This window comes from Sabulibacter ruber, assembly GCF_017355955.1.
GTDB classification, from domain to species: domain Bacteria; phylum Bacteroidota; class Bacteroidia; order Cytophagales; family Hymenobacteraceae; genus Nibribacter; species Nibribacter ruber_A.
The window spans coordinates 115,344-173,014 of record NZ_JAFFID010000004.1 but is presented as its reverse complement, the minus strand read 5'-3'; the positions used below and the strand labels follow the sequence as shown (position 1 = coordinate 173,014).

Below are 57,671 nucleotides of genomic sequence, written 5' to 3'. Positions count from 1 at the left end.
CATTGTTAGGCGGAATCACCAACCCAATTTTGAACTTACGCGGCAGATACCGGTCCTGGTACAACGGATCTTCCTCGTCTACGCGGTCATAGATTTTCTCTTCGTCCAGCCACACGTCATAGTACGAGCGGGTCTTGGGCAAGAGGTACTCACTGATTCTATCGGCGTATTGGTAGATTCTGTCGTGCAGCGGAGACTCCAGCGGGTTAGCTGAGGCCACCACGTTCCGGTTCACGTCACCGCAGGCGGCAATAGAATCCAGCCCCACCTGGTTGAAGGCCTTGATGGTTGGCTTGGTTTTGGACTTAACAATCCCGTGCAACTGCAGGGTCTGGCGAGTAGTGATTTTGATAACGCCCGTAGAGTTCTCCCCGGCGATGTTGTGCGTGGCGATGTATTGCTCTGGGGTCAGGAAGCCGCCCGGCAGACGCAACCGGATCATGAAGGAATACAGGCGCTCCAGTTTCTTAGCCGCCCGCTCCTCACGGCGGTCACGGTCGTCCTGCATGTACATGCCGTGGAATTTCACCAGCGCCGTATCATCCTCACGGATAGCCCCGGTAATTTCGTCTTTCAAGCTTTCTTTCAGAGTTCCGCGTAATCCTTGGCTGACCTCTTTTATTTTCTCTATAGGAGATAAATTCTTTTTCTCAGTTGACATGCCGAACTGGTCTTTATGAGGAACAGGAAGTTTCCTGCCCTTGATTCTTTGATTTCCGTTTAGAGCCTGTTCTTCAAAAAAAAAGGCTCTAAACAGGTTCTTTGAGTTACTCTTTCGTCCCCCTTTGAAGGGGGTAGGGGGATGATTACTTCTGCTGGTCATGTCGTTTCCCGAGAATTCTTCGGTTCGTCATTTAGAGAATAGCAGATGGTTCTTCAAAGGCCTTTGTCATCCCCCTACCCCCTTCAAAGGGGGACGCTTTGTGTGCTTTCGCAAGTTATAAACTTGCGTCATGGTCGCTCCAGGTTGAAAACTTGAAGCAGGAGACACTAATACACATCCTTCAGGTAGCGGCCTTCTTCCTTCAGCTGCTCCAGGTACACGGCCGCTTCCTCTGGTGAAGATCCGGCTCCTAAACCAATGATCTGCAGCAAGGTGTTCTCCACGTCCACGCTCATAGGTTCTTTGGCGCCGCACACGTATACGTAGGCACCGGAATTAAGCCACTCATAGAACGTAGCGGCGTTTTCCAGCATCTTGTGCTGTACGTACACTTTCTCCTGTTGGTCGCGGGAGAAGGCACCGTTGAAGCGGGTCAGGATACCGGTCTCGTACCAGCTCTGGATCTCGGTTTGGTACAGGAAGTCGGTGGTGAAGTGCTGATCCCCGAAGAACAGCCAGTTGCGGCCCTCGGCTCCGGTGGCATCGCGCTCGGCCAGGAAAGAGCGGAACGGCGCTACGCCTGTGCCCGGCCCAATCATGATCACGTCTTTGTCGGCGGCCGGTAGTTTGAACTGGTTGTTTTTATGGATGTAGAATTCAATGCTTGTTCCCTCGGGCAATTCAGACAGATAATCTGAGCAGTGGCCGCACAATAGTTCTTCGTTGATTCTGAACTCATCCCGGGCTACGGTTACGTGGATCTCACCGGAATGCGCTTCCAGCGACGAAGAGATGGAATACAGACGCGGCGCAATAGGCTCCAGAATCTGCAGCACCTCTTTGAACTGCTCGGCGTCTTTCACCGGATAGATTCTGAGCAGGTCCAGTAAGTCTATACGAGTAGCCGGAATGTTCTGCTCCACTACCTCGGCATATTTTTTCACCACGCGCTCTGGCAAAAAGTTGATGTTCACCTTGTCATGCAGGAGTTCCTGAACGGTAGCCTCACTGTTGCGGTGCGTCACTTTCTCCTCTGGAGAGATGCCCGTGATTTTGAGGATGGCCTCAATAGTGGCCGGACGGTTTTTAGGCACCACGCCTAGGGCATCGCCGGGTTCGTAGGTCAGATCCTCGGCCTCAATCTCAATGTGGTGCGTTTTCTTCTTAGACCCCACGTCGTTCAGTACGATGTTGGTCAAAATGGTGCCGTTGTAGATTTTCTTGCCGCTTTTCTTGGCCGGTGCCGGGGCAGTGGTAGCCGGAGCGGCCGCAGGCGCCGAAGACTGGTTAAGAGTATCCAACACGCTCTGGAACCAGGCGTTGGCCTCGTCCTCAAAGTCCACGTCGCACTTCTGGATAGGCACCAGCTGGTTACCGCCCAGGCGCTTCAGTTGGGCATCCACGTCTTCGCCGGCTTTGCAGAACAGCGGGTAAGAAGTATCACCTAAAGCCAGTACGCTGTACTTCAGCTTAGGCAATTGTTTATCGGTTTGGTGAACGTAGTCGTAGAATTTCTGGGCGCCGGCGGGCGGATCTCCCTCGCCTTGCGTACTGATCACGGTCAGGAAGTATTCTTCCTTTTCCAGATCGTTCAGGCGGTACTGGTCCAGGCTCACTACCCGGGCGTTGATGCCGCTTTTCTTGGCTTTGCCAGCAAGCTCAGTGGCCACGCGCTTGGAGTTACCGGTTTCGGTACCGTAGGCAATGGTTACCCGGCCAATGGCTGGTTTAGGAGCCGCTGCCACGGCCTCAGTAGCGGCAGAAACGCCTACTCCCTGTGAAGAAATAAGCCCCGACAAGTAACCGCTCATCCAGATCAGCTCTTCTTTGGAAGATTGCTGCACCAGTTCTTGTAAGGCCTTTAATTTAGCTTCTGCTAACATAGCTTTGAAAAAATTATTGAAGTACCAAGCTGGCCTGCTCGGAGACCGGCTTGAAGTAATGTTCTCTACTTGGATTGTTGGTAAACCATTGGAACTGCTCGTGCAGGGCTACCACTTTACCTATGATCACCAACGAAGGCGAAACAAACGTTTTGCCGCCCAGGTTCTGTTCGTAGTCATATAAACTACTTACCTGCACGTGCTGCAAGGGCGTGGTGGCCTGCTCTACCACCGCCAGTTGTTTCTCCTCAGAAATGCCGTGGCGGGTCAGTTTCTCCACAACCTCATTCAGCCGCTCACTACTCATGTAAAACACCAGCGTGTCCTCGGTCTGGGCCAGTTCGTGCCAGTATTCCTCAGTGAGTTTGCTGTAAGTGTAGAAGGTAAGGAACCGCACAGCAGTGGAATGCTGCCGGGCCGTCAAAGGAATGCCTGCGTACGCTGCCGCACCCAGAGCCGCCGTGATGCCGGGGATGATCTCGTACGGAATCTCGTGCGCCACCAAGGCCTGTAGTTCATCCAGCACGTTGGAGAAAATAGACACGTCTCCGCCTTTCAGGCGCAGGACCTGTTTGCCCAGCAAGGCATACTCCACTAGCAGTTCATTGATGGTAGCCTGCGGTGTGGTACCCGGGCGGCGGCATTGCTTGCCCACGTACACAATCTCCGCCTGCGGCGAAGCGTACTCCTTCAGGATTTCCTCGCTCACCAGCCGGTCCACCAGAATGACCTCGGCCTGGCGCAACGCTTTTACCGTCTTCACCGTGATCAGCTCAGGATCACCGGGACCGGCTCCTGCTATGATTACTTTTCCTTTCTGTTGCGCTGGTTGCATAGTACTAATGGTAAGTCCACCGGCCCTTTGGCAAGAGACCGGTGGTAAATAATGATAAGGTATTCCGTTTTGAGCCTGATTTTTAGATTTCAGGCCAGAAAGGTTTCTCCTGCGGTTCAGTGGTGATCATACAGGCACCTACGGTTACCAGGCTGGTCTCATCAATGAGGATGGCGCCGCCGTTGGCTCTCAGGTTCTTGTACGTGTCAAATGCGATGGGCGAAGCGGTTTTGATGGTGGCTTTCACCACGTCGTTGAGGCCGGCAGACACCGGAGACAGTTCCTTCTCCAGGGTGTTCACGTTGAGTTTGTACTCCAGTTCTTTCACCACGCAGCGCACGTTGCGGCTGTTGATCTGCAGCAGGTACTTGTTACGCGGCACTAGCGGCGTGTTGCTCATCCAGCAAAGTACCACCTCAAATTCCTGGGCCACCTGTACCGGAGCATCCTGCTTCACAATTACGTCGCCACGGCTCACGTCAATGTCATCTGCCAGGTGCAGCACGGCGCTTTGCGGCGCGAAGGCTTCTTCCACTTCCTGGCCGCCTACTTCCACGGCCGAGATGGTGCTTTCAATACCCGCAGGCTGTACCACCACTTTATCACCTTTGCGGTAGATACCGCTGATGATTTTTCCGGCGTAACCGCGGTAATCTGGCAGCTCTTCGGTCTGAGGACGGATCACGTACTGTACCGGGAAACGACCTTCTTTCAGGTTGATGTCTTCGTGTACCTCTACGGTTTCCAGCACGTTCAGCAATGACTCACCTTCGTACCAGGGCATGGCCGTAGATTTCTCCACAATGTTGTCGCCGTTCAAGGCACTGATGGGAATGTAGGTCACATTCTTCAGGCCCAGAGAAGAGGCTACCTGTGAGTAGTCGATCACGATGTCATTGTACTTGTCCTGGGAAAAGTCTACCAAGTCCATCTTGTTGATGGCCACCACCACGTGTGGCAGGTTCAATAACGACACAATGATGGAGTGACGGCGGGTTTGCTCCACCACCCCATGACGGGCGTCAATGAGGATAATGGCCAGGTCTGAGTTAGACGCACCGGTAACCATGTTGCGGGTGTACTGGATGTGGCCCGGAGTATCCGCGATGATGAATTTGCGCTTAGGCGTAGAGAAGTATTTGTAGGCCACATCAATGGTGATGCCTTGTTCCCGCTCCGCGCGAAGGCCGTCGGTTAACAAAGCCAGGTCCACGCGGCCTTCTTCTTTGTTTTTGGTGCTCCGCTCAATGGCTTCCAGTTGGTCTACCATGATGGATTTGCTGTCATACAACAAACGCCCGATCAGGGTGCTTTTGCCATCGTCCACGCTACCGGCGGTTAAAAATCTTAAAATATCCATTCTGGTAAGGAGTTCTGAGGATTAGGTGTGAGCTTAGGTCCGTTTTGAGGCCGTTTTCAGGAAATCAGCTTTAAAACAGGCGGTTGCTCTGCACCCAAGCATTCATTTATTTTTTTGTAGATCCCTTCCCTCCCGTTTGTCATCTGGGAAAGATCTTGTGGGCGAACGGTAGTAGCGTTTACTACAGCGCTTCTCCAGTTGGCCCACAAGATCCTTTCAGGATGACAGGAAAGGAAAGTGATCTTCCTTTGTTTTTATCTCAATTCACTTTCATGAGGCGGAGCCAAACAATTCACTCATTCACTCCCTCACTCATTCACTCAATGCTTAGAAGTAGCCGTTCTTTTTGCGGTCTTCCATGGCAGCCTCAGAAACGCGGTCGTCAATGCGGGTTTGACCACGTTCGCTGGTGTTGGTGGCAATAATCTCGTTGATGATGTCGTCCAGGGTAGAGGCGTTAGACTCCACGGCGGCAGTACAGGTCATGTCGCCCACGGTGCGGTACCGAACGGTTTTACGGCTCACCACGTCATCATCATGCAGCGTGATGAATTCGTTGGTGGCTACCAAACGACCATCGAACTCCAGCACCTCGCGCTCATGGGCGAAGTAGATGGAAGGCAGCTCAATTTTCTCGCGGCGGATGTAGTTCCAGATGTCCAGCTCGGTCCAGTTGCTGATAGGGAACACGCGCACGTTTTCGCCTTTGTTGATTTTGCCGTTGTAGATGTTCCACAACTCAGGGCGCTGGCGCTTAGGATCCCAGGAACCGAACTCGTCACGCACCGAGAAAATGCGCTCTTTGGCGCGGGCTTTCTCTTCGTCGCGGCGGGCTCCGCCAATGCAGGCGTCAAACTCAAATTCCTCAATGGTGTCCAGCAAGGTGTAAGTCTGCAAGCCGTTGCGGCTAGGCAGTTTGCCTTTCTGCTCGGTGAGGCCTCTGGTTTTGATGGTGTCTTCCACGTTGCGCACAATCAGCTTCTCGCCAATTTTCTCGGCCAGGGCATCTCTGAAATCCAGGGCTTCCTGGAAATTGTGGCCGGTGTCAATGTGCACTAAAGGGAAAGGAAACTTGCCGGGACGGAAGGCTTTCAAAGCCAGGTGCACCAACACGATAGAATCTTTTCCGCCGGAAAACAAAAGGGCCGGGCGCTCAAACTGTCCCGCCACTTCTCTGAAGATGTGAATCGCTTCTGATTCAAGCTGATCCAGGTAATCTAATTTATACGAACCCATACTCGGTATTTCTATTCTATTACTTAGCCAGTTCCGGGGCAACCGGAGCCGGTGATTCTGATACGTGTAATCCGCACTCTTTTTTGCTGCTGTCTTCCCACCACCAGCGGCCGGCTCTGAAATCTTCGCCCGGCTGAATGGCGCGGGTACAAGGCGCGCAACCAATACTGATGAAGCCTTTGTCGTGCAGTTTATTGTACGGGATGTTGTTCTGCTTGATGAACGCCATCACTTCCTCAGTGGTCCAGTACAGCAGCGGGTGGAATTTGATAAGCTGGTTTCCCTCATCCCACTCAAATTTGGGCAGGATACCGCGGCCCGGCGAGTGCTCGGCGCGCAGACCGGTAATCCAGACGGCGTTGCCTTTCAGAGCCCGCTTCAACGGCTCCACTTTTCTGATGTGGCAGCAGTCTTTGCGGTTCTGGGTAGACTCATAAAAAGAGTTAGGGCCGGTGTTATGGATAAATTCCTCCAGCTGCTCATTATTGGGGTAGTACGCCTTAATGCGCGTGTTATACGCCTCATTGGTTCTGCTCCAAACTGAGTAAGTCTCGGGGAAAAGTCTTCCGGTATCCAGGGTGAAAATGCTGATGGGGAAATTGTTTTCCAGGATCTGGTGAGAGATTACCTGGTCTTCAAAGCTGAAGCTGGAAGAGAACGTCACCTCACCGGGATAACGGCTCACCAACAGCGCCAACGTTTGGTCTATGGTTAATCCTTCTGTCTCTTGTATAAGTTGAGACACATGCTCTTGTGCAGAAGAGGCCATGGCAAGAAAATACGTTATGAGAAAATTTGAACTTTAGGGGTTGCCTGATAGACAATAGGATTTTTGTTGATTTCTAGAGGGGCTAGAAACAACAGCAGCAGGAGCTGCAACAGCAGAAGCGCATTCGCTTTATGTAAGATGTATAGACCATGTAGTCTTTCTCTGGCTGTTAAAAAGATGTCGCAAAGATAGGTAGTGATCGTTAGAAATCAAGTTTCCCTATCAATTTAGTAGAGTTTGATCCTTAAAAATCAGCAGGTTTCCCTGCCTTTTGTTTCGAACTCCGCTAAAGAATCATCTGTAGCCTTAACGCATTCTCAAAAACCAGTGTTCCCTGTATCTACATCTTTTTTCAAAAACAGGCCAAAAACGGTCGTTCGTAATCTTTCAGGTCATTGCCTTCTGCTTACTGTTATGAAAGAAATACCCGCGTAAAAGCCTGTTTCTTGCAAAATGAGACCTATTTTCACAGCGTCTAATCTTATGCGCGCATGCAAACCCTAGAACAATTACAAGCCGGAGAACTGATTGGTATAAAAAAACTAAAGCTAGCCTGCGGCCTGACGAAGTTCCCGCTGGAGATTCTGGAACTGGCCGAGACACTGGAGATTTTGGATTTATCAGGTAATCGGCTCTCCCAACTGCCCCAGGAATTTGCCCGCCTGAGAAACCTGAAAATTGCGTTTTTCTCAGACAATGAATTTACGCAGTTTCCAGAGGTACTGGGGCAATGCCCTAAGCTAGAGATGATTGGGTTTAAGGCGTGTAACATAGAGACGGTACCAGAGAATGCCCTTCCGCCGCTCACCCGCTGGCTCATACTCACCAACAACCAGATTGCAGAACTGCCGCGCTCTATTGGCAACTGCGCCCGCATGCAGAAACTGATGCTGGCCGGAAATAAACTGACGCAACTCCCCAAGGAACTAGCCAATTGCCAGAACCTGGAACTGCTCCGTATCTCGGCCAACGAACTGGTGGAATTACCAGACTGGCTCTTTTCCATGCCGCGCTTGTCGTGGCTGGCTATCTCTGGCAACCCTTGCACCCAGCACGGCCAGGTGGCGGCAGATTTACGGGAAGTGTTGTGGGATGAGCTGGCAATGGAAGAAGTTCTGGGGCAAGGCGCTTCCGGCATCATCTCCCGGGCTCAATGGAAAAAACCCGGAGCCGTTTCCAGGCCCGTTGCGGTAAAAGTCTTCAAAGGCGAAGTCACCAGCGATGGGTTGCCCCAGGATGAAATGCAGGCCTGCATAGCCGCCGGGTCTCACCCCAACCTGGTGCAGGTGTTAGGGAAGATCGCGCAGCACCCCGAGCAAAAACAAGGCTTGGTACTGGAGCTGATCCCCCAGGAATACCGCATTCTGGGTATCACGCCTAGTTTTGAGTCCTGCACCCGCGATGTGTACCCCGAAGGCACGGTTTTTCCGTTGGCCCATGTGCTCAGCATTGCCACCGGCATTGCTTCTGTATCTGCGCACCTGCACGCCCGCGGCATCCTGCACGGTGATCTGTACGCCCACAACACCTTGGTGAATGCAACCGGGCACGCCCTCTTCGGAGATTTTGGCGCAGCTACTATCTATGACCAAACTGACCCGGAAAGAGCCTCTGCCCTGGAACGCCTTGAAGTAAGGGCCTTCGGGTGTTTGCTGGAAGACCTGCTGGACCATCTTTCGCCGGAAGATGCGGCAGAGGAATGTGTTCCTGCCCTGCTACAACTAAAGCAGAAGTGTATGCAGCCAGACGTGCTGCAAAGGCCTGACTTTTCTTCCATTCTCCGGCAAATCACCCAGGCCGCCAAACTTTAGACTCTTTTGTTTTGAGTCTATTTCCTGAAAATTGACCTAAAAACAGCAGACCTCAACCAAGTGTGCAAAAATTAGGAAACCTCTATACCTCCAAAACGGTACACGGTAAATCGAGCACCGGCAGGCAATCCCGGTGCCAAAAGCAAACCGTATGGCGAAGCACACCTATGACATGGGGCTTATTGGCAACTGCGCGTACCTGGCCCTCATCCACAAAGACACTAGTATAGAATGGCTCTGCTGGCCCCGTTTTGACAGCAGCTTTGTATTCGGCCCCTTGTTAGACCAGAAAAAAGGGGGAGAATATTCCATAAAACCAGATGCGGAACACTTCACGTCGCATCAGTACTACATGGAGAACACCAACATCCTGTGCACCGAGATCACTTGCCAGGAGGGTTCTTACCGGGTAACAGATTTTGCCCCTCGGTTTAGACAGCACCAACGTTATTATAAGCCTCTGATGCTGGTAAGAAAAGTGGAGCCTTTGTCTGGCTCGCCGCGCATCAAAGCCACCTGCCGGCCCGTGGGGAACTACGGAGAGTTCCCGCTCAGCCGAAGACGCAGCAGCAACCACATCGCGTTTCTGGGGCTGGATGAGGAGGTTCGCCTCACTACCAACGCCTCTTTGAGTTATATCCTGGAAGACCAGTACTTTGTCCTGAACGAGACGCTGTACTTTGTGCTTACCTACGGCGCGCCGCTGGAAGCCAACCTGGAAAGCACCGCCGAGGCCTTCCTGAGCCAAACCCGCCGCTATTGGAGAAACTGGGTGAAAAACACCAGCATCAGCAACTTCTTCCAGGACCAGGTCATCCGGAGTGCCTTGGCCCTCAAGATTCACCAGTACGAAGACACCGGCGCCATCATCGCCTCGCCTACCACCAGTTTGCCGGAGCACCCGGGCAGCGGCCGCAACTGGGATTACCGCTTCTGCTGGATGCGTGATACGTACTATATCCTCAATGCCTTCAACAACATTGGGCACTTTGAGGAAATGGAGCGCTATTTCCACTTCATTGCCAACATCACGGCCAAAGACACGCAACGCTACCAGCCGCTTTACTCCATCAGCGGACAGAGCAAGCTCACTGAGCTGGAGCTGGAGCTGGAAGGCTATCTAGGCAACAACCGTCCCGTGCGCATTGGAAACGATGCCTACACGCACATCCAGAACGATGTGTACGGCCAGATTCTGGTGGCCCTGCTCCCGCTGTACATAGACCGCCGGTTCAATGACGAGGAGCGCATTGAGTCCCGGAAACTCATTTCCAAAACGCTGAAGAAAATTCAGCAGACCATGAACGAGCCCGATGCCGGTTTGTGGGAATTCCGTGATTTTGCGCAGTACCACTGCTATACGTACCTGTTCCACTGGGCAGGCTCGGCGGCGGCCCGCAACATTGCCCGCCACATGGGCGACCGCGAGCTGGAGCAACAAGCCAACCAACTTATGCAGGAAGCCTCTTCTAAGATTGAAGAATGCTTTGACCCTCAGCGCGGCGTGTACACCCAAGCCATCGGCAAACACCACCTGGATGCCAGCACCCTGCAGCTCATCATGATGCACTACCTGGATCCGTCTTCTGACCGCGCCAAAACGCACCTGGCTGAGATGGAAAAAGAGCTAAAAACCCCGGAAGGCCTCTTCTACCGCTACAAACACGCCGATGATTTTGGCGTGCCGCAAAGCACGTTCCTGATCTGCGCCTTCTGGTATATTGAAGCCCTGGCCTGCGTGGGCCGCATTGACGAAGCCGTGAGAGAATTTGAGAGCATTTTGAAATACACCAACCACTTAGGACTGCTGAGCGAAGACGTAGACTCCCGTGACGGTAGCCAGTGGGGTAACTTCCCGCAAGCCTACAGCCACGTAGGTCTCCTGAACGCGGTGTATCGCATCTCCAAACAACTGGACAGACCTTCGTTCCTGTAACAAGTGGTTTTAGTTTGTAAAACAGGAAAGGCTCGCCAGTTGGCGAGCCTTTCCTGTTTTCAGGCCTTTCCCCGTAAATCCGGCCGAAAACGCAAGCCTCCTGTCCTATTGCCTTCTATGGCGCGAGTCTCCAGACTCGTTCCTTTGGATGAAGCGAGTCTCCAGACTCGCGGGGAATAGTTATCACGTTTGATCGTTGTGCCAGCGGTTCAGCAATGTGCTCCTATGGCGCGGAAGTTACTTCCGTGCCTTGATTAACTTTCTCGAAAGTCACGGAAGTAACTTCCGCGCCATAGTTGGTTTCTCTGCGATGCAGCGAGGGTAGTCAGGAGACTACCCGCTATCTGTAGGCACGAGTCTGGAGACTCGCGCCAGCGGATAGCGTTGTAGGAACCTACTGCTCACCTAAGAGCAATTAGCAATTATCAATCAACTAACAGCAATTAACAATCAGCAATCCTCAACACAAAGACTTGAGCAGTTTCCGGACTTGTTTGGCATTATCCAGGTTGAAACGGGCCAGGGAGCGCTCATTGCCAACTTTGATGGTGAACGCCTCTTCGGGCATCACCCGGAACATGTCTTCATCGGTGCGATCATCGCCAATGCAGAGGATGAAGTCATGGGGGTGTTGGTTCATCCAACGGGTACTGCCAATGCCTTTGTTGATCTCGCTGTTCTTCACTTCCACTATCTTATCTCCTTCCATAACCTGCAGGTTGATGTTCGACGCAATGAACAGCAGGTAATTACTCAATTCGCGGGCCCGCAAGGCAGCTAGCACCGGGTCTACTTTACGGTAGTGCCACACCAGGGAGAAATCTTTTTCCTCCACAAACGAGCCCGGGGTGCGGCTTACGTGCAACTCCAGAATAGGCCTGATTTCATCTTTCCAGGCATCAGACAAGCTTTGGGGCATCTCCCACTCGCCGTTTCGTTCTTTAAACCAGACTCCGTGCTCGGCTATGAAGTCCACGGGCAGGTGACCCAGCCAGTTCTGCAGGGTGTTCCTGTCACGGCCGCTCACGATGACCACGCGGGTTTTGGAATCCTGGGCGAGGCATTCCAAGGTGGAGAGCAGTTCCTCGTCAGGAATGGCCTTTTTGGGGTCTTTGGTGAACGAAGTCAGAGTACCGTCATAGTCCAGGAAGAGAAGACGCTGCTTGGCCTTCTGGAAACTGGACAGCAACAGATCTCTTTCTTCTGCAGAAAGGTACTCTGTAGCCATAGAGGCCTGCTTTAGCTTGATGTACTCCAGCCGGTTCATGAAAATATCTACCCAGTGGTGGATGTTGTAGCGCTGAACAATGTCTTGCATGTGCTTCATCCTGATTTTTTGTTCCTCCTCGGGCATCTCCAACGCCTCCCGTAACGACTGTACCATCTGGCCCAGGTCATTGGGGTTAATTAAAACGGCATCGGCCAACTCCCGGGAAGCACCGGCCATTTCGCTGAGGATCAGAACGCCGGTCTTATCCAGTTTACTCGCAATAAACTCTTTGCAGACCAGGTTCATGCCATCGCGCATGGGGGTTACCAAGGCAATGTCTGCAATGGAGTAAAGCGCCGAGAGTTCTTCAATGGGAAACGACCGGTAGAAGTATTGGATAGGATTCCAGGTGATGGTGCGGAAAGAACTGTTGATGCGACCCACCAGCTCGTCAATGTTTTCCTTCAATTGCCGGTACATATCCACCTGGTCGCGGGAGGGTACCACCAGCATGAAGAGCGTTACCTTGCCATGGAACTCCGGGTTCTCTTTCAGGAACAACTCAAACGCCTGGAGGCGCTGCGGAATGCCTTTAGAGTAGTCCAGGCGGTCAATGGAAAGCACTATCTTCTGCCCGGTCAAGGCCTGCCGGTACTCCTCCATTTTGGCTTTGGTATCTGGAGCCTTGGCCAGTTCTGAGTATTTTTTGTCGTCAATCCCCATGGGGAAAGCGTCTACCATAATGGTGCGGTAGCCGTTGTCAATGAAGCCCTGTGAATTGCTTAACCCCACAATGCGGCTCACCGAGCTTAAGAAGTGCCGGACATCGTCATAGGTATGAAACCCGATGAGGTCTGCCCCCAGCATACCTTCCAGAATCTGCTTGCGCCACGGCAACATCCTGAACACCTCAAATGACGGGAACGGAATGTGCTGGAAAAACCCAATGGTGCTTTCCTGTATCTGCTCCCTGATAAGGGAGGGCAACAACAGCAGTTGGTAGTCATGCACCCAGATGGTATCGCCGGGCTCAGCGCGCTCCATCACGGCTGTGCAGAATTTCTGGTTCACCCGCTGGTAGGCCTCCCAGAAGGCATCATCGTACACGGCGTACTGGCTGAAGTAATGGAAGGTGGGCCAAAGCGTCTCGTTGCTGAAGCCCTCGTAGAAGTCCCTGATCTCGGCCTCAGTCAGGAAAACCGGGTGCATGCTTTGCTCTGCCAGATCCTGGGTCACTTGTTGCTGCTCGGCCTCGTCGTTGAAAAAGGTGCCGGGCCAGCCAATCCAGATATTATCGTCCTGCTTGTAAATGGAGCCTAAACCGGTAGCCAAACCTCCTTCGCTGGTTTCATACGTTAGTCCTTCCTCGGTCCGCTGCACTTTGATGGGAAGTCGGTTGGAGATAATGATGGTCTTGGGCATAGGAGTAGTTTTTTAGGGTAAAAAGAGGCAGAAATGCAAAGCAGAGAAGGCTGGAAAACCGGTACGTTTCAGCCCACAAATGCTGTGCAACCGCCTGGCAGTATGTACTCCCTTTCTCCCGGTTTGGTTAGTTTCTCTTCAGAAAGTGCTATCCCTTAAAATGTTAAATCTCTAGCAGAAGCCCGCAAAAAGGTAACCTTTCACCCACGAAGCGGGTAGTGTAGAACTTGCATTTGCTTTACTTCTATGGAATTTCTAAATGAACTGGTTTCTGACATGAATCATTTGGTCAGAGACCACCTGCCCTTGATCTTGCAAGGGCTTGGCATCATTATAGGAGCACTTCTTATTGGCGGATTTGTAAAATGGCTATTGTTTAGATTTTTAGCCATTTACAACCGGCGCTTTCCCCGCTACTGGATTGCCGGCGTCTTACAATGCCTGGACCGGCCTCTCTTCTACTTCCTCCCCTTGCTGGTTTTGTCTATGGTGCTGCCCGTAGTGCCCTTGAGGCCAGACGCACTGGAGGTGTTCAGGAGAGTAGTGGAAATTGCACTCACCTGTGCCTTTGCCTGGACCCTTATTGGCTGCGTGTACGTGGTGCAGTACAGAATCAGGCATAAGTACCAACTAGACAAAGCCGATAACTTCAAGGAACGGAAACTGTATACGCAGCTTCAGTTCGTGAAACGGGTGGTGATCATTACAATCGTGTTCTTCACCGTTTGTCTGATCCTGATGAGCTTTCCAACGGTGCGGAAAATTGGTACCGGTTTGGTGACCTCAGCAGGTATTGCCGGGGTCATTCTGGGTTTTGCAGCACAGCGGTCCATAGGCAACTTGCTGGCCGGTTTCCAGATTGCCTTTACCCAACCTATCAGGATAGACGATGTGCTGGTGGTGGAAAACGAATGGGGCAAAGTGGAGGAAATCACCTTAACCTACGTGGTGGTGCGCATCTGGGACCAGCGCCGCCTCATTCTTCCTTTGAACTACTTTATTGAAAAACCCTTCCAAAACTGGACCCGCACCTCGGTAGAATTGCTGGGAACCGTTTTCATTTACCTTGACTATACCGCTCCGCTGGAAGAAATGCGGAAAGAACTCAACCGCCTGTTGCCCCAGAACCACTTATGGGACGGCCGGGTAGGCATTCTGCAAGTCACCGATTTCAAGGAGCGCACCATGGAAGTCCGTATTCTGGTAAGCGCCGCTGATTCTAGCAGCGCTTTTGACCTGCGGTGTTGGGTACGGGAGAAGATGATTACGTTTTTACAACAGAATTACCCAGAAAGCCTACCGGTTACCCGCACTGCTGGCCCTTCCGAAAGCCCCAAACTGCCTTTTGTTCCCATGGAGGAAGCGGTAACCTGAAAATAAGTGCCTCCCTGTTTTAAGGCTCCTTTAACGGAATCAGCCTTAAAACAGGGAGGCAATTTCTATTAGGCGAGCTACGGAAGGAAAGCTACCGTAGCTGTTTAGTCTTTGTAAGGATCATACACATCCTCGCCGGCCATGGCTACGCCCAGCGGTTTGAGGGTGTGCAGAACCTTGATGGTATTGCCCTGGTGCAGGAGCACGTCTTCCAGTTTTTTGTAGGCCTCGGGGGCTTCATCGGCACCGGCACCGCGCAGTTCAATGCCTTTTGCTTTCATGCGTTGCTGTACCGCGTCAAAGTCTACCAGACCCGGAGAAACCACGGTTTTCCGTTTCACGCCTTTCTTGTCTCTGATCCATTTGGTCTTCCCCGCGGCTGCCCGCCGGCTCAGTCTACGGCCGGCCCCGTGCACGGTAGAGTATAATCCTCTGATGGAAAGCTCGTTCTCCACGCCTTCTATGATCACGGAGTTGTCATACATGTTGGCACCTATAAAGCCTTTCTGACCGGGAAATGCGGGGGTACAGCCCTTCCGCACTACCCAATAGTACTCGCCCTGGTGCTTTTCAAACCACGCGAAGTTGTGATGGTTGTGCACAATCTCAGTGGCTTTTCCGCCCAGGATGTGCAGCACCTGGTCTACCACAATGTCGCGGCCGGCGTAGGCGTACTCTCCGGCCAGAGACATGGCGGCAATATAATCCTGGCCCAGTTCAGAGTCTATATCGAAGAGGATGGGCGGCGCATCCATGGAGCCTTCTTTGGCTTTATCGAAGAAACTGAGTCCCTGGCTCAGCGCGATGAACCCCGAGGCGGTCTTGTGCCCAAACCCTCTGGACCCGAAATGCACACCCACCCACAAATAGCCTTTCTCGTCTTCAAACAAATCAATGAAGTGGTTGCCGCTGCCTACGGTTCCTAGTTGCTCGGCGGCCACCTTGCGCAGTTCGCGCTGGGGCTTGAACTCGGCTTTCTTGATGTGCTCCAGCACCGGATGGTCAATGCGCTTGGGATTGGGCCGGCCCACGCCAAACCCGATGGTCTTGACAATTTCATCCATCACACGGGCAATGTTCACATCAGAAGCCATGATATCGGTGCGCACGGCTTTGTTTCCGCAGCCAATATCAAACCCCACCCCCGACAAAGAGACCTTATTCTTGTAAGCCACGGCTCCGCCGATGGGGTGCGCGTAGCCGTAGTGGGCATCGGCGGTGAGCACGCCAATGTCCTCTTCGCTCACGCAGCGTTTGAGCTGGTCAATAGCGCTCTGTTCAATAATTTCCTCCCCAAAGACGGTGATGTTGTCCTGCACAATAGCCATGGTTCTACAAATTTGGTGTAAAGGCTATACGTGAAAACGGCCCTGCGTTTTTTACCTGTTTTTTGGGAAAGGAGTGAAAAATAGATAACGCCTCTTCTCTCTTGCCTCTCTCCTATTGTCATCTTGGAAAGATCTTGTGGGCGAACGGTAGTGGCGCTTAATCATGGCTTATCTAGTTTCTCACAAAATTTTTCTAGGATGACAGAGAAAAGGGTCATGTGCTTTGAATGAATTATCAATCTCAATGAATAGTGAAGAAATAATCCCGAACCTTTCTTAGAGAATGGATCTGTTTCATTGTTAAAGAGTCCACAGGCTTATATCCATATTCAACCAATACAAAGGCTTTTTTAGCATTTTTTATTCCAGCATGCCTAAATCTGTAAGTATTCTTGTACTTGTCTAGGCTTAGAGGGATAGTGTCCTTGCCTTCAATGATGAATGATTTCACATGCTTAATGGAGGTTTGGGAAGTAGAATCATCTTTGCTGTGAAAGGTTATTTCCAGTAAATCATTGCTATAATTGGGAGCATAACACTCAAAGGCATATCCCTCACCTTCTACAAGGAAATCAGTTTGTTTCTTAGCATTTTGGGGAATAAACATGTGGTTGGATACTAAACAGCCTGTACAACAAACCGGGATTGTCAGCGAAAGAACTCCAAAAGCAAGTTTTACAAGTATGTTATCCATTACTAGGTTGTGTAGGTTTTGAGCACAATTTCTCCAAAATAGCTTAAAAACAAAGAAGCCCCACCAAAAAGGCAGGGCTTCTGATGATTCAATTATCTCAGATAAATTACTTCTTCGCAGGCAACTCTTTCAGCAGCACTTCCACGGCTTTCTCCAGTTGCTGGTCGCGGCCTTGGGCTACCAGGGCGGGATCGTTGGCGACGAGGTAATCTGGTTCAAGTTGGGCGTTCTCCAGGAACTTGCCGCCACCTAAGGTGCGGTAGCCTACCTGCGGAATCCCGAAGACCATGGTAGGGTCAATGAGGGTTTCCCACCATACAAAGGTACCGGTTCCGGCCACGGGCATACCCACGGTCTTACCAAGGCCCAGTTCTTTGTAGAGTACCGGGAAGATGTGCGCGTCTGAGTAGTTGCTCTCGTTCATGACCACAATGGACGGACGTGTCCACTTGTTGCGGGGCTCGTCTGACAGGTTCTGGCCGCGCGGCACAAACTCGGCGTACTGCTTGGTGTTCAGGAAGCTGATAAGATCATCGTGCAGGTTTCCGCCGCCGTTGGAGCGGGTGTCTACCACCAGCCCTTCTTTGGTCGCGTTCTTACCGAGGGCTTCTTCATACACGGTGCGGTAGCTGGCATCGTTCATGCCCCTGATGTGCACATAACCCAGTTTTCCGCCGGACAAACGGTCCACCTCTTTGCGGCGGCCTTCTACCCAGCGCTGGTACAGCAATTCGCTCAGGTCGGTGCCCGAGATGGGTTTCACCGTCTCTTCCCAGCGCTTCTTGGTTTTCTCGTCATACAAAGAAACCAGCGTGTATTTGTTGGCCTTGCGGTTCAGGAGTTGGTCCACATCGGTGTTGTATTCAATGGATTGACCGTCTATTTTCTCCAGGATCACGCCCGGTTTCACTCTGGAGCTGGCGCGGTCAAACGGACTCAGGTTGATCACCTCTTTCACCCTGAGGCCCGGGCCGGTGTACTGCTCATCATAGAACAAGCCCAACGAAGCCGTAGCGTCTGGATTGGCCGAGCGGTGGCTGTAACGGCCGCCGGTGTGGGAGGCGTTCAGCTCGCCCAGCAGTTCGCTCAATACATCGGCGAAGTCATAGTTGTTGGCGATGTGCGGCAGGAACTGACGGTAATTGTCGGTGTAGAACTTCCAGTCTGTGTTGTGCAGGTCTTTCACGTAGAACTTCTTCTCCAGCTGCCGGATCACGTGGTCATACATGTAGGCGCGCTCGGCGGCGGCGTTCAGGTTCATCTCGCCGCTTACTTTCAGGGTTTCCTGCTTGCCGTTGTCGGTGTCTACTTTCAGGATTCTGCCTTCGGTTAACACAAACAGGTTTTTGCCGTCCTTGGACATCACCATGTCTCCGCCGCGGGCACCCAGCTTGGCCAGCAGTTTGGTGTCATTGTCGCGCAGGTTGGTCACCCACAGGTCGTAGCCTTTCTCAAAGCGGCTCAGGTAGAACATGCGGTCGCCTTTGTCGGTGACCACGGCATCGGCCAGGTCCGAGGAAGTACCAGTGAGGCGCGCTTTGCGGTACGGCAGGTTGTCCAGTTCCAGCGCCATACCGGCCGGAGCAGCAGACTTAAAACTTTCGCCTTTTTTGCCTTTGGTTTTAGTTTTATCTCTCTCGGCGGAAATTCCACCCATAGAGGCTTCGCGCCTCTCCAAGTCTTCCAGCAACGTGAAATCCTCTTTGCTCAACTTGAACCGGTCGAAACCGTCTTGCGTGGTGAAGAGCGCGTAGATGTCGCCGGTACCGGAGTTGTTGCCGTTGCCGCGCAAACCTTCGCGGTTAGAGTAGTAGGTGATCATTTTGCCGCCCATCATCCACTGAGGATTGCGCTCGGCGTAGCCGCTCTGGCTCAGGTTAATCACTTCGCCTTTGCCGCTGGCCGAAATCAAACCTACTTCGCTCAGCCACTGCTTGGGCTGGTTGAACTGCACCAGAAACCACTTGCCGTCTGGTGACCACTCAAAGTACTGGTCTCCGTCTGAGTACGAGTAGTTATTGGCGTTGCCCAGAATGGTGCGCACCTGCTTGCTGGCTTTGTTCACCACTTTCAGCTGAACGCGCTCCTCCAGGTAGGCCACTTCTTTGCCGTCGGGCGAGTAAGCCGGCTGGAATTCCTCGGCCGCTGTGGCAATCACGGGCTCTTCTTTCAGCAACGTAGAAGCGTAGAAATACGGCTCACTGCTGCGCACGAGGCTGGTCTCATACACGTTCCAGCTGCCGTCGCGTTCGCTGGCGTATAGGATCTTACGGCCGTCCGGCGAGAAACTCACACTACGCTCCTGTTCCGGCGTGTTGGTGATGCGGCGGGTGATGCCCCCGTCTACCGAAGAAACAAACACCTCGCCCCGGTTCACAAACACCACCTCTTTGCCGTTAGGCGATACCTCCATCTCGGTCATGCCGCCGGAGATTGGCAACACGGTCTCGGGGTTAGAGCGGATGTCTGTGTACAGTTGGATGGCCACTTTCTGCGGCTGCGCACCGGGCTTAAGCGTGTAAATTTCGCCGTTATAGGTAAACGACAGCACCCCGTCTTTGGAACCACTCAGGTGCCGTACCGGATGCTTGGTAAAATTGGTGACCGCCGTGGTTTGCTTAGGGTTCTGCAAACTCGTCTTTCGCACGTTGAACGTGCCGTTGGGCTGCTCGCTCAGGTAGTAAATATCCTGCCCGTTAGCCGAGAAAACCGGTTGGCGGTCCTCGCCCACGTTATCGGTGAGTTTGGTGTGCTGCTTGGTTTTGGTGTTGTAAGCCCACACATCGCGGGCGGTGGAAGAAGTCTGGTGCTTGCGCAGGGCATTTTCGGGGCTCTTTTTGTCATGGTACACCAAAACCTCGCCGGAAGAATTATAGCGAGCCGCCTCAGCAGGCGTGGTGAGCACCATGGCGTTGCGGCCGCCGCCCAGCGACACGCTGTACAGCTCAGGGAAAGCGCCCGAGGGGAACATGGTATTAGCCGCCGCATCCAGCCGGGCCGACGTGAAAATCACGTTTTTGCCATCCGGAGTAAAATCTGAAGGCAGATCAGCGGAAGAATGGAACGTCAATCGCTTGGATTCTCCGCCCTGCGCTGGCATCACAAATACGTCAAAGTTGCCGTAGCGGTCTGAGGCGTAGGCAATCTGCTTTCCGTCCGGCGACCAAACGGGCATGTACTCGTAGCCCTCGTGCATGGTGAGCGGCGTGGCGTTTCCGCCGGCCGCGGCTACTTTGTAGAGATCTCCTTTGTAACTGAAAACAATGGTTTGCCCATCGGGCGAAATGGCTGGCGTGTTGAGCCAGAGCGGGGTTTGGGTTTGGGCCATGGTGCCTAAGCTGCTGGCGCAGCAAAAGGCCAACACGGCAAGAAACCGCTTTTTCATAAAGTAAGCTGTTGTTTGTTAGATTGGTTTACTAATGTAGGGAATGTTACCGCTTAATCAAAAGAAGCAAAGACTGGACAGGTTTTCAGGAAAAGAGATTAGGGCGTTTTGAAGGCGTTTTTGCAGAAACGGGCTTAAAATAAAAGCATCTGTATGGGCAATCCCTTGTCGTGGCCTTACAATAGCCTCCGCTGGCGCGAGCCTCCGGCTCGTGTCCGCACGCATGGCAGATCACCTTTTTTGTCATCCTGACAGGATCTTGTGAGCGAACGGTAGGAGCGTTTCTTCAATGCTTTTCTAGTTCGCTCACAAGATCTTTCCAAGATGACAAATGTTAAGGAGAACACTCAGGAATGCGTGCGGACACGAGCCGGAGGCTCGCGCCAGCGAATCTGCATTACCGTATTAAGTAATTGTTTTTCTGATGAAATAAGAAAGTCGTTTTATACCTGCTTTCATAAAAACAAGCATAAAACGGCCTCAAAAAAATCCTGACTTAAGCCTCAGGACTATAGACTCAGGACTCCCTTTATAGTTTTCCCTTCATGCCTTCCACAAAGCAGTGGCGGCAGCGGGCTTCGTAGGAATCTGTCTCGCCTAGGAGGACTTTGTCCTGGGAAACGGCGTTGCGGAACGAGTAAGAGGCAATTTCACCGCACTGCACGCAGACGGCGTGAACTTTGGTCACGTATTCGGCTACGGCCAGGAGCGAAGGCATTGGGCCGAAGGGTTTGCCCAGGTAGTCCATGTCCAGACCGGCCACAATCACGCGCACGCCGTTGTTGGCCAGTTGCACGCAGACCTCAGTGATGGCTTCGTCAAAGAACTGGGCCTCGTCTACCCCCAAAACATCGCAACCGCTGCCGGGCAGCAGCATATCGGCGGCAAGCTGCACCGGCGTGGAGCGGATGGCAGTAGCGTTGTGCGATACCACGTCAGATTCATGGTAGCGGGTATCAATGACCGGTTTAAAAATCTCTACCCGCTGCTTCGCGATCTTGGCCCGGTTCAGGCGCCGGATTAACTCCTCGGTCTTCCCCGAAAACATGGACCCGCAAATCACTTCTATCCAACCTCGCTTCTGGGCCTGTTGGCGGTTTCCCACCCGGGGCTCTATGAACATAATTTTAACTTAAATCAGTGAATGTGTGCCTGCGTACTTGAGTGAATCTGGCTCAATCGCGGGGCTAAATTACTAGTAGCCGCTCCTTCCCTAATGCACAATTTTTCCACATAGTTATCCAACCTGCTGCTTATCAGCAAATTGAATGATTGAAAGATGGATTGCGTGAGAGAATAGTTTCTTTTCCAAATTTGAAGAGGCGCTGATTTGGCAATGATTCCTGGTTACACCTGAATATCTCCAATTCAAATCTCTCAATCTCTCATTCACTCAATCATTCAATCCCTCAGGGAGTATAAGAAAGGTGGGGGAGTTTCGTTTGGTTAGGAACGCGGCAGGTAACCGGCCCCGAGAGCTGGGCCTGGCAGGTGAGGCGCTCGTTTGGTTTAAGGCGGCCGTTGTTGCGGAAACGGGTTTCCGGGGCGGTGTCTGGCAGGAGATTCTCAGGGCCTTCCACCACAATCATGCGGCAGGTGGTACAGCGCCCTTTGGCTCCGCAGGCGTGCATCCAATCAATGCCGGCCATGTGCAAGGCTTTCAGTACTGTTTGCCCCGGCGCTACGTTTACCACTACTCCGTCCAGATTCTGAACCGTTAATTCGGCCATATTTCGCTATATTTACAAGCGTATGCTTCCTCCAATGAAAGACAAATATAATCAAATACGACTGGCTCAATACAGCCAGGCACTTGCCCAAAAGCTTAGCCAGGAGCATTTCTCTCACCATGAGACGGTTACTGCGCCGCAACTGGTTTCCTTTACCCCAATTAAGCAGGTGAACCTGTACATGATCCGGGAGTTGCTCACGCTCTGGAACCATGAGATGGCCAACCTGCGCAGCCCTTACTTTGATTTTGAACACCCCGAGGTGAAAGATGCTCTGGTGCAGTTCATGAACGTGCTGTCGCGCAAGATTTCCATCAAAAGGGCGCATTTTGAACCGTTGCTGGTGAAGGCAATTCAGGATACGTTGCGCGCGGTATTGGAGCCCGTGGCTGTTTTTGAAGAGAAGTTCCTGCGCATGGATGAGCTTTCTGTTGCCAAACTGCAGGAAACCCTCAAGTACCAGGAGATAGACAAAGACCTGTACCGTCAGTTCCTGGAAACCCTCTCCCCCGGGAACCTGGACCGGACGCAGATTGCCTCCCAGTTGAACCGGTTCCTGGCAGAGCGCGAAGAGCAGCGCATGTCTGTAAACGAAGTAGTGGCCAGATTCAATGAACTGCAGCCGCTGCAGATAGAGGAATTACTCACCCCAATACCAGCCCCGGCTACCACCGTTGCGGCGGCCGTGAGCACAAATGTGGCATCGGCGCAACCTGCTTTCCGGCCTACGCTCAACGCCGAGCCTAAACTGAATGAACGGTTCCAGTCTGAGCAGAAGCCTACGCTAAATGATCGTCTGAAACAACCCATTGCCGCCACCCTAGCCGATCGCCAGCAGGACCAGAAGATAGGATCGTTGCGCGAGGCCATCTCCATCAACCAGCGTTTTTCCTTCATCAATGAGCTGTTTGACGGCGATAACATGTCTTACCACGCCGTGATCAAGCAACTGGATGAGTACAACAACGCCGAGCAGGCCAAGCAATACCTATTAAAAGAAGTGGGTAGCCGCTACAACTGGACCCGCAAAGAAGAGCACGTGCAAAAGCTCACCCGCCTCATTGACCGTAAATTTGCTTAAGCTGTTTTCAGCCTTCTTTCAAGAAAAGAAAGCAGAAACGCCCGGTTCTTTAGAGAGAGCCGGGCGTTTCTGCTTTCAGGTATTTCCCTGTTCTGTGTGAAAGGATAATTTTCTATTGAGCGGAAAACTGCTCTTCTGTTTCAGGCCATTTTGACTCAAATCAGACTAAAATCAGAAACTAGTAGCCCAGGTGATTACCTTCCCAAATCTAGTTTGCGGTGCGCGTCAATGGCCAGCAGAATGAACAGCAATATGGTGAACGACCACAGCGAGGAACCACCGTAGCTGAAGAACGGCAGCGGAATACCCACCACCGGCGCCAACCCAATGGTCATGCCTATGTTCACCAGAAAGTGGAAGAAGATGATAGAGGCCACGCAGTAGCCGTAGGTTCTACCAAAGACAGACCGTTGCCGCTCGGCCACGAAGATGATGCGCGTGAGCAAGCCCATGAACAGGGCTATGATGATGAGACTGCCCACCCAGCCGTGCTCCTCGCCTACGGTACAGAAAATAAAGTCGGTACTTTGCTCCGGCACAAAGTCAAACTTGGTTTGCGTTCCCTCCAGAAAGCCTTTCCCAAAGAACCCTCCAGACCCAATGGCGATCTTGGATTGCGTCACGTTCCAGCCCACGCCCAGGGGGTCTACCTCGGGGTCTACCAGTACTTTGATCCGGTTCTGCTGGTGTTCCTGCAACACATTGTCAATGAAGTAGGTCACGCTGAACACCATAATCAGGACGGCTACCCAAATTCCCACATAGGTAGACAGATACCGTTTGATGCGGTGGTAATTCATCCAGAGGTAAAGCCCCATCAGCACAGTGATAATGCCTGCCAGATACCACTGCGGAATCAAGAGGGTGAGCACGAAAACAAAGACTGCTACTGCCCCAATAATCAGAATCAGTGGCGACATGCCCTCGCGGAAGAACGCCAGCGTAAAAGCGGCAAACACCAGCGCCGAACCGGTCTCGTTCTGCAGAATGATGATGATGGGCGGCAACAAGGCCAGTCCGGCCAGTTTGGCCTGGTCCTTCCAGTTCTGTTGCCGCAGGTTAATGCTGCTCATGAACCGGGAGACCGCCAGCGCCGTGGCAAACTTGGCAAACTCGGCGGGCTGCAACCTGACAGATTCCGTGATCACCAGCCAGGACCGGGAACCCTTGATCGGCGAAGCCAACACCAACGTGCCCAGCAGGATCAAAATCACGAACCAGTAAATTCCGTACGCCAGCGAGTCGTAGGCCTTGTAGTCAATGGCAAACAGCATGATGATGATCACCACCGAGGTCCCGATCCAGGCCAGCTGTTTTCCGGAGTTGAGAGAGAAATCAAAAATACTGGTAATGTTCTCAGGGTTATAGACAGCGGCGTAAATGTTCATCCAGCCTAAGGTCACCATGAGCGCATACAGGCCAATGGTCACCCAGTCTATGTTCTGCGTAATTTTATAGGAAGTGCGCATCTTTTAATTTCTAGTCACCCCATTTGTAGAAGCTACCGGTAATCATATCGTGTTCCCAACGCTTGCGGTACGCCGTTTTAATGGTATCCGTCAGGTACTTCTCCACCAGCAAACTGGCCATGGGAGCCGCCGCAATTGCCCCGCTACCGGCGTTCTCTACGTACACCGCCAGCGCAATCTTAGGATCATCTTTTGGAGCGAAGGCAATGAACACCGAGTGGTCTTTACCATGTGGGTTTTGTACCGTTCCGGTTTTCCCGCACAAAATCACTCCAATATGGCTTAACCTGGCAAAGCGGGCGGTACCGGTTTCCACCACTTTCTGCATGCCCTCCACCACGGCCGGGAAATGCCTTGGGTCAACGGAGGTGTACTGCTTTACAGAGTACTCCGGCACCTGTTTGCCGTTCTCGCCCACGGAGCGCACAATGTGCGGCGTGTAATAATAGCCTCTATTTGCCAAAATAGCCGCAAAGTTGGCCATCTGCAGCGGAGTAACGCCCGTCTCCCCCTGCCCGATACTCACGGAGTAAATGGTTGGGAATTTCCAGCCGGTGGCTCCGTAGATTTTATCATAGAATTGTGAGTTAGGCATCAGGCCTCTTTTCTCATTGGGGAGATCAATGCCCAGTTTGGTAGCAAACCCAAAGCTCTTGATGTGTTTATTCCAGGCATCCAGCCCCAGTTTGGTGTCTTTGTAGACGTTGCTAGACCTGCCCCTGCTCACCACTGAGCGGAAGACCTGGTAAAAATATGGGTTGCAAGACTGCTCAATAGCGATGCCCAGATTGGCAGGATACGGGTGCCGGTGCGAACATCTCACCAAAGACCAGTTACAAGGATAGCCGGTCTCCGGGGTAAGCGTTCCCTCCTGCAAGGCAATCAAGGCCTGGGCTAACTTAAAGATAGAACCCGGCGGGTAGGTAGCCATGAGCGGCCGGTTGAAGAGCGGTTTCACAGGATCACGGAGCAACTTCATGTAGTTGTTGCCCAATTCTTTCCCCGTCAACAGCGATGGATCATAGTAAGGCGCCGACACCAGGGACAGGATTTCGCCGGTTTTAGGCTCAATGGCCACAATACTGCCGGTTTTCCCTTCCATCAGTTTCTCGGCGTATTCCTGCAGCTTCAGGTCAATGGTGGACATCAGGTTTTGCCCAGCCTCTGAGAGGGTGTCATATGCGCCGTTCTTAAAGGAGCCTTTCTCAATACCCCGCACGTTCACCATGGTGTACTTTACCCCGCGCTTGCCCATGAGGTATTTCTCATACTCACGCTCCAGTCCACTGATGCCCAGGTAGTCACCCTGCCGATAGCCGTGGTACGCCGTATCTTCCAGCTGCCGCGGGCTGATCTCGCCAATGTAGCCCAACCCGTGCGAGAGGCTTTTGTGTGGGTAACTCCGTACGGTACGTGCGTTGATGTAGAACCCCGGAAAATCTACCAGGTTGTCCTGGATAGCCGCGAATTCAATGTTGTTCAGACGCTGCAGAAACGGTGATGGCTTTACGTAGGAGTACTTCTTGGCGGCGGTGATTTTCTCGCGGTACTCCTGCAGGGTAATGCCTACCAGCTGGCAGAACTTGAGGGTATCAATGGCCTTGGCTTCTTTGGGCACTACCATGAGGTCATACACAGGGGTGTTCTCTACCAGAAGTTTCCCGTGCCGATCGTAGATAAGTCCTCTGAAAGGATACTGAACCACCCGCCGTAAAGCATTACTCTCAGCGGCCGTTTTGTAGCTGTCGTCCAGTACCTGGATATAGAAAAGTTTGATGAGATAAACCGCCCCTATCGCTAAAAAGATCGCTTGGATAACGTATTTGCGGCCTTCTAAATATTTCATCTAAAACCTCTTGCCCTTCGCTCAAAAAATAACATTTGAAAAATAACCAGCACTGCTCCGGTGAACAGAGTGCTGGTCACTATTTTGGCTAACGTAAAACCAATTAATTTAAATCCGTTGAGCTCAAGAAAAAACAACGTGAAGTGGTGCACAAAGATGAGGGTGAGCCCGTAGGTGAGAAACCAGCGCCAGCCCATAGAGTTCAAACTGGCATGATCAGACACCTCGTAGCCATCACGAGGCGTGAGCAATTTCAGCATAGACGGCCGCAGGTAGGCCATGAGCACCGTGGCAGCGGAGTGCACCCCAGAGGTATCATAAAACAAGTCTATGGTAAAGCCGCAGATAAAACCCAGCAGCAATAGCAGCATCTTGTCTATGTCAATGGGCAGAAACAGGATGAAGCCAATGTAGACAAAACAGAAGCCGGTTTCAAACAGCACCAGATTGCGCATGAGGAGCACCTGCAGGCTCATCAGCAACACAAACTGCACTAAGTGTATGAACCTAAAACTATTCATTGTCTTCTGTTATGCCTGATCTTATCCGCAGGCTATCTAATTCAGGCTTGCGCTTGTTCTCTACCACGTACACGTAAGACAGCTTTTCAAAGTCTACGCTCAGCCGCACCGTAATAGTGTAGAAGCTCTTATCCAATTCCTTTCGCACGCTGGTCACTCTGCCCACCAGAATGCCCGGCGGGTAAATGCCCCCGGCCCCTGAGGTAACCACAGAATCACCTTTGAACACTTTCTCGCTCAGGGGAATGTAATGCAGGCTGGCGGTCTCTGGATTCTCGGTATCCCAGCGGATGGAGCCCAAGCTTTGATTCCGCTTCAGCTTCACAGAAATAAGTGTCTGGGAGTGCAGCAAGGAAGTAACCGTGGCAAAATGCCGGGAAACCGCTTTTACCCTACCCACCACGCCATTGGCCGTCAAGACTCCCATGCCTGGCTGAATGCCCGCATCAGAGCCCACGTTCAGGGCCATGTGGTTGTTAAGCCCGCGTACCGAATTGCTGGTAACCCTGGCCGGCCGGTACACAAAAACCGCCGGACCTAGAGAGTCAATGCCTGTGGTATCTGTGGGGACAAACAAAGAATCCTTCACCGTACCCAGGCTATCGTTCAGCTTGTTTTCCTGCAACTGGGTGAGTTGGGCCCGCAACTGGGCATTTTCCTGGGCCAGGCTTTGGTTTACCTCCGTCAATCGGAAGTAATCGGCTACCTGGCTTTGGATTTCCAGCACCTTCCCCACGTAGTAGTTAGACGACTGGTAGAACGCGGCATTGTGGTACGCGTTGCTGCGGTACAAAAGGTACAATGAGAACCCCTCCAACAGCAGGAACAGCAGAAAAGCCCGAATCCGGAAGATGAAAATAAAGAGTTTCCGCATGGGCGCGCGTGCTTAGCTCAACAGCACGTTGCGGAAGCCCTCAATGTTTTTCACGGCTGCCCCGGTACCGCGCACCACCGCTCTCAACGGATCCTCGGCAATGTGGATAGGCAGTTTGGTTTTGGCTGCCAGACGCTTGTCAAGGCCGCGCAACAGAGCTCCCCCGCCAATGAGGTGGATTCCGTTGTCGTAGATATCGGCAGAAAGTTCTGGTGGCGCAATCTCCAAGGCCTTCAGTACCGCTTCCTCAATCTTAGAAACTGATTTATCCAGCGCAATGGCGATTTCCTGGTAAGTTACTTTGATCACCTTCGGGATACCGGTCATCAAATCACGGCCTCTGATCTCAAAGTCAGCCGGCGGATTGTCCAGCTCGGTCAATACCGCACCCACTTCAATCTTGATTCTCTCGGCGGAACGCTCGCCAATCAACAGGTTGTGCTGACGGCGCATGTGGTCCAGAATGTCTTTGTTGAACACGTCACCGGCCACGCGAATGGATTGGTCACACACAATACCAGACAAAGCGATTACGGCAATCTCAGTGGTACCGCCCCCTATGTCTACCACCATGGTGCCAATAGGCTGCTCCACGTCAATCCCGATTCCTATAGCGGCGGCCATTGGCTCCTGAATCATCCAGACCTCGCGGGCATCGGCGTGTTCGCAAGAGTCTTTTACGGCGCGTTTCTCCACCTCAGTGATGCCGGAAGGGATACACACTACCATGCGGTACGAGGGTTGGAACAGGCTTTTCTTGCCTTTGTTGATCATTTTGATCAAGCCCCGGATCATCATCTCGGCCGCGGTGAAGTCCGCGATCACCCCGTCTTTCAAAGGCCGGATGGTCTTGATGTTCTCGTGGGTTTTCTCGTGCATTTGCTGAGCCTCACGCCCTACCGCCAGCACTTTGTTGGTTCTGCGGTCCAGCGCGATGATGGAAGGCTCGTCCACCACTATCTTATCGTTATGGATGATGAGGGTATTGGCGGTACCCAAATCAATCGCTATATCGGCAGTGAAAAAATTAAATAATCCCATTCTTTGTCTGTGGCGCGTTCTCTGTCAGAACACTATATATGAAAACTATTTTCTCTACAAGGTATTACAATGGCGCAAAATTACGTATTTCCCGCCAATAATTACGCTTGACAAAGAGACACTTCTGTTTTTTGCTTTTTCCCCGGAAAATACGCCAGAAACGGGGTATTATGTTTTGTTTTCTTTTCTAAGAGTTGAACGGTTTATCGTTTTCCTTCAATCAAACCCCATTGTGGCAGGCAGGCATACAACTGTCTTTCAACTTGTTGAATATTAATATTTGGTATTGATGGCGTAATGACCGCTTTTCTATGGATTTATGGGCTACTCTTTCCATAGTCGGCGATATGCGCTCACGGCCGCGGGGCCCCGTCTTCCGCGCTCGCGCTGCACCAGCTTCCTTTGCTCCCTGGCGGTCGCAATGCCTGCGGCACCGGAACCTGCTAAGGCGCTCGCCCGAAAGACTGGAATCGGGGAAAGTAACAGAATCAGTGATAGTGTTAGTTTCCTGTAGAGACAAGGCACTGCCCTGTCTCCTACAACCATTACCTTTCCTTTCCATGGTTCAAGTCTGTGACTTGGACCTACCATGGTCTGAAGTTTGCAACTTCAGTGAGGCGCTAGCCTCAAAGAAACGTATGCTGATCCGCTGGCGCGAGCTTCCAGCTCGTGTCCGCACGTATTTCTGATCTAGAGCAGGTTCATGAATGAACCTTTCTTAGATCCGAAGTTGCAGGTTTTAGCCCTATTTTCCCGAAATCAGCCCTAAAACAGAAAGCCCAGCCTCTCAGAGAGAAGCTGGGCTTATCTACATCAATACAGGTGAGATTAGTGTTTAAAGTGACGCACGCCGGTCATGACCATGGCCATGTTGCGGGCGTTGCAGGCATCAATGGAGTCTTTGTCTTTGATGGAACCTCCGGGCTGCACTACGGCCGTGATACCGGCTTCGGCGGCAATCTCTACGCAGTCTGGGAACGGGAAGAACGCGTCTGAGGCCATCACGGCACCCTCCAACTCAAACCCGAAACCTCTGGCTTTCTCAATGGCCTGACGCAAAGCGTCTACGCGCGAGGTCTGTCCCACGCCGCTCCCCAGCAATTGGTTTCCGCGAGCCAGCACGATGGTATTGGACTTGGTGTGCTTGCAAACTTTCAGGGCAAACTCCAGGCCTTCCACTTCTTCCTGAGAAGGAGCGCGGTCGGTGACGGTTTTGAAATCAGCGGCGGTCTCGGTGGCCAGGTCTTTATCTTGCTCAATCACACCGTTCAACAGGGTTTTGAACAGTTTGGTTGGCAGTTGAACCGGTTTCTGGCGCAGCAGGATGCGGTTTTTCTTGGAACGAAGCAGTTCCAGCGCATCGGCATCAAACTCCGGCGCGATGAGCACCTCAAAGAACAGTTTGTTCAGTTCTTCGGCTGTAGCCAGGTCCACAGTCTTGTTGGCGATGATCACGCCTCCGAAGGCTGAGATGGGGTCGCAGGCCAGCGCATGCACGTAGGCTTGCTGCAGGGAATCGGCTACGGCCACGCCGCAGGCATTGGTGTGCTTCAGGATAGCCACGGCGGGCTGATCAGAGAACTCGGCCATGAGCAACACGGCGGCGTCTACGTCTACCAGGTTGTTGTAAGACAGCTCTTTTCCGTTCAGTTTGTCAAAAAGGGCGTCTAAATCACCGTAGAAGTAGCCTTTCTGGTGCGGGTTCTCGCCGTAACGCAGGGTCTGGCTGGTGCGCTCGCTCTGCTTGAAAGCAGGTGCCAGCTCCTGCCCTTGGCTCATGTAATTAAAAATGTGGGTATCATAATGTGACGACACGTCAAAGGCTTTGGCCGCAAAACGCTTACGGTCGGCGATGTCTGTGCTGCCGTCTTTGGCTTGCAGCAGTTCCACCACTTCGCCGTACTGCTCGCGCGATGACACGATCAACACATCCTGGAAGTTCTTGGCCGCGGCACGGATGAGGGAAATACCCCCGATATCGATTTTCTCAATCACGTCTTCCTCAGAAGCTCCGGAAGCCACGGTTTCCTCAAACGGGTACAGGTCCACAATTACCAGGTCCAACGCCGGAATCTGGAACTGCTCTACTTCCTGCTGGTCTTGCTCGTGATCACGGCGGTGCAGGATTCCCCCAAAAATCTTCGGGTGCAGGGTTTTCACGCGTCCTCCAAAAATGGAAGGATAATCGGTTACGCTGTCCACGGCCACTACCTCGGCGCCCAGGCCTTCCAGGAACGTCTGCGTACCGCCGGTAGAATAAAAGGTAACCCCTTGTTTCTGCAGTTCACGCACCAAGGGCTCCAGGCCATCTTTGTAGTAAACAGAAATCAGGGCTGATTTGATTTTAACGGAATTCATATAGCTAGTGAATAAATAGGTTCTTATGGATGGCTAATCTCGCCATACCTGAAGCTTTTTCAGGTCCAGGTAATAGGTGTTTTCTTTAATGAAGCTGAAATTGAGCGCTCCGTCGTACAGGATGTCTTTCACAGTGGCGGGTGCTGGCAAGGCTTTTCGGTGCAGGGTCAACGGCACGTTCTCCAGCTCGGTTCCCGGAGCCGACGAAGCCATGAGGCCCAGCACTTGCACCGTAGGGGGGGAAAGCAGAATATGGTCCAGATTTCCGGAATCGAAGAGAAACCATAGCTTTTTATTGGAGCCCTGCACTTCCAGAAAAAGGCTCAGCTCATTTCCGGCCAAGCCATTGGCAAACCGGCTGTTCAGCAGGGTCAGGTTCTTACGCCTGGGAGCAAAGCTCTTCTCGTCTTCTACCGTGAGTTGATTGATCTTGAGATCGATGCCCAGAATCTTTCCGGCAAAGGTTTTGAGGGAAATAACGCCGTCTAGTTGCGGCAAGCCTTTGGGCAGGATGCTCATGAGGTCCCACACGGCTACCTGGCTCTGGAACAAGCGCTGTCCGCTTATAGACAAGGTTACACTATCGCTTTTCTGGAAAACCACTTTCTCGCCGCTCATGCGGTAGGCCGAGAGTTGGCCGTACGGAGTTTTCCCCAAGGCTTGGGCAATCTGGGGGGAAATGATGGTTTCGCCGCCGCCCGTGTCAAACAGGAAGCGGTAAGGCTTGCCTTCTATAGTTACCCGCACGGCTTTGAGGTTTCCGGCGTACACCTCCAGCGGAATTTTACTTTGCGCGTAGGTCCGCAGTTGACACGCCAAAACCAGCAAGAGCAGGAGAAAGGGGCGTGTCAGGTGCGTCATCACGGGCGAAGATTAGGCAGTGGGCGTTTCGGGGCTGTTTTTACCAGACGTGAGCAATTCCTCTACTACGCGGGGCAGGTGCCGGTGCTCCAGCGTCAGGACCCGGGCGGCCAGGGTCTCGCAGGTGTCATCAGGCTGTACGGGGCAGCGCTCCTGGTAAATGGGGGCGCCTTCGTCGTAATGCTCGTTCACGTAGTGGATGGTGATACCCGACTCCGCTTCCTGTGCGTTGATCACGGCCTGGTGCACATGCTGGCCGTGCATGCCCTTGCCCCCGAATTTGGGCAACAACGAAGGATGAATATTGATGATCTTGTTGGGGAACGCCTGCACAAACGCCGACGGCAGCAGCCAAAGGAAGCCCGCCAACACAATCAGGTCTGGGTTGTAGGCCTGTACCTGCTCCAGCACCTCGCCGCTGCGCAAAGCCGCGCGGTCAAATACCCCCGTGGGCACCCCAAAGTTCTGGGCGCGCTGCAAAGCGAAGGCATCTGGGTTGTTGGAGAAAAGCGCCACCACCTGAATGTGCGGGTGGTGCTCAAAGTGCTCCAGCAGGCGCTGGGCATTACTCCCGGAGCCGGAAGCGAAAATAACGATGTTCTTTTTGTCTGAAGAGGTACCCAAAACTGCCTGTGCTGTCAATGGAAGAGCAAAGATAGTGTTTCTGGGGTATTTTCAGGAAAATAGCTGAAAAACGTTCTAAAATGCTTTTTGTCAGTTGATACGGAAAATTCGCCGCTACTTTGCTAAGCCTTCCTCGCTCGCCTCTGGCGAGTGTGGGTTATTGGGTGGCGTCCCGCCGCTGGGTACATTGTACTACATCAAACAAAATTCTCCAACGCGGCCAGAGGCCGCCCGGTTTCTCACACTCGCCAGAGGCGAGCGAGGGAGAAAGTTGGCTTAAGGAGACTAGCCACGATTCATCCCTGTTCCCAAAAGCAACCCAATCCCGTTTTGGCCTGATTTCTAGAAAACAGCCCTAAAACCATCCTCAACCTACCGGCTCAACTGCCTAAGCTTCGTGGGGACTTGTTTGTTCTGGATAGGCTGATGCGCCTGCTGCCGGGGCTTTTTCTCAGTGAGGTATTTCCAGTAGCGTTTGGGCATGTGGCGCAGGTGCAGCTTTTTGTTTTTCCGTTCCGGGATGTTCACGTGGTCAAAGTAGGTTTGCCAGAGTTGCTGGTACAAGGGTTCTACCTCGGTGAGGATATCCGGGGAAAGGTGGCCTTGCCGTAGCCCGCGTGGCGCTTCCTCCAGGGAAACCAGACTCACGCGTTCCAGGTCATAATAGGCGCCGTACTGGCGGCGCACGTCATAGATGAGCCAGGGCTGATCGGCGTAGCGTTTCTCAAAGTGGGTGATGATGAGCGGCAGCACGTTGAAGTCTGGGCTGATGGGTGCCAGAAACAAGCCATCCTGGGTGCGCTGAAACCGGATGAAAGCTTCCATGCGGTGTTTCTCCCGGAACATCTGCTTGCCAATGGCCGCGATCTTCTGCACGCATGCATCCGCGAAGTTCTCTTCCACCCCTTTCTGTTGGCTGGAGAACACCAGTCGGGCGAACCGGAAAATCAGCATCTCAAAGCCGGGCTGCTCCCAGAGGTACGCTTTGTACACGTTTTCCCAAGCTTCTCTGGAAAGCTTCTTCCCCAGGCCTTCCCACACGCGTTTGGCTTTAGCTTCATCAGTATGCACAAACAGATGCGTGGCGAAGATACCCGGCGGGGCCTCCCCTTCCCGGCCAATCTGGTCGGGCCATGCTTTGCGCTCATACGCCTCAAACACCACCGTCAGGAGGCCTTCAAAGGAGCCGTCATAGGTATAGAAATGCATGGCGCGGTGTTTACTTTATTAGGAAGCGATGCGGATGGAAGTGCGTCGGCCGGTTCCGTTGTTCTCGTGGCGTTGGGCTGAGATCTGGCGCAGATACGGCACCAGGGTGCTCAGTTTGCAACGGAAAGAAACAGGGGCTACGGTTTGGCGGTTGGTGATAGCTGGCATGGTGATAGACGTATGAGGTTTTACAAATACAATTCTTTTTCTTTTGATTGGCGGGAGAGGAGCGGGCGGTTGGTTTCTTAGCCCGCTTGCTGAAACAGGTCCAGTTGGCTGCCCCATAGGTTGCCTCGGCTCCCCTTCTCCCCGAAAATGATTCTTCTCCGGATTGCTTCTTCGTCCCATTCTCTCGTTTCCAAACTGCGCCCTCCGCAGGTGATAAAATACTTGGCCCGTTTTAGCACCACCCCAATCTGGCGCAAGTGCTCCCACGTTAAGTGGGCAAAGCGGCGGGCCGCCACTATTTTCTTCGCTGATTTGATCCCGATGCCCGGCACCCGCAGGATCAGCTCATATTCTGCAGTGTTGATCTCCAGCGGGAACAAATGCCGGTTGCGCAGCGCCCAGGCCAGTTTAGGATCAATCTGCAGGTCTAATTGCGGGTTCTGCTCATCTACCAGCTCATTCACCCCAAAGCCGTAGAGACGCACGAGCCAATCAGCCTGGTACAAGCGGTTCTCTCTTATAATAGGTGGCGTACTGATGATGGGCAGACGGCTATCGGTCACTACCGGCACATAACCTGAGTAGTACACCCGCTTGAGCTGATAGTTCTGGTACAGACCATCGGCCAGGGTCAGGATCTGGCGGTCGCTTTCGGCGGTGGCCCCTACTATCAACTGCGTGCTCTGGCCGGCCGGCGCAAACGAAGGGGTAGATTTGAACAGTTTCTTTTCTTCCTTCACCAGCACCAGTTGGTTTTTGATGTGGCCCATAGGCGTGAGTACTTCTTTGAAATTCTTCTCCGGCGCCAGGGTTTGCAGGCTTTGCTCCGTAGGCAACTCAATGTTCACGCTCAATCTATCGGCGTACAGGCCGGCCTCTTTCACCAGTTCTTCGCTAGCACCTGGTATGGTCTTGAGATGGATGTAGCCGTTGAAATTGTGCTCCTTGCGCAGCTTCTTGGCAACCCGCACCAGGCGCTCCATAGTATAATCGGCATTCTTGAAAATACCGGAACTCAGGAACAGACCTTCTATGTAATTACGGCGGTAGAAGTTGATGGTAAGGTCTACTACTTCCTGCACCGTGAAAGCCGCGCGTTTCACGTCGTTGCTTTTGCGGGACACGCAGTAGGCGCAGTCAAAAATGCAGAAGTTGGTGAGCAATATTTTTAGCAAAGACACGCAACGCCCATCCTCTGTGTAGCTGTGGCAGATGCCCATTCCCTCGGCATTGCCCAACCCTTTGCCCTCATTTTTGCGTTTACCGCCGCTGGAAGAACAGGAAACGTCGTATTTTGCAGAATCTGCCAAAATTCTTAGTTTTTCTACAAGCGAAGTTTGCATCTGCTATGTGGTTTAAGTCCTTGATTACGTTAGCAAGTTAAAACAAACCCTGCGTAATAGCTAATTATTTTAGCCACATTTTATCAACACCCTGTGGATAAAACTAATCACAATAGCAATATTTTCCACATTGTGGTTTTTTCCGGAATTTGCCGTATTTTAAGAGATGGAGTATAAGGTATGAAGACGGCCACAAGATTTTACAGGCACACTCGGCTGCTATTGCTGCTAGCTTTAGTGGGTTGGTGCACTTGTTTTAGCGCGTTCGGCCAGGACATTCCGCCAACTCCAGCCCCTAAGCCAACCGAGCCAGTCGCAGATACCACAGACCAGAAAAAGTTCTTAGAATCCCTTAAGCGCATCAGCCAGAAGAAAACCCTCTTTGGAAGGGCCGTAAAAGCTTTGGTGGTTTTCAAACCCCGGCGAATTGACGGGCCGGTAGAAAACACCTTACTTCCGCAGGCCCATGAGAAGCACAACTACAAGGTGGTGCGCAGCATCTATTTCAAACGACTGGATGCTTTTGGATACTCCATCAATGACACGCTGGCCATGCCAGACAATGCCTTTGAACGGCTGGGCAATGCCTTGCACATGCGCACCAAACTGGGCTTGCTGCGCAACCAGATCCTGTTCAAAGAAGGAGACCTGCTGGAGCCGCTGGCTTTAGCCGAATCTGAGCGTTTGCTTCGCCAGACCGATTACCTCCTGGATGCCCGCGTGCTGGTGAATGATTCTACTTCTACCAAAGACAGCGTAGATGTAGTCATCATCACCAAAGACGTCTTCAGTATCAGCGGGTCTGGTTCTGCCAGTACCTCGGGCACACGGCTGGCCCTGCGGGACATCAACTTCATGGGCGTGGGGCACCAGATCAGGACCAATTACCGGTTTGGGTTGTCTGAGCCGCAGACCTGGCAATTCACGGGAAGTTATTTCATCCAGAACATTTCGCACACCTTCATCTCGGCCGAGCTGCTTTACCAGAACACTCATTATTACAAACAGCAAAGCATCAGTTTCCGGCGCGATTTCTTTGCTACTAACACAAAGTATGCGGGAGGCGCTTCGGCGGGTTGGTACCAAACCCTGCAACCAGACTACTATGAGGAAGGCCTACCGGAAGACAACCCGCAAATCCCTCACATTCCTCTGGACTACAACATCCAGGACTTCTGGATAGGCCGCTCTTTTGCCTTGAAATCGTATGATCTGGCCCAGGATAACCCCAGCAGGTTTATTACGGCAGCCCGCTTCATGAACATTAAGTACACCCAGGGAAGCGGCCCCACCCTGCAAAGCGCGCGGCTATACCTTTCTGCTTTTGGCTTCAGTTTCAGGAAGTATTACAAAGACCAGTACCTTTTCGGGTTTGGTAGAACCGAGGATATTCCGGCGGGTAATCTGCTGGCGGTTACGACGGGGTTTGAAGACGGCGCCATCAAGAACCGGATCTATCTGGGCATCAAAGGTGCTTTTGGGAAATACCAACCCGGCTTTGGCTACCTGTACGGCGGCATTGAATACGGCAGCTACCGCTACCAGAACTCTTGGGAACAAGGTGTGCTCACTTCAGAAGCCCTATATTTTACGCCTTTGTACCGGCTGAGGAACTGGCGCTGGCGGCATTTCCTCTGGAACCGCACCTCCATTGGCATGCGCCGCCCCGATCTGTTTGCCCTGGACATAAACCAGGAAGATGGCATCCGGGGGTTCAGCTCGGCTAACGTAAGGGGCTACCGCAGGTTTGTGCTTAATTACGAGACCAACCTGTTCACTCCGCTTACGTTTCTGGGGTTCCGGTTAGCGCTGGTAGGTTTCGCGGATGCGGCCTGGCTCACCAGCACCGAGAACAAATCCCCGTTAAGGGAAAAGCCTTATACCGGGTTTGGTTTGGGTCTGCGGTTCAGGAACGAGTATTTCACCTTCAACACTATTCAGATTCTGCTGGGCTACTATCCGCGTTTACCGGAAATCAATGGGCAGCAGGATTTTAAGCTTTTCCAGACCACCCGCCAGTACTACGATTTCAACGATCTGCGCTTCACGCAGCCGCTCATTTCTGAGTTCAGGTAAGCAGCGCCGTTTTCAGCGGCTGATTCTTGAACATTTATCATCTATTTCTTGAAAAAAAGCAACAAAACGCTTACTATCACCATATAGGAAGGAGCCGCCTTCATTTCTTTCTCAGTCCCGAGGCTTACCAACTGGTTTAATCTGAATTTATTGAGCGTGAAGCTATCTTCTCACATATTCAGAAGCATCTGTTTGTGCCTTCTGCTCCTGCTGCATTATATGGCCGGGGCGCAGAGCACATCCAACAAAGGCCGGGATTTCTGGCTGGGATACATGGCGCATATCCAGAACGAGTCAGGCCCCAATCCTCCGCAGGGTATTTCTGAGATGAACCTCTACGTTACCTCAGATGTAGCCACCACGGTGCGGGTGGCCGTAGGGCAAGGCAATCCCACCTCGCACCAGGTGACTGCCAATGCCGTCACGGTGATTCCCATCAGGCCGGCGGTGGCGTACGTAGGTTCCAGCGAAGTGATTGAAAACAAGGCCATCCATGTCACCTCAGATGCTCCGGTAGTGGTATATGCCCACATTTATCACCTGAACAAGTCTGGTGCTACGCTGGTTTTGCCCTCCAACACCCTGGGGCGCTCCTACTACGCCATCAGCTACACCCAGAGCGCTCAGTTTGACGAACGGGCCTCCTCCCAGTTGATGGTGGTAGCCCTGGAAGACAACACCACCGTAGAGATCACGCCTACCGCCGCTACCTTGGGCGGAAAACCGGCCGGACAAACCTTTTCGCCTCCCCGGCCCTTGCGGAAGGGCGAAGTGTACCAGGTACGCTCCCGGCAAGATCTCACCGGCACCAAAGTAGAATCAGTAGACACGGGCGGAGGCTCCTGTAAACGTATTGCCGTTTTTTCGGGGAGTTCTTACACCGGCATTCCTGAGCCGTTCGATTGCCAGGGAATGCTCAGCGGCGACAATCTGTACCAGCAGTTATACCCGGTAAGTGCCTGGGGCCGCAACTTTGTCACGGCTCCGTTCCTGAGCAGAACCGTGAGCGATATTTACCGGGTGCTGGCCTCACAGGACAACACCGTGGTGACGGTAAACGGCCGTTCCGTCACCATTAACCAGGGGCAGTTCCATGAGTTTGAAAACCGAAGTGCCAACTATATCTCCGCCTCGGCTCCGGTGCAGGTAACCCATTACACCAAATCACAGGCCTGTGACGGAGTCCTCAGCGACCCAGACATGGTGCTCGTGAACCCGGTGGAGCAGACGCTGAGAAACATTACGCTCTATTCTTCGCCTAATTTTCAGATTTCGAACCATTTTATCAATATCACCATGAAAACGGCCAATACCGGTTCTTTCCGGTTAGATGGCCGGCCGGTTTCCTTCACCCCGGTGCCTTCCAATCCGGCGTATTCTTTCTCCCAGAATTCCGTCTCTAGCGGTAACCACACCCTCACCGCCGACAGCGGCTTCAATGCGTTCGCCTACGGGCTGGGGAACTATGAATCCTACGCGTACTCGGCGGGGGCCAACGTGACCAACCTGAACCAAAACATCACGGTATTGTCAGACAGTATCTGCGATGGCCGCGACATCCGGTTCAAAGGATTCGCCATTTATCAGCCGTTGGCCTGGAAGTGGTATTTTGGCGACGGCACCACATCTTCGGAACAAAATCCCACCCACGCGTTCAAAGATCCGGGAAAATACACGGTCTCGCTGGTCACCACCAAATCCAACGGCAACGACTGCGACTCCCAGGACTCCTCCTATATTGAGGTAGAAGTCTTCCCCAACCCCCAGGTTGATTTCGCCTATACTGTAGCCTGTGCCAATGACAGCACCCGCTTCACAGACCAAAGCAAACTGACCACCGGCGAAAGCATCACGGCCTGGCACTGGGACTTTGGCGATGGCAGCACCTCCACCCGGCAGAATCCGGCCCACAGGTTCAAAAACCCCGGCACCTATAACGTCACGCTCACCGTCACCAACCAGAACTCCTGCGTGAGCGATACCACCAGGCAGGTCACCATCTACGCACCGCCTAGTTCTAAGTTCACCACGTCTCTCACCTGTGACAAAGAAGAGATGGCGTTCCAGGATCAAAGCACCGTGGCGCAGGGAACCATCACGCGTTGGGAGTGGGACTTTGGCGACGGCTCTGCCCGTAGTTCTGAACAAAACCCCAGGCACCTGTTCGCCCAGGCAGGCACCTACACCGTGCAGCTGAAAACCTTCTCCAGCCAGGGCTGTAGTGATTCTACCCGGCAGCAGGTGGTGGTACACCCCAGACCCGTGGCAGCCTTCACCCTACCCGATCTCTGCGTTAGAGACGAGGCCGCTTTCCAAAACCAATCTACCCCGCCTGCGGGTAACATGACGTTCCGCTGGGATTTTGGCGATGGAGCTACCTCTACCCAGCGCAACCCGCGCCACCGCTACGCCTCTGAAGGTAATTATACCGTGAAGCTGGTGGTCACTTCAGACAAAGGCTGCCAGGACAGTGTCTCCCATACCTACACCATCAGCGGAGCGGCTCCCGTGCCAGATTTCACCGCCTCCTCATTCTGCCAGGAGCAGGGCGTCACCTTTAAAGATGCCAGCAGCATTTCCTTCGGGAAAATTATCCGGCGGCGCTGGACCTTCGGCGATGGAACCACCTCAGAAGAAACCGACCCAACGCATACCTACGCGCAAGCCGGAACTTATCAAGTGAAGCTGCGCATCTGGTCCGGCGTGGTCTGCACCGATTCTGTGACCAAAACCATTGTGGTACTGCCCAACCCGGCGGCGGGCTTTACGGCCACCATTTCCTGCGAAGGCACCGAAACCCGTTTCACCAACACCACTCAGGCCCGCGGCAGCGGCGCGCTCACCTACCGTTGGGACTTCGGGGACGGCACCACTTCTACCGCTACCAACCCCACGCACCTGTATGCCGCCCCCGGCACCTACACGGTCTCACTGGCGGTGACCGGGGCCAATACCTGCGCGCAGACCTTCACCGGTACCGTCACCGTTAACCCCACTCCCAAAGCTGATTTCTCGCCTACCGTGGGCTGCGTGACCGAAGCCGTTTCTTTCCAGGATATGACCAGTCTGGCCAGCGGAAGACTCACCACCTGGGCCTGGGACTTCGGTGATGGAACTTCCGCTTCCGTACAGAGCCCTTCGCACAGATATACCCGGGATGGCTCCTACACCGTTCGGCTCACGGCTACTTCAGATTTAGGTTGTTCGCAAACCATTACTAAAACCATTGTTATCTACCCGACACCGGTAGCCCAGGCTGGACCAGACCAATTGAACTGCGGCAGCAACTCCACCACCCTGGCTGCCAACTCCCCTTCCCCCGCCACCGGACTCTGGACGGTGGTGCGAGGCACCGGCGGTTCCTTCTCCAATGCATCCAGTCCTACTTCCCGCTTTACGGGCAACCCCAATGAGGCCTACCTGCTGCGCTGGACGGTGAGTAACGGAGGCTGCGTCAACGCTACGGATGAGGTGGAAATCCAGCTTCGGCCCATTCCGCAGGTGAATGCCGGCCCCGATATTCTCCTGATTGAGGGCGAAAGCACCCCATTGCAGGGCAGCGGACAGGGCACGCTTTCCTGGAGCCCGGTTGTGGCTCTCAGCAATCCCAACATCGGGAACCCGGTGGTTTCGCCTTTGGAGACCACTACCTATTATTTGAATGTGGTCTCTGATGCGGGCTGCCCCAATGTGGACAGTGTGGAAGTGAAAGTGATCAAACGGCTACAGATACCCACAGCTTTTTCGCCCAACGGCGACGGCCAGAACGACACGTGGGTGCTGGAAGGCATCCTGGACTACCCCAACATCTCCATCGAGATCTATAACCGATGGGGCCAGCAGGTCTACTCTACCAGAGGTTATCCGTCACCGTGGGACGGAAAACGGAACGGCGTAGATCTGCCCATTGGCGCTTACTACTACCTCATTGACCCCAGCAATGGCCGGCCCAAGATGAAAGGGCCGCTCACCATTCTGCGCTAACCCAGACAAGCCCATGAGAAAGAAACTACTTCTGCTTTGCCTGGCCTGTCTCCCGCTCCTGGGGTTGGCGCAGCAGATTCCGCATTACAGCCAGTACATGCTCAACCCGGTGCTCATGAACCCGGCAGTGAGCGGCGCCGATAATTACCTGGACATCAGGGCCGGGTACCGTAACCAGTGGATGGGCCTGGAGGCTGCACCCACCTCTTATTACCTGAGCGCCCACATGCCGCTTTCCCGCCTGGATTACATCAGCCCGCCCACCACGTTCAAGCCGCAGCCCGCAGTGAAGGGAAAACACAAAAACCAATGGCGGCCCGATTTCAAAAACAACGCCCAAAAAGCCCGTCCGCACCACGGCATTGGCCTGTTGGTGCAGGCCGACAAAGCCGCGGGTCTGAAACGCACCGAGGTTCAGGTCCTGTACGCTTACCATCTACCTATCTCGTCCACCCTCAAACTCTCGGCGGGGCTGGCCGGCGGCATCACGCAGTTTGGCCTGAACCGCGAGCAACTCACCTTCGGGAGCCCCGGTGACCCGGTCATCCACGCCGATGAGTACAACCGCCTGCTTCCCAACGTGGGCGTGGGCGTGTTGCTGTACAGTAACCGGTTGTTTGCGGGGGCATCGGTGGTGCAGGTCTTGCCTACGCCGTTCAGTTTTCGGGAGACATGGGCCGCCACTCCGGCCAGGCAGCAGCGCCATTTTTTTGCGCACGGCGGGTTCCGGTTCATGGCCAATCGGTTTATCAGCGTGATGCCGTCGGTGGTGGTGAAATACGCGTCGCCCAGTCCGGTTTCCGTGGATCTGAACACGAAGGTTTTCTGGCGCGATCAGTTCTGGGCAGGCGGCTCTTACCGCTTGCAGGATGCAGCCGTGGTCATGGCGGGTTTCCAGTACAAGCATAAATTCCACCTGGGTTACGCGTATGACCTCACCACCTCGGGGCTGAGCCAGGTCAGCAGCGGCTCCCACGAGATTGTGCTGGGTCTCATGCTCCGTAATCGTCGTAGCATCTACTCGCCGTCGCAGTACTGGTAAAGTTGTTTTAGGGCAGTTTTCCGGAAACCGGCCGCAAAACGAAAAGTCCTTCGGCCACCTCTTTCTATCCTCGCAGAATGCTTTTCTGACCGAAAATATTCTACATCGGGCTTGCCCATGGCCGGTGTTTTAGAGCTGTTTTCAGGAAAATAGCTTCAAAAAAGAAATCATTGCACAAACTTGGCTTAACGGTTGATAGGAGCCGTATAGATTCTCTACCTTTGTTCCCTATCTAACCCCTTACTTTGGTATGCTGCACCTAGGTGATTACAATTATCTGGAGATCCTCCGTGAGCTGGAACATGGCGTGTATTTAGGCTCTGATGACGGCGACGTACTCTTACCCCGCAAGTACGTGCCCGAAGGCAGCCGCCCCGGCGACATGGTATCGGTGTTTGTGTACCGCGATTCTGAGGACCGCCTGATTGCCACCACCCTGGAGCCCAAAGCCAAAGTAGACCAATTTGCCTGCCTGCAGGTGCGCGATGTGAACAACTACGGCGCTTTCCTGGACTGGGGCCTGGAGAAGGACCTGTTTGTGCCCTACAAAAACCAGCATGATGCCCTGCACCCCGGCCAATGGACGCTGGTGTACGTGTACCTGGACGAGAACTCAGACCGACTAGTAGGCTCCACCAAGTTGGCGCCTTACCTGAGCTATGAGCCTATTACCTTTCAGGAAGGAGACGAAGTTCAACTCTTGATAGGGCCTGAAAAAGCGCTGGGCTTTCAGGTGATCGTGAACAACAGTTACTTGGGTATGCTGTACCGCAACGAGGTGTTCCGCCCCCTGGAACCCGGCGAGTACACCCAAGGGTACGTCAAGAAAGTAAGAGAAGACAACAAACTGGATGTGAGCCTGCAAAAGCAGGGCTACGACGAAGTGGAGCAAGCCGCCCAGACCATCTTACAGAAACTCAAAGAAGAGAATGGCTGGCTGCCGCTCACAGACAAGAGCGCACCTGATCTGATTTACCAGACCTTGGGCATGAGCAAGAAAACCTTCAAGAAAGCAATTGGCGGCTTGTACAAAAAAGGCACCGTGCAGTTGCTACCCGAAGGCATTCAACTGGTTTCTTCCTGAGTTTCTTTCTAGCCTGTAGCGTTTACCCTTTAATGCGACACCTTTTCTTCCTGGCTGTTCTCCTGGGCAGCCTGCCTGCGCTTTATGCGCAAACACCTGTCAAAGAGAAAAAGCAACTGACAGCCGTAAGAACCACCACGCCGCCTAAATTAGACGGCCTGCCCACCGAAGACGTGTGGCAACAAGCAACGCCTGCCACGGATTTTACCCAAAACGAGCCTGTAAACGGAGCCCCCTCCCGGGAACGCACCGAGGTGCGGATTCTCTATGACGATGAAGCCATTTACGTGGGGGCCATGCTTTATGACCGCACCCCAGACTCCATTCTCACCCAACTAAGCCAGCGCGACGGTGGCCAGGTGAACGCCGATATGTTTGGGGTGTATTTTGATACGTACCTGGACAAGCAGAACGCCTTCGGGTTTGAGGTGTCCGCGGCCGGCGTGCAGACCGATTTCCGGTCTACCAGCAACGGCGAGGATTTTGCCTGGAACGCCGTTTGGGAAAGCGTGGTGGCGCGCCATGCCCAAGGCTGGTCCGTGGAATACCGTATTCCGTACTCGGCCATCCGGTTTCCTAAAAAGGACGTGCAGGCCTGGGGACTGAATTTCTGGCGCTCCAACCGCCGGTTCCGGGAAAGCGCTTTCTGGAACTATGTAGACCCATCGGTGCAGGGCTGGCTGAACCAGTTTGGCGTCCTGAACGGCGTGCAGGGTCTGAAGGCGCCGCTGCGGTTATCCCTCATGCCCTACCTCTCTGGCTACGCAGACCATTACCCTTATGACGAGGCCGGCAAGAAAGACCTGAAAAACACGGTCAACGGCGGCATGGACATCAAATACGGCATCAACGACGCCTTCACGCTGGACATGACGCTGGTACCGGATTTCGGGCAAACGCAGTCAGACGCGCAGGTACTCAACCTGTCTCCGTTTGAAGTCCGTTTCAACGAAAACAGGCAGTTTTTCACAGAGGGTACCGAGCTGTTCAACAAAGCCGGGCTTTTCTACTCGCGGCGCATCGGGGCCCAGCCCCTCAACCACGGCAATCTCTCCTATGACCGGAATTATTACGGCCGCGACGGAGAGGAAGTAGAAATAGTGGAGAACCCCGAGAAGACCAGTTTGCTCAACGCCACCAAGATATCGGGGAGAACGAACAAAGGCCTGGGCATTGGCTTTTTCAACGCCGTGACGCGCAACACCTTCGCCACGCTCAGGAGCAGCCGGGTAAACGAGGAATTCAAGATCCTCACCGACCCGGCCACCAATTACAACGTGCTGGTGTTGGACCAGACCTTGCCCAACACCTCGTACGTCACGTTCACCAACACCAACGTAACGCGCAGCAAAGGCTTCTACAACGCCAACGTAACGGGCCTCATGACCCGCCTATCCAACAAAAAGAACAGCTACACCCTGAATTTAGCCGGTAACCTGAGCCAGAAATATCATAAAGGAGACCTGGCCGAAGGCACGGACAAAGTGGAACTGGGTCACTTCTATTCGGCCAGTTTTGGGAAAACCAGCGGTAATTTCCAGTTCAACGTACGGCACACCGCCGAGAGCCACACCTATGACATCAATGACCTGGGCTACCTGGACAATAACAATTCCCGCGAGACACAGGCGCACGTGGCCTACAACATCTACAAGCCGTTCTGGAAACTGAACAACATGTACAACGCCTTGGGGGTACAGCACCGCATGCTGTACAAACCGGCCGCTTTCACCCAATTAGCCTATTTCCTGGAAACCAACGCCACCACCAAGAACTTCCTCTCGTTTGGGTACACGCTGGTCTGGCTCCCCAAAGACGGCTATGACTATTTTGAGCCCCGCTCCTACAAAGACGGCGTGCCCGACCGCAAATGGCGCAAACCCGCGGGCTGGGAGATGAACAGCTATATCTCCTCTGACTACCGCAAGAAACTGGCCCTTGATTTAAGCTTCGGGTTTTACCTGGCCCCGGAATACAACCAGTTTGACAAGTGGGTGGGCGTGAGTCCCCGGGTACGCGTCAATGACAACCTGCAGTTGGTGTACAGCCTCAATTACAACCACGCCCCGCGCGACTTTGGCTTTGCCGGCACCGGCGAACAGGACAGCATCTTCTTCGGTCGGCGGGAGGTGCAGACCGTGAGCAACACCTTAACGGGCACCTACATCTTCAACGCCCGCACGGCGCTTAATTTAAATATGCGCCACTACTGGTCTAACGCCACCTTTGACCGCTATTTCCTGCTGCAGGAAGACGGCAACGGAGCGCAACTGGGGTACCGGCCGGCTTCGCCTTCCGCAGAACAGCGCAATTTCAACGCCTTCAACATAGACCTGGTGTACAGCTGGCGGTTCGCGCCGGGCAGCGAGGTGAGCGTGGTCTGGAAAAACGCCATCTATGACAGCGCCCTGCCCACCCGCACCGACTACTTCCTGAACCTGCGCAACACGCTCCAGGCCAAACAATTGAACAGCTTCTCCGTTAAGGTCTTATATTACCTGGATTACCAGGTCATCAAACGAGTCCTGAAAACCTAACGCTTCTTACCCCGGAATCATGGTGTCTCCTAAAGTTGCGCTTATTGCCGGTGCCAGCGGATTGGTAGGCAGTCACTGCCTGCAGCTGTTACTGCAGAGCCCTCGTTACAATAAGGTGATCTCGGTGGGCCGCAGAACCCTGCCCATCCAGAACCCCAAACTGCAGCAGATTATTGTAGATTTCAATAACCTGGAGAAGCACCGCCACAGCCTCATTGCCGATGACGTGTATTGCTGTTTAGGCACTACAATCAAAAAAGCAGGCTCAAAAGAGAAGTTCAGGGAAGTAGACTACACCTATGTGATTAACCTGGCTAAAATCACGGTTTCTCACTTTGCCACGCAGTTTCTGGTGGTGTCTGCCTTAGGAGCCGATGCCCACTCCCGCATCTTCTACAACCGCGTGAAAGGCGAGATGGAACAAGCCATAAAACCGCTTCCGTTTACGGCTGTGCACATTTTCCAACCCTCTTTGCTCTTAGGCGAAAGAGAGGAAATGAGGCCCGGCGAAAAAGCGGCGGCTGTCTTTGCCAAGGTCTTCGGGTTCCTGTTCAATGGCCCGTTAAAGAAGTACAAGGCCATTCCTGCCAAAACCGTGGCTAAAGCCATGCTGGAAGCCGCCAAACAAGACGGCGGCGGCGTGCTGATTCACTCCAATAAGCAGATGCTGTACTATTCATAAAAGTCTACTAGCACCGTTTTAGGGCCGGTTTCTGTAAAACAGCCCCAAAACGGTGTCAATCAGAGACGCGGAAGCCTGCCTGGTTTGAAGACATTACGGCCATTACTCTCCCGCCAATGACGCTTCTGCCTTTTCTACCATGGGTATTTCTGAGAGGGAATAAAAGATGCGTTTGCCTTTCTCGAGGCCTACCTTCAACATTTCATCTGCGCCCTGCGAAGGCCCGCCCACCCGAAGCACCGCTCCGCAGAAATCCAGCAGTTGTACGGCCACCGGGTGAAAAATCTGGTTAAACACCGCATCTCCTATTTGCTTGGAACCGGCGGTCTCCAGCAGCGGTAACGCAAACCATTCACCTAACACCGGTAAATGGCCCAGTTTGTATACTTCCAGCGCTACTTCCTGCATCAACTGCACGTTCTTCTGGATCAGTTCGGGCTTATCCTGGGTACCAGAGCGGTAAGGCCCTGCCACCAGAATCATCAAAGACTCTTTCAATTTTATGGGATTATAGTTGATAGATTAGTAATAGGAATACACCACCTCTGAGCTGGCGTTTAACTCAGGATGGGCAGGGTACTCTATTGAATTCACCATCTTTTCCAGTTTCTCCTGGGAGATAGTGAAGTCTGTGGTGAGCACCTGCTCTACCCGGGCGGGCTGCCCCTGCGTGATCACGGTTTTGGTCATTTTCCTGGGCAGCCTGGTAAGCTTGCTCAGTACCGGGTAGTTGTAGAGCTCATACTTCTCGCTTAGGTCATGGCTAATGAATACCCAGGGGTCAAAGTCGAAAGGTTCAGAATAGCTCTCTATGGTCCAGACAATTTTCTGGCCGTTGCGGGCGGTGGCGGTTACTTTTGACAATAACTTCTGGGCATTGTACTCATACTGGTTGTGGTACACCAGTTGTTTTCCGGCCTCGTTTATCTTAAAGTAATCCATTTCAGAGACCGTACCGTTGCCGTTATATTTGTATTCAAACAGATAGGTAGAGCCATAACTTGTCGGCTGCTTCTTCGCGCGGGTCCAGGTAAGCATTTGGCCGGCGGCATTGTACGCGTAGTTGTTTTTGTAATCAGAACCTTCTAAAGCCATCTCAACCAGAGCGCCGTTCTGGTAAGTGAAGTAGATAGCGTTGTTTCCGTCTACCTGGCCTACCTGCTTAATGGTACTATCTGCGTTGTAGGTGTAAGCGGCAGTCTGACCGAAGCTTTTCCATTCTACGGTGCGCAGCAGGTATTTCTGTTGTTTCCGGATGCCTTTGCCCGCCACCGTGTCCTGGTTTTGGTCTGGTTCTACGTCTTCCTGCTCGCAGCCAGCGGCAAAGAGCAGCAATAACAAAAGGAAACCGCAAAGGGGGAAGATGCTTTTCATGGGTTTAGTGGGATTGGGGGGATAGCTCATCGCTTTTAAAAGTTAATTTCTCCTGGTTTACTACCCGACCCTTCTATCAGCCGGTAGGTTGCACAGGATTTACCTGAAACAAGACAACTGACTAACCACTCTCCCCTACCTTGCGTAGAGTCAGTAGAAATACGAACTCTTCATGGACTCCGCCCAACACCAGATCAAACACCATTTTCCCCGCAGTACCCAGTATGACCCTAAGTGGGTACGGGAACACTCTATGGGTGAAAATGTGCTGTTCAACCTAGAAAGCATTACCTCGCTTATTCCGCTTAAAAAAGGCATGCGCGTGCTGGACCTGGGCTGCGGCAAGGCGGCCAGTTCCATCTTTCTGGCCAAAGAATTTGGGGTGCAGGTTTGGGCGGTAGACGAAGCCATCTCAGCCACGGCCAATTACAAACGGGTGCTGGAAGAGAATCTGGAGAACCAGGTGTTTCCGCTGCAAGCCGATGCCCGTTCCCTGCCCTTCCCCGAGGAATTCTTTGACGTGGTGCTGGTCATTGACTCTTACACCTACTTTGGCACCGATGACAAGTACCTGCCCTACATCTGCCGGTTCCTGAAACCCGAGGGCTACATTGGCATTGTGGACGTGTGCTTCAAAGAAGAGATTGAGACCATTGACCAGGTACCAGACTTTCTGCAGCAGGATTTTCAGGCTTACTGGTACTACATCCACTCGGTGGCCTGGTGGCGCAAACTATGGGAAAAGACGGGCCTGGTGCAGATCAAAACCGCCGAACTGTTACCCGCCGCTGAGCTGATCAGGGACCAATACGTGCGAGATTTTGAGGAACACGGTCAGAAAAAAGACCCGTTTGCCCGAGCTTTGAAAAAAGATACCGAACACAAAATCAGCTTCTTCCGGTTAGTGGGGCAACGCACTTCCCGCGAGGCATACCTGCAATCCTACAAAAAAAGTTAACTTTGCAGCACCGGCTTCAGTAAGATACCTCAGAAGCCGGTTCGGGTTGTTTTTCTCCACAGGTAAAATAATAGCCGGTTCTGAGTAGTTGTATAGGAGCAAACTTGTCTCTTATCTTTTGCAAAGAATCTTTTTACTATGAGAAACAAACATCTTATTTTTGGGTTAGCGTTAGTGCTGTTGAGCCTTGCTAACCTGAAAACAGCCCAGGCCCAAACGGCGGGCATCGGTCTCCGGGTGGGAGGCTACGCCGCCGGCATCACTGGCAAATACTTCTTTAGAGATGATTTGGCCTTTGAAGGAATTCTGGGAACCGGGTTTGGCCGCAGAGGCTTTCAGCTGACGGGCCTGGCAGAAATACATGCCCCGGCTTTTGGCGTACAAGGGTTACAATGGTTTTACGGAGGCGGGGCCCACGTTGGTTTTTTCCGCGGCCGGTACTACCACAGCCCTTCCAGCAGGCATTACGCAGATTCATATGACAGAAACCTCACAACGGTGGGGATAGACGGTATTGTAGGTTTGGAATATCAGATTACGGAGATTCCGATTTCAGTAGGTATCGATTTTAAGCCATTTTTCGAAACCAACCGAGACGGCCTCTTCTTGTATGGCGACGGAGCTCTGACCGTCCGCTACACACTCTAATGCTTCCCCGAACCTACTTGAAAAGCCTGCCTTGTGCAGGCTTTTTCTTTTTACCCACCCTACACCCCGGGCCTGTTTTATTCCACTTTGATTTTGCTATCTTAGAACAGCTTAATTGCTTTCTAAAGACAATCCACCATGATGCCTTATGTCATTGGGTACTTCGCCTTGTTCGCCATCATCTACTTGTTTGCCTATCGGTGGGAATGGAAAAAGAACAAGCGAGGCGTAAAACAAGCCTTTCATCTTATCCTTTTCCTGCCGGCCTTCCTGATTGGCATAGCGGTACTAAACCGCGTACATGCTCTTATTGTGGATCTTATTGCCGAATGGCTGAAATAGGCACCTATCCATAGGGTTACTACCGATGATTTACACCTCTCCCTGACGGGAATTTTACTGGTATTTCTATCAGCCCTTGTTTATAAGCTGTACGTACTGTTCACCAGCAGATTGGGAACCAAAACCCCTATGTTTGAATAGAGTGCCTTGATGACGAATGGTTCGGCGTTGATGATTTTACTGATCAACCTCCAGGCTATTACCACCAGCACTTTTCTGCAGACAGTGGGCATCCTCATCATGCTGGGCGCCATTATTTTCAGCTGGTATTAGATACATCCACCCAATTCATCAACCACCTTCTCTGAGATAGAATAACCGGGCCAGATCACTCTGCACAGCTACATTGGATGCATCTGCTTCCAGCCCGGTTCAGGCCATTTCTGTTTTAGGCCATTCTTTCTGAAAACAGCCTCAAAACGCCTGACTTCATCCTTTCAATCCCCAACCTACTCATTTGCAGAATCCAACATCAGGCTGTATCTTTGCAGATGCTTATCAAGAAAGACGGAGGGACTAGGCCCTGTGATGTCTTAGCAACCCAATTCAGTTGGGTGCTACGTCCTACCCGCTGCACCTATGCGCCGGGGGAGATAAGTGACGGAGTCCCTACCTACCTGCGCCCGCCACTTTCCTCTGCCCTTTCTTGAGCCGCAACTAACCCTTTAGGTTTGCACAAGATGACCCGCATTGAGGAAGAAGTACAGAAACGAGTTTTAGTCTTAGACGGTGCCATGGGCACCATGATCCAGCGGTACAACCTCCAAGAGGAAGATTACCGCGGCGAACGCTTCAAAGACTACCATAAAGATGTGAAGGGCAACAACGATTTGCTCTCCATCACCCAGCCGCACATCATCAAGGAAATCCACAGCCTCTACTTTGAGGCTGGCGCCGATATTGCCGAAACCAATACCTTCAGCGGCACCTTCATCGCCATGGCCGACTACGACATGCAGGACCTGGTGTACGAACTGAACTACGAGTCGGCGCGTATTGCCCGGGAGGCCGCCGATGAGTGGACCGCCAGAACGCCAGACAAACCACGTTTTGTGGCCGGAGCCATCGGGCCCACCAATCGTACCGCTTCCCTCTCACCAGACGTGAACAACCCCGGTTACCGCGCCATCACCTACGATGAGCTGGTAGACGCCTACACCGAGCAGGTAAGAGGTTTGGTAGACGGCGGCGTGGATTTGCTCCTGGTGGAAACCATTTTTGATACCCTCAACGCCAAGGCGGCTTTGTTCGCCATTGACCAATATAGCCAGCAAACGGGCAAGCGCCTGCCTTTGATGGTGTCTGGTACCATTACCGATGCCAGCGGACGTACCCTTTCCGGCCAGACCGTGGAAGCGTTTTTGTACTCGGTATCGCACATGCCACTCTTGAGCGTGGGCTTTAACTGCGCCCTGGGTGCCAAGCAGTTGCGTCCGCACTTGCAGTCTTTGAGCAAGGCTTCTAAGTTCAGAATCAGCGCGTACCCTAATGCCGGTCTTCCTAACGCCTTTGGGGCGTATGACGAGACACCCGAGCAGATGGGCCAGCACATCCGCGATTTCTTGGAGAACAACTTCGTGAACATTGTGGGTGGTTGTTGCGGTACCACGCCTCCGCACATCAAGGTCATCGCCGAGATTGCCAAAGAATACCCACCGCGCCCGTTGCCGCAATTACCGGCCGTACCAACTTACTCGGGTCTGGAGCCGCTTACCATTTTTGAGGGTTCTAACTTCGTGAACATCGGAGAACGCACCAACGTGACCGGTTCCAAGAAATTCGCGCGTTTGATCTTGAACGAGCAGTACGAGGAAGCTTTGGCGGTAGCCCGTCAGCAGGTGGAGAACGGCGCACAGATCATTGACGTGAACATGGACGAAGGCATGCTGGACTCAGAAGCTGCCATGACCACGTTCCTGAACCTGATCGCCTCTGAACCAGACATCGCCCGCGTGCCTATCATGATCGATTCCTCTAAGTGGAGCGTGATTGAAGCTGGTCTCAAGTGCGTGCAGGGGAAAGCGATTGTGAACTCCATCTCGCTCAAAGAAGGCGAAGAGAAATTCAGGGAAATCGCCCGCAAAGTACGCAGCTACGGCGCCGCCGTGGTGGTGATGGCGTTTGACGAAGAAGGCCAAGCCGACAACTACGAGCGCCGCATCCAGATCTGCCAGCGTGCCTATAATATTTTAACCAAAGAAGTAGGCTTCCCCGCCGAGGACATCATCTTTGACCCCAACATCCTCACCGTGGCTACCGGTATTGAGGAGCACAACAACTACGCCGTTGACTTCATCAACGCCACCCGCTGGATCAAGCAGAACCTGCCGGGCGCCAAAGTAAGCGGTGGGGTGAGTAACATTTCCTTCTCGTTCCGCGGCAATGATCCCGTGCGGGAGGCCATGCACTCTGTGTTCCTGTATCACGCCATCAAAGCCGGGCTGGACATGGGCATCGTGAACGCGGGTATGCTGGAGGTCTACGAGGAAATCCCGAAAGACCTGCTGGAGCGCGTGGAAGACGTGCTCCTGAACCGCCGCCCCGATGCTACCGAGCGCCTGGTGGAATTCGCCGAGACGGTGAAAAACAAAGGCAAGGAAGTAGTGCGTGACGAGGCGTGGCGCCAGGAACCGGTGCAGCAGCGTTTAACGCACGCGTTGGTGAAAGGGCTGGTAGAATACATTGACCAGGACGTGGAAGAAGCCCGCCACCTGTACAGCAAACCGCTGGAAGTGATTGAAGGTCCGCTCATGGACGGCATGAACGTGGTGGGTGACCTCTTCGGTGAAGGCAAAATGTTCCTGCCGCAGGTAGTGAAAAGCGCCCGCGTTATGAAGAAAGCCGTTGCCTACCTGCTGCCGTTCATTGAAGAGGAAAAAGCCAGATCTGCCGAAAACGGCGAGGAAACGGGACCGCGTACCGCTGGCAAAGTGCTGCTGGCCACCGTGAAAGGCGACGTGCACGACATCGGGAAAAACATTGTGGGCGTGGTGCTGGGTTGCAACAACTACGAGGTGATTGACCTGGGCGTGATGACCCCCGCCGATAAAATCCTGGACGTGGCCCGCGAGCAGAACGTAGACGTGATTGGCCTCAGCGGCTTGATTACCCCGTCACTGGACGAGATGGTGCACGTGGCCAAGGAGATGGAGCGCCAGAACTTCAACGTGCCGCTTTTGATTGGCGGTGCCACCACGTCCCGCGCCCATACGGCCGTAAAAATTGCGCCGGCGTATAACGGTCCGGTGGTGCACGTATTGGATGCTTCGCGCAGTGTGCCGGTGGTGGGTTCTCTTTTGAGCAATGACCAGAAAGAGAAATTCACGCAGGACATCAGGACGGAGTACGACCAGATGCGCGAAGGTTACCTGAGCCGTCAGAAAGAGAAGAAATATTTGCCATTGGCCGAGGCCCGCGCCAATAAGCTGCCCATTGAATGGAAAGCCGAGGACGTGTATACCCCAGCCAAACAAGGCGTGCAGGTGTTCCAGAACTTCCCGCTGGAGGAACTGGTGCCGTACATTGACTGGACGCCTTTCTTCCAGGCCTGGGAGCTGCACGGCAAATTCCCAAGACTGCTGGAGGACGAAGTAATTGGCGCCGAGGCCACCAAACTGTACGCCGATGCCCAAGCCCTGCTGAAACGCATTGTAAACGAAAAGCTGCTCACCGCCAACGGCGTGGCTGGCTTGTTCCCGGCTAACAGCATTGGTGACGATGACGTGGAAGTCTACGCTGATGCGAACCGCTCTCAGGTTTTGACCACGTTCCGCACCCTGCGCCAGCAAGGCCAGAAAGGACCGAACGTACCAAACCTGGCTCTGGCTGATTTTGTGGCACCCAAAGAAACCGGTCTGCAGGATTACGTGGGTGGTTTTGCGGTAACTGCCGGAATCGGGTTGGATGACCTGGTGAAACAGTTTGAAGCCGACCACGACGATTACCACAGCATCATGGCCAAAGCCCTGGCCGACCGACTGGCCGAAGCCTTCGCGGAGAAACTGCATGAGATTGTGCGGAAGGAACTGTGGGCCTACGAGCCGGAGGAAAACCTCACCAACGAGGACCTGATTAAAGAAAAGTATCAAGGCATCCGCCCGGCACCCGGTTATCCCGCCTGCCCGGACCATACCGAGAAAACCACCTTGTTCCAACTCCTGAACGTGGAGCAGAACACCGGCATCACCTTGACCGAGAGCTTGGCCATGTTGCCTACCGCGGCGGTGTCTGGGTTGTACTTCGCGCACAAGCAGTCAAGGTACTTTGGGTTGGGCAAGATCGAGAAAGACCAGGTGCAGGATTACGCCCAGCGCAAAGGCATGACTGTGGAGGAAGTGGAACGCTGGCTGTCGCCAAATCTGAATTACTAAGCTTTCGGTTTCGGGGTTGTTTTGAGGAAAACAGCCCCGAAACGGAAGACTACCTTTAGAATGACTCTACTCCCCTTTCTGTCATATTGGAAAGATCTTGTGGGCAAACTAGAAAAGCGTTAAAGAAGCGCTGCTACCGTTCGCTCACAAGATCCTTTCAGGATGACAAAAAGAAGGGAGAAAGAGTCAAAACAAAAGCAATAAGAAAGGCCTTGGCCTAAGACAATAACTTCAATGAAAGTTACCGAGCACTTAAAAAACGCCAACAAAACCCTTTTCTCGTTTGAGATTCTGCCGCCCGTAAAAGGCACCAGCATTCAGTCCATTTATGAAGGCATTGACCCGTTGATGGAGTTCAAGCCGCCGTTCATCAATGTGACGTACCACCGTGAGGAGTACGTGTTCAAAGAGCGGGAGAACGGGCTGCTGGAGAAAATCACTATCCGGAAACGGCCGGGCACGGTGGGTATCTGTTCGGCCATTATGAATAAGTACCACGTGGATGCCGTGCCGCACATCATCTGCGGGGGCTTCAGCCGGGAAGAGACCGAGAATGCCCTCATGGACCTCAACTTCCTGGGCATCGATAACGTGCTGCTGCTCCGCGGCGACCCCGTGAAAACCGAACCCGGCTTCCGGCCGCACAAAGACGGGCATGCCCACGCGTCTGAGCTTATCCAACAGGTAGTACAGCTGAACCACGGCGTCTATCTGGACGAGGAAATGGAAAACCCTGTGCCTACCGATTTTTGCATTGGCGTGGCCGGTTACCCCGAAAAGCACTCAGATGCCCCCAACCTGGCCACCGATCTCAGGTACCTGAAACAGAAAGTAGACCTAGGGGCGGAGTACATCATCACGCAGATGTTCTTTGACAACCAGAAGTTCTTTGATTTTGTGAAAGCCTGCCGAGCCATTGGTATTAACGTGCCCATCATTCCGGGCCTGAAGCCGCTCACCACCAAAGGGCAACTGAACGCCTTGCCGCGCTTCTTCAAAATTGATTTCCCTGAGGATCTGGTCAATGCGGTAGAGGCCTGCCAGACCCCGCAAGCGGTGAAACAAGTAGGAATTGAGTGGGCCATTCAGCAGTGTAAAGAACTGATGGAATTCGGCGTGCCCAGCCTGCACTTCTACACCATGAGTAAGTCTGAAGCCACCGCCGCCGTAGCCCGGGCTATCTTCTAACCGTTCTGAAGCTACTTTTCAGAAAACAGGCATAAAACAGAAAGGCCACTTACCTGGAGTAAGCGGCCTTTCTGTTTTATGGAAGAAGGCACATCTGCGGCAGCTTCTTAAAGCCTGATCCTGAACTTTGTAACGGTAATTCCTCCAAAATTGCCGTAGCCGTTCTGGATGTTGCTGTACAGGTTCAGCGGCTCAGCGAAGGGGTTGTCTTCGGTATAATTGTCCTTGGAGCGCTCATACAGGAAAAGGTCACGGGTGACGTGCTGCAGAACCACCTCTAACTGGGTTGGCGGATTATCGCCGGTGTAAAACCCGATCTTACCCGAAAACGTGATTACGCCCTGGTTGGCCCAGCCATCGTCAAAGACTTTGTACAGTTCAATCTGCTCAATTTCTTCGCCAAAGATATCATCGTTTTCCTCGGTGGAGAAGGCATAGCCCAGGGGCTTGCCGGTGTTATCCAGCAGTTGCACCATCAGGCGGTAATTGTCTTGCTGGTTCGGCAGGTCGTTGAACTGGATACGCAGCATGCCCGATAGGTTGAACCGTCCGTTCTTGGAATCGGGCTGGAAAGTGGTAGACACCACGGGCACCGGCGCGGGCATGGTTAAGGTGCTTTGCACGGTCTCAAAGTTGGGGGCACTGATGGTGAGCGTATATTGCTGGCCCGGCTCCGGCACAAACCAACCTGTTGGGGTATAATTCCCGAACTCAGCATTGTACTCATTGGGCGTGAAAACAAACTGCTGCTTTACCGCTCCTGCGATGTCTTTGATGGTAATGGAGGCATCTCGTACCAACCCGGTACGCCAAAGCTCATCATTGGACAACACAGGCTGGCTCCGGCCTACAAACATGTTTTTGTTCGGGTCATCGGTGTTGAGGGTGTACTGTACCGCCAGTTTGGGGGTATGCTCTGGCACCTCCACCTCTACCACGGTCTCGCAGCCCGCCAACGCTCCGGCTAAAAAAAGCACCCATATTCCCACAAGGCTGTTTTTCACTTGTTTCCCCAAAAACAGGGCATAAACGTACTGTAACATTATTTTCTAAAACTTAAAAGTCTTGCTGATGGACGGTAACACAGGAAACAGGCTGATCTGCTTGAACACCGCCGGATCTCCTTCTTTCGCGCCTGCCTCCACATAGATGTAATAAGGGTTCTTGCGGTTATAGGCGTTGTAGAAACTGATATTATTGACTACCTCGCCCCAGCGTTTCTTCTTGGTGTGGCTCAGGCTGATGTCGGCGCGGTGGTAAGAGGCCATGCGGTAGCCGTTGCGGGCCCCGTAATCATTGTACGTCTGGGTGCCGCCGTAGCCGCCAGAGTAGGCATCACCTACCACGTAGCGGGCTTCGGGCAAGGTGATGGCGTTGCCCGTGCCATAGACCCAGGTGCCCGATAAGGTAAGATTCGGCTTCAGTTGATGGATCACCACCACTTCAAAATCGTGCCGCCGGTCATAGCGGTAAGGGAATTTCTCGCCGCGGTTCAGCTCTGTAAACTGCCGGTTAGACCAGGCCAGGGTGTAGCCAATCCAGCCGTTGGTGCGGCCCACTTTCTTGTGCAGGAACAGCTCCATGCCGTACGCCCAGCCTTTGCCGGTGGTCACTTTGGTGTCCCAGCTGTTGGAAATGCCAATAAACGAGGCGCCCTCTTTGTATTCAATGAGGTTGTGCATGGTTTTGTAATACCCTTCCAGGCTTACCTCCAGCTTGTCATTGGCGATGGTGCGGGTAGCGCCCAAGGCCACCTGGTGCGAGCGCTGGGGCTTGATCTTATCCGTGGACGGTACCCAAAGATCGGTGGGCAGCCCGATGCCGCTGTTGGTGAGCAGGTGGATGAACTGGGTCATGTTGGCGTACGAGGCTTTCAGGCTCAGTTTCTCATTAGCGATGAACCGCACCGAGGCCCGGGGCTCCATCGAGGAATAGAACTCCTTATTCACGTAAAAACCGTTTGCCCGCACGCCCACGTTCACCTTCACGCGTTCAGAAAGGCGCAGATCATCTTCCACGTACAAGCCAACTTCCTGGGCATTGGTTTTCTGGGTGTTCACGTTGAGGTCTTCGGCATCGCCGCCGTTGGTGTCCCGCACCTGCAGCGCGCCCGGCTGAAACTGGTGGTGCACGTACTGCGTCCCGAACCGGATATAATGGCTGGGGTTGGGAATGTAGTCAAAGTCCAACTTGGC

The 57,671-nt window shown here is 53.1% G+C and carries 43 protein-coding genes and 1 riboswitch (2 of these 44 cut by a window edge); of the genes, 16 read left to right on the top strand and 27 right to left on the bottom strand.

The features are described 5' to 3' along the window. The 6 genes from JT719_RS18835 to JT719_RS18810 all read right to left on the bottom strand — a co-directional run. Positions 1-661, bottom strand: the 5' portion of a protein-coding gene (locus JT719_RS18835) for an NADPH-dependent assimilatory sulfite reductase hemoprotein subunit (protein ID WP_207435291.1). The gene continues 1,022 nt to the left of window position 1, outside the view; the window shows 661 of its 1,683 coding nt (coding positions 1-661); the start codon lies at positions 659-661; its stop codon lies off the left edge, out of view. 329 nt (positions 662-990) lie between these two features. Continuing rightward, the gene (locus JT719_RS18830) at positions 991-2,706 is read right to left on the bottom strand and encodes a diflavin oxidoreductase (protein ID WP_207435290.1); all 1,716 of its coding nucleotides are present in this window, start codon (positions 2,704-2,706) and stop codon (positions 991-993) included. 13 nt (positions 2,707-2,719) lie between these two features. Beyond that, positions 2,720-3,541 carry a uroporphyrinogen-III C-methyltransferase gene (cobA, locus tag JT719_RS18825; RefSeq protein ID WP_207435289.1) on the bottom strand — a complete coding sequence of 274 codons (822 nt, stop codon included), beginning with the start codon at positions 3,539-3,541 and terminating at the stop codon, positions 2,720-2,722. Between the two features lie 82 nt (positions 3,542-3,623). Then, positions 3,624-4,901: a sulfate adenylyltransferase subunit 1 gene (locus tag JT719_RS18820; protein ID WP_207435288.1), complete on the bottom strand. Its 1,278-nt coding sequence runs from the start codon at positions 4,899-4,901 to the stop codon at positions 3,624-3,626. A 327-nt stretch (positions 4,902-5,228) separates the two neighbouring features. After that, on the bottom strand, positions 5,229-6,137 hold the full coding sequence (gene cysD, locus JT719_RS18815) for a sulfate adenylyltransferase subunit CysD (protein ID WP_207435287.1): 909 nt from the start codon (positions 6,135-6,137) through the stop codon (positions 5,229-5,231). A gap of 19 nt (positions 6,138-6,156) precedes the next feature. Beyond that, a complete protein-coding gene (locus JT719_RS18810) occupies positions 6,157-6,906 on the bottom strand; it encodes a phosphoadenylyl-sulfate reductase (protein ID WP_207435286.1) in 750 nt (249 codons plus the stop codon). Between the two features lie 491 nt (positions 6,907-7,397). On the opposite strand from JT719_RS18810, the gene JT719_RS18805 reads away from it, so the two are divergent. Both JT719_RS18805 and JT719_RS18800 read left to right on the top strand, forming a co-directional pair. Next, on the top strand, positions 7,398-8,717 hold the full coding sequence (locus JT719_RS18805; RefSeq protein WP_207435285.1) for a leucine-rich repeat-containing protein kinase family protein: 1,320 nt from the start codon (positions 7,398-7,400) through the stop codon (positions 8,715-8,717). Positions 8,718-8,868: 151 nt separating this feature from the next. Beyond that, a complete protein-coding gene (locus tag JT719_RS18800) occupies positions 8,869-10,653 on the top strand; it encodes a glycoside hydrolase family 15 protein (RefSeq protein WP_207435284.1) in 1,785 nt (594 codons plus the stop codon). Positions 10,654-11,113: 460 nt separating this feature from the next. On the opposite strand, the gene JT719_RS18795 is transcribed toward JT719_RS18800, so the two are convergent. Then, positions 11,114-13,285, bottom strand: coding sequence for a bifunctional alpha,alpha-trehalose-phosphate synthase (UDP-forming)/trehalose-phosphatase (locus JT719_RS18795; RefSeq protein ID WP_207435283.1), 2,172 nt, complete (start codon positions 13,283-13,285; stop codon positions 11,114-11,116). A gap of 276 nt (positions 13,286-13,561) precedes the next feature. Here JT719_RS18795 and JT719_RS18790 point away from each other — a divergent pair, with 276 nt between their 5' ends. Then, positions 13,562-14,659: a mechanosensitive ion channel family protein gene (locus tag JT719_RS18790; RefSeq protein WP_242693354.1), complete on the top strand. Its 1,098-nt coding sequence runs from the start codon at positions 13,562-13,564 to the stop codon at positions 14,657-14,659. A 104-nt stretch (positions 14,660-14,763) separates the two neighbouring features. Here the strand turns inward: JT719_RS18790 and JT719_RS18785 are convergent, their stop codons facing one another. The 5 genes from JT719_RS18785 to JT719_RS18765 form a co-directional block, all read right to left on the bottom strand. After that, entirely contained in the window at positions 14,764-15,987 is a 1,224-nt protein-coding gene (locus JT719_RS18785; protein WP_207435281.1) for an RtcB family protein, read from the bottom strand. Between the two features lie 241 nt (positions 15,988-16,228). Then, positions 16,229-16,681, bottom strand: a complete 453-nt coding sequence (locus tag JT719_RS18780; RefSeq protein WP_207435280.1) for a hypothetical protein — start codon at positions 16,679-16,681, stop codon at positions 16,229-16,231. Between the two features lie 106 nt (positions 16,682-16,787). After that, positions 16,788-20,066 carry a S41 family peptidase gene (locus JT719_RS18775; protein WP_207435279.1) on the bottom strand — a complete coding sequence of 1,093 codons (3,279 nt, stop codon included), beginning with the start codon at positions 20,064-20,066 and terminating at the stop codon, positions 16,788-16,790. A gap of 529 nt (positions 20,067-20,595) precedes the next feature. After that, positions 20,596-21,189, bottom strand: a complete 594-nt coding sequence (locus JT719_RS18770; RefSeq protein WP_207435278.1) for a thymidine kinase — start codon at positions 21,187-21,189, stop codon at positions 20,596-20,598. Positions 21,190-21,475: 286 nt separating this feature from the next. Next, positions 21,476-21,796, bottom strand: coding sequence for a 2Fe-2S iron-sulfur cluster-binding protein (locus tag JT719_RS18765; protein WP_207435277.1), 321 nt, complete (start codon positions 21,794-21,796; stop codon positions 21,476-21,478). Positions 21,797-21,830: 34 nt separating this feature from the next. Between JT719_RS18765 and JT719_RS18760 the strand changes: the two genes are divergently transcribed. After that, a complete protein-coding gene (locus tag JT719_RS18760; protein ID WP_207435276.1) occupies positions 21,831-22,877 on the top strand; it encodes a hypothetical protein in 1,047 nt (348 codons plus the stop codon). A gap of 194 nt (positions 22,878-23,071) precedes the next feature. Here JT719_RS18760 and rodA read toward each other — a convergent pair whose 3' ends face one another. The 11 genes from rodA to JT719_RS18705 all read right to left on the bottom strand — a co-directional run bounded on the left by rodA (position 23,072) and on the right by JT719_RS18705 (position 35,191). Next, positions 23,072-24,346, bottom strand: coding sequence for a rod shape-determining protein RodA (gene rodA, locus JT719_RS18755; protein ID WP_207435275.1), 1,275 nt, complete (start codon positions 24,344-24,346; stop codon positions 23,072-23,074). Between the two features lie 10 nt (positions 24,347-24,356). Beyond that, positions 24,357-26,192 (bottom strand): penicillin-binding protein 2, encoded by a 1,836-nt coding sequence (mrdA, locus tag JT719_RS18750; RefSeq protein WP_207435274.1) that lies wholly within the window; start codon positions 26,190-26,192, stop codon positions 24,357-24,359. Next, a complete protein-coding gene (locus JT719_RS18745) occupies positions 26,189-26,713 on the bottom strand; it encodes a hypothetical protein (protein ID WP_207435273.1) in 525 nt (174 codons plus the stop codon). Before JT719_RS18745 ends, mrdA begins: the two co-directional genes overlap by 4 nt. Next, the gene (gene mreC, locus JT719_RS18740) at positions 26,706-27,587 is read right to left on the bottom strand and encodes a rod shape-determining protein MreC (protein WP_207435272.1); all 882 of its coding nucleotides are present in this window, start codon (positions 27,585-27,587) and stop codon (positions 26,706-26,708) included. Before mreC ends, JT719_RS18745 begins: the two co-directional genes overlap by 8 nt. 12 nt (positions 27,588-27,599) lie before the next feature. Beyond that, the gene (locus tag JT719_RS18735) at positions 27,600-28,628 is read right to left on the bottom strand and encodes a rod shape-determining protein (protein ID WP_207435271.1); all 1,029 of its coding nucleotides are present in this window, start codon (positions 28,626-28,628) and stop codon (positions 27,600-27,602) included. Positions 28,629-29,456: 828 nt separating this feature from the next. After that, positions 29,457-30,986 (bottom strand): bifunctional phosphoribosylaminoimidazolecarboxamide formyltransferase/IMP cyclohydrolase, encoded by a 1,530-nt coding sequence (purH, locus tag JT719_RS18730; RefSeq protein ID WP_207435270.1) that lies wholly within the window; start codon positions 30,984-30,986, stop codon positions 29,457-29,459. Positions 30,987-31,019: 33 nt separating this feature from the next. Further along, a complete protein-coding gene (locus tag JT719_RS18725) occupies positions 31,020-31,847 on the bottom strand; it encodes a retropepsin-like aspartic protease (protein ID WP_207435269.1) in 828 nt (275 codons plus the stop codon). Between the two features lie 12 nt (positions 31,848-31,859). After that, positions 31,860-32,471 (bottom strand): phosphoribosylglycinamide formyltransferase, encoded by a 612-nt coding sequence (purN, locus tag JT719_RS18720; RefSeq protein WP_207435268.1) that lies wholly within the window; start codon positions 32,469-32,471, stop codon positions 31,860-31,862. A 372-nt stretch (positions 32,472-32,843) separates the two neighbouring features. Further along, positions 32,844-33,680, bottom strand: coding sequence for a TIGR03915 family putative DNA repair protein (locus tag JT719_RS18715; protein ID WP_207435267.1), 837 nt, complete (start codon positions 33,678-33,680; stop codon positions 32,844-32,846). Between the two features lie 18 nt (positions 33,681-33,698). Continuing rightward, positions 33,699-33,848: a hypothetical protein gene (locus tag JT719_RS18710; protein WP_205504134.1), complete on the bottom strand. Its 150-nt coding sequence runs from the start codon at positions 33,846-33,848 to the stop codon at positions 33,699-33,701. A 77-nt stretch (positions 33,849-33,925) separates the two neighbouring features. Continuing rightward, a complete protein-coding gene (locus tag JT719_RS18705; RefSeq protein ID WP_207435266.1) occupies positions 33,926-35,191 on the bottom strand; it encodes a putative DNA modification/repair radical SAM protein in 1,266 nt (421 codons plus the stop codon). Positions 35,192-35,413: 222 nt separating this feature from the next. Here JT719_RS18705 and JT719_RS18700 point away from each other — a divergent pair, with 222 nt between their 5' ends. The 6 genes from JT719_RS18700 (at position 35,414) to JT719_RS18675 (ending at position 46,596) form a co-directional block, all read left to right on the top strand. Continuing rightward, the gene (locus tag JT719_RS18700) at positions 35,414-37,267 is read left to right on the top strand and encodes a BamA/TamA family outer membrane protein (protein ID WP_207435265.1); all 1,854 of its coding nucleotides are present in this window, start codon (positions 35,414-35,416) and stop codon (positions 37,265-37,267) included. Between the two features lie 156 nt (positions 37,268-37,423). Then, a complete protein-coding gene (locus JT719_RS18695; protein ID WP_207435264.1) occupies positions 37,424-41,251 on the top strand; it encodes a PKD domain-containing protein in 3,828 nt (1,275 codons plus the stop codon). Positions 41,252-41,264: 13 nt separating this feature from the next. Continuing rightward, positions 41,265-42,293 (top strand): PorP/SprF family type IX secretion system membrane protein, encoded by a 1,029-nt coding sequence (locus JT719_RS18690; RefSeq protein WP_207435263.1) that lies wholly within the window; start codon positions 41,265-41,267, stop codon positions 42,291-42,293. Positions 42,294-42,543: 250 nt separating this feature from the next. Continuing rightward, positions 42,544-43,377 (top strand): CvfB family protein, encoded by an 834-nt coding sequence (locus JT719_RS18685; RefSeq protein WP_207435262.1) that lies wholly within the window; start codon positions 42,544-42,546, stop codon positions 43,375-43,377. A 32-nt stretch (positions 43,378-43,409) separates the two neighbouring features. Next, complete coding sequence (locus JT719_RS18680; protein WP_207435261.1) at positions 43,410-45,914, top strand: DUF5916 domain-containing protein; 2,505 nt, start codon at positions 43,410-43,412, stop codon at positions 45,912-45,914. Between the two features lie 19 nt (positions 45,915-45,933). Further along, complete coding sequence (locus JT719_RS18675) at positions 45,934-46,596, top strand: oxidoreductase (protein ID WP_207435260.1); 663 nt, start codon at positions 45,934-45,936, stop codon at positions 46,594-46,596. 102 nt (positions 46,597-46,698) lie between these two features. Here JT719_RS18675 and JT719_RS18670 read toward each other — a convergent pair whose 3' ends face one another. Continuing rightward, entirely contained in the window at positions 46,699-47,094 is a 396-nt protein-coding gene (locus tag JT719_RS18670) for a DUF4406 domain-containing protein (protein WP_242693353.1), read from the bottom strand. A 24-nt stretch (positions 47,095-47,118) separates the two neighbouring features. Further along, entirely contained in the window at positions 47,119-47,970 is an 852-nt protein-coding gene (locus JT719_RS18665) for a hypothetical protein (RefSeq protein WP_207435259.1), read from the bottom strand. 172 nt (positions 47,971-48,142) lie between these two features. On the opposite strand from JT719_RS18665, the gene JT719_RS18660 reads away from it, so the two are divergent. The 6 genes from JT719_RS18660 to metF all read left to right on the top strand — a co-directional run bounded on the left by JT719_RS18660 (position 48,143) and on the right by metF (position 55,476). After that, positions 48,143-48,928, top strand: a complete 786-nt coding sequence (locus JT719_RS18660; protein WP_207435258.1) for an SAM-dependent methyltransferase — start codon at positions 48,143-48,145, stop codon at positions 48,926-48,928. 138 nt (positions 48,929-49,066) lie between these two features. Further along, positions 49,067-49,576, top strand: coding sequence for a hypothetical protein (locus tag JT719_RS18655; RefSeq protein ID WP_207435257.1), 510 nt, complete (start codon positions 49,067-49,069; stop codon positions 49,574-49,576). 138 nt (positions 49,577-49,714) lie between these two features. Continuing rightward, positions 49,715-49,918, top strand: a complete 204-nt coding sequence (locus JT719_RS18650; protein WP_207435256.1) for a hypothetical protein — start codon at positions 49,715-49,717, stop codon at positions 49,916-49,918. Positions 49,919-50,068: 150 nt separating this feature from the next. Further along, positions 50,069-50,191 carry a hypothetical protein gene (locus tag JT719_RS25445; RefSeq protein WP_278251888.1) on the top strand — a complete coding sequence of 41 codons (123 nt, stop codon included), beginning with the start codon at positions 50,069-50,071 and terminating at the stop codon, positions 50,189-50,191. 219 nt (positions 50,192-50,410) lie between these two features. Continuing rightward, positions 50,411-50,518, top strand: a riboswitch (SAM riboswitch). An 80-nt stretch (positions 50,519-50,598) separates the two neighbouring features. Next, positions 50,599-54,288, top strand: a complete 3,690-nt coding sequence (metH, locus tag JT719_RS18645; protein WP_207435514.1) for a methionine synthase — start codon at positions 50,599-50,601, stop codon at positions 54,286-54,288. 234 nt (positions 54,289-54,522) lie between these two features. Continuing rightward, positions 54,523-55,476, top strand: a complete 954-nt coding sequence (gene metF, locus JT719_RS18640) for a methylenetetrahydrofolate reductase [NAD(P)H] (RefSeq protein WP_207435255.1) — start codon at positions 54,523-54,525, stop codon at positions 55,474-55,476. Between the two features lie 107 nt (positions 55,477-55,583). Here the strand turns inward: metF and JT719_RS18635 are convergent, their stop codons facing one another. Continuing rightward, entirely contained in the window at positions 55,584-56,519 is a 936-nt protein-coding gene (locus JT719_RS18635; protein ID WP_207435254.1) for a DUF4249 domain-containing protein, read from the bottom strand. 6 nt (positions 56,520-56,525) lie between these two features. Then, a protein-coding gene (locus tag JT719_RS18630) for a TonB-dependent receptor (protein ID WP_207435253.1) crosses the window boundary here: on the bottom strand, positions 56,526-57,671 show its end. Its footprint extends 1,230 nt past the window's final position; the window shows 1,146 of its 2,376 coding nt (coding positions 1,231-2,376); the start codon falls outside the window, past its right edge; its stop codon occupies positions 56,526-56,528.

What these genes read in the sequence shown, in the direction of transcription:
- JT719_RS18830 (WP_207435290.1), bottom strand. Translation starts at nt 2,706, where the DNA reads ATGTTAGCAGAAGCTAAATTAAAGGCCTTACAAGAACTGGTGCAGCAA.
- cobA (WP_207435289.1), bottom strand. Translation starts at nt 3,541, where the DNA reads ATGCAACCAGCGCAACAGAAAGGAAAAGTAATCATAGCAGGAGCCGGT.
- JT719_RS18820 (WP_207435288.1), bottom strand. Translation starts at nt 4,901, where the DNA reads ATGGATATTTTAAGATTTTTAACCGCCGGTAGCGTGGACGATGGCAAA.
- cysD (WP_207435287.1), bottom strand. Translation starts at nt 6,137, where the DNA reads ATGGGTTCGTATAAATTAGATTACCTGGATCAGCTTGAATCAGAAGCG.
- JT719_RS18810 (WP_207435286.1), bottom strand. Translation starts at nt 6,906, where the DNA reads ATGGCCTCTTCTGCACAAGAGCATGTGTCTCAACTTATACAAGAGACA.
- JT719_RS18805 (WP_207435285.1), top strand. Translation starts at nt 7,398, where the DNA reads ATGCAAACCCTAGAACAATTACAAGCCGGAGAACTGATTGGTATAAAA.
- JT719_RS18800 (WP_207435284.1), top strand. Translation starts at nt 8,869, where the DNA reads ATGGCGAAGCACACCTATGACATGGGGCTTATTGGCAACTGCGCGTAC.
- JT719_RS18795 (WP_207435283.1), bottom strand. Translation starts at nt 13,285, where the DNA reads ATGCCCAAGACCATCATTATCTCCAACCGACTTCCCATCAAAGTGCAG.
- JT719_RS18790 (WP_242693354.1), top strand. Translation starts at nt 13,562, where the DNA reads ATGAATCATTTGGTCAGAGACCACCTGCCCTTGATCTTGCAAGGGCTT.
- JT719_RS18785 (WP_207435281.1), bottom strand. Translation starts at nt 15,987, where the DNA reads ATGGCTATTGTGCAGGACAACATCACCGTCTTTGGGGAGGAAATTATT.
- JT719_RS18780 (WP_207435280.1), bottom strand. Translation starts at nt 16,681, where the DNA reads ATGGATAACATACTTGTAAAACTTGCTTTTGGAGTTCTTTCGCTGACA.
- JT719_RS18775 (WP_207435279.1), bottom strand. Translation starts at nt 20,066, where the DNA reads ATGAAAAAGCGGTTTCTTGCCGTGTTGGCCTTTTGCTGCGCCAGCAGC.
- JT719_RS18770 (WP_207435278.1), bottom strand. Translation starts at nt 21,189, where the DNA reads ATGTTCATAGAGCCCCGGGTGGGAAACCGCCAACAGGCCCAGAAGCGA.
- JT719_RS18765 (WP_207435277.1), bottom strand. Translation starts at nt 21,796, where the DNA reads ATGGCCGAATTAACGGTTCAGAATCTGGACGGAGTAGTGGTAAACGTA.
- JT719_RS18760 (WP_207435276.1), top strand. Translation starts at nt 21,831, where the DNA reads ATGAAAGACAAATATAATCAAATACGACTGGCTCAATACAGCCAGGCA.
- rodA (WP_207435275.1), bottom strand. Translation starts at nt 24,346, where the DNA reads ATGCGCACTTCCTATAAAATTACGCAGAACATAGACTGGGTGACCATT.
- mrdA (WP_207435274.1), bottom strand. Translation starts at nt 26,192, where the DNA reads ATGAAATATTTAGAAGGCCGCAAATACGTTATCCAAGCGATCTTTTTA.
- JT719_RS18745 (WP_207435273.1), bottom strand. Translation starts at nt 26,713, where the DNA reads ATGAATAGTTTTAGGTTCATACACTTAGTGCAGTTTGTGTTGCTGATG.
- mreC (WP_207435272.1), bottom strand. Translation starts at nt 27,587, where the DNA reads ATGCGGAAACTCTTTATTTTCATCTTCCGGATTCGGGCTTTTCTGCTG.
- JT719_RS18735 (WP_207435271.1), bottom strand. Translation starts at nt 28,628, where the DNA reads ATGGGATTATTTAATTTTTTCACTGCCGATATAGCGATTGATTTGGGT.
- purH (WP_207435270.1), bottom strand. Translation starts at nt 30,986, where the DNA reads ATGAATTCCGTTAAAATCAAATCAGCCCTGATTTCTGTTTACTACAAA.
- JT719_RS18725 (WP_207435269.1), bottom strand. Translation starts at nt 31,847, where the DNA reads ATGACGCACCTGACACGCCCCTTTCTCCTGCTCTTGCTGGTTTTGGCG.
- JT719_RS18715 (WP_207435267.1), bottom strand. Translation starts at nt 33,680, where the DNA reads ATGCATTTCTATACCTATGACGGCTCCTTTGAAGGCCTCCTGACGGTG.
- JT719_RS18710 (WP_205504134.1), bottom strand. Translation starts at nt 33,848, where the DNA reads ATGCCAGCTATCACCAACCGCCAAACCGTAGCCCCTGTTTCTTTCCGT.
- JT719_RS18705 (WP_207435266.1), bottom strand. Translation starts at nt 35,191, where the DNA reads ATGCAAACTTCGCTTGTAGAAAAACTAAGAATTTTGGCAGATTCTGCA.
- JT719_RS18690 (WP_207435263.1), top strand. Translation starts at nt 41,265, where the DNA reads ATGAGAAAGAAACTACTTCTGCTTTGCCTGGCCTGTCTCCCGCTCCTG.
- JT719_RS18685 (WP_207435262.1), top strand. Translation starts at nt 42,544, where the DNA reads ATGCTGCACCTAGGTGATTACAATTATCTGGAGATCCTCCGTGAGCTG.
- JT719_RS18680 (WP_207435261.1), top strand. Translation starts at nt 43,410, where the DNA reads ATGCGACACCTTTTCTTCCTGGCTGTTCTCCTGGGCAGCCTGCCTGCG.
- JT719_RS18675 (WP_207435260.1), top strand. Translation starts at nt 45,934, where the DNA reads ATGGTGTCTCCTAAAGTTGCGCTTATTGCCGGTGCCAGCGGATTGGTA.
- JT719_RS18665 (WP_207435259.1), bottom strand. Translation starts at nt 47,970, where the DNA reads ATGAAAAGCATCTTCCCCCTTTGCGGTTTCCTTTTGTTATTGCTGCTC.
- JT719_RS18660 (WP_207435258.1), top strand. Translation starts at nt 48,143, where the DNA reads ATGGACTCCGCCCAACACCAGATCAAACACCATTTTCCCCGCAGTACC.
- JT719_RS18655 (WP_207435257.1), top strand. Translation starts at nt 49,067, where the DNA reads ATGAGAAACAAACATCTTATTTTTGGGTTAGCGTTAGTGCTGTTGAGC.
- JT719_RS18650 (WP_207435256.1), top strand. Translation starts at nt 49,715, where the DNA reads ATGATGCCTTATGTCATTGGGTACTTCGCCTTGTTCGCCATCATCTAC.
- JT719_RS25445 (WP_278251888.1), top strand. Translation starts at nt 50,069, where the DNA reads ATGACGAATGGTTCGGCGTTGATGATTTTACTGATCAACCTCCAGGCT.
- metH (WP_207435514.1), top strand. Translation starts at nt 50,599, where the DNA reads ATGACCCGCATTGAGGAAGAAGTACAGAAACGAGTTTTAGTCTTAGAC.
- metF (WP_207435255.1), top strand. Translation starts at nt 54,523, where the DNA reads ATGAAAGTTACCGAGCACTTAAAAAACGCCAACAAAACCCTTTTCTCG.
- JT719_RS18635 (WP_207435254.1), bottom strand. Translation starts at nt 56,519, where the DNA reads ATGTTACAGTACGTTTATGCCCTGTTTTTGGGGAAACAAGTGAAAAAC.